Annotated in this window: 58 protein-coding genes and 3 pseudogenes (1 of these 61 only partly in view); 26 read left to right on the top strand and 35 right to left on the bottom strand. The window is 59.6% G+C overall.

The window, feature by feature from the left end:
- Together M5B43_RS16870 and M5B43_RS16865 are read right to left on the bottom strand one after the other, a co-directional pair.
- Positions 1-292 carry the 5' end (the start) of a RecQ family ATP-dependent DNA helicase gene (locus tag M5B43_RS16870; protein ID WP_248751152.1) on the bottom strand. It extends 1,646 nt beyond the left edge of the window, so only the first 292 of its 1,938 coding nucleotides appear in the window; it begins with the start codon at positions 290-292; its stop codon lies beyond the left edge, outside the window.
- A 285-nt stretch (positions 293-577) separates the two neighbouring features.
- Complete coding sequence (locus M5B43_RS16865; RefSeq protein WP_248751151.1) at positions 578-1,753, bottom strand: hypothetical protein; 1,176 nt, start codon at positions 1,751-1,753, stop codon at positions 578-580.
- Between the two features lie 176 nt (positions 1,754-1,929).
- On the opposite strand from M5B43_RS16865, the gene M5B43_RS16860 reads away from it, so the two are divergent.
- Entirely contained in the window at positions 1,930-2,100 is a 171-nt protein-coding gene (locus tag M5B43_RS16860; RefSeq protein ID WP_248751150.1) for a YhfG family protein, read from the top strand.
- The gene (locus M5B43_RS16855; protein WP_248751149.1) at positions 2,100-2,699 is read left to right on the top strand and encodes a putative adenosine monophosphate-protein transferase Fic; all 600 of its coding nucleotides are present in this window, start codon (positions 2,100-2,102) and stop codon (positions 2,697-2,699) included. The genes M5B43_RS16860 and M5B43_RS16855 overlap by 1 nt, the downstream gene beginning before the upstream one ends.
- Before the next feature lie 656 nt (positions 2,700-3,355).
- Here the strand turns inward: M5B43_RS16855 and M5B43_RS16850 are convergent.
- From M5B43_RS16850 to M5B43_RS16840, 3 genes are all read right to left on the bottom strand, one after another.
- Positions 3,356-4,897, bottom strand: a complete 1,542-nt coding sequence (locus M5B43_RS16850; protein ID WP_248751148.1) for a phosphoenolpyruvate carboxykinase — start codon at positions 4,895-4,897, stop codon at positions 3,356-3,358.
- 179 nt (positions 4,898-5,076) lie between these two features.
- Entirely contained in the window at positions 5,077-5,979 is a 903-nt protein-coding gene (gene hslO, locus M5B43_RS16845; protein ID WP_248751147.1) for an Hsp33 family molecular chaperone HslO, read from the bottom strand.
- Between the two features lie 107 nt (positions 5,980-6,086).
- Positions 6,087-6,494, bottom strand: coding sequence for a S4 domain-containing protein (locus tag M5B43_RS16840; RefSeq protein WP_248751146.1), 408 nt, complete (start codon positions 6,492-6,494; stop codon positions 6,087-6,089).
- 116 nt (positions 6,495-6,610) lie between these two features.
- On the opposite strand from M5B43_RS16840, the gene M5B43_RS16835 reads away from it, so the two are divergent.
- The 3 genes from M5B43_RS16835 to rimK are packed head-to-tail and all read left to right on the top strand — an operon-like array spanning position 6,611 to position 8,788.
- The gene (locus M5B43_RS16835) at positions 6,611-7,390 is read left to right on the top strand and encodes an EAL domain-containing protein (protein ID WP_248751145.1); all 780 of its coding nucleotides are present in this window, start codon (positions 6,611-6,613) and stop codon (positions 7,388-7,390) included.
- Positions 7,391-7,421: 31 nt separating this feature from the next.
- Positions 7,422-7,886, top strand: a complete 465-nt coding sequence (locus M5B43_RS16830; RefSeq protein WP_169986753.1) for an ATP-dependent zinc protease — start codon at positions 7,422-7,424, stop codon at positions 7,884-7,886.
- Positions 7,883-8,788 (top strand): 30S ribosomal protein S6--L-glutamate ligase, encoded by a 906-nt coding sequence (gene rimK / locus M5B43_RS16825; RefSeq protein WP_003187674.1) that lies wholly within the window; start codon positions 7,883-7,885, stop codon positions 8,786-8,788. Before M5B43_RS16830 ends, rimK begins: the two co-directional genes overlap by 4 nt.
- 375 nt (positions 8,789-9,163) lie before the next feature.
- On the opposite strand, the gene lipA is transcribed toward rimK, so the two are convergent.
- From lipA to M5B43_RS16765, 12 genes are all read right to left on the bottom strand, one after another.
- Positions 9,164-10,165, bottom strand: a complete 1,002-nt coding sequence (gene lipA / locus M5B43_RS16820) for a lipoyl synthase (protein WP_057444888.1) — start codon at positions 10,163-10,165, stop codon at positions 9,164-9,166.
- Between the two features lie 25 nt (positions 10,166-10,190).
- The gene (gene lipB / locus M5B43_RS16815) at positions 10,191-10,838 is read right to left on the bottom strand and encodes a lipoyl(octanoyl) transferase LipB (protein WP_248751144.1); all 648 of its coding nucleotides are present in this window, start codon (positions 10,836-10,838) and stop codon (positions 10,191-10,193) included.
- A complete protein-coding gene (locus M5B43_RS16810; protein WP_034100910.1) occupies positions 10,838-11,113 on the bottom strand; it encodes a DUF493 domain-containing protein in 276 nt (91 codons plus the stop codon). Before M5B43_RS16810 ends, lipB begins: the two co-directional genes overlap by 1 nt.
- 85 nt (positions 11,114-11,198) lie before the next feature.
- On the bottom strand, positions 11,199-12,356 hold the full coding sequence (locus M5B43_RS16805) for a D-alanyl-D-alanine carboxypeptidase family protein (protein ID WP_248751143.1): 1,158 nt from the start codon (positions 12,354-12,356) through the stop codon (positions 11,199-11,201).
- A 182-nt stretch (positions 12,357-12,538) separates the two neighbouring features.
- Positions 12,539-13,537, bottom strand: a complete 999-nt coding sequence (locus M5B43_RS16800; RefSeq protein ID WP_248751142.1) for a septal ring lytic transglycosylase RlpA family protein — start codon at positions 13,535-13,537, stop codon at positions 12,539-12,541.
- On the bottom strand, positions 13,537-14,547 hold the full coding sequence (gene mltB / locus M5B43_RS16795) for a lytic murein transglycosylase B (RefSeq protein ID WP_248751141.1): 1,011 nt from the start codon (positions 14,545-14,547) through the stop codon (positions 13,537-13,539). The genes M5B43_RS16800 and mltB overlap by 1 nt, the downstream gene beginning before the upstream one ends.
- Before the next feature lie 17 nt (positions 14,548-14,564).
- Entirely contained in the window at positions 14,565-15,668 is a 1,104-nt protein-coding gene (rodA, locus tag M5B43_RS16790; protein ID WP_248751182.1) for a rod shape-determining protein RodA, read from the bottom strand.
- Between the two features lie 31 nt (positions 15,669-15,699).
- Positions 15,700-17,598, bottom strand: a complete 1,899-nt coding sequence (gene mrdA, locus M5B43_RS16785; protein ID WP_248751140.1) for a penicillin-binding protein 2 — start codon at positions 17,596-17,598, stop codon at positions 15,700-15,702.
- Between the two features lie 15 nt (positions 17,599-17,613).
- On the bottom strand, positions 17,614-18,081 hold the full coding sequence (gene rlmH / locus M5B43_RS16780) for a 23S rRNA (pseudouridine(1915)-N(3))-methyltransferase RlmH (RefSeq protein WP_003176297.1): 468 nt from the start codon (positions 18,079-18,081) through the stop codon (positions 17,614-17,616).
- A 9-nt stretch (positions 18,082-18,090) separates the two neighbouring features.
- Positions 18,091-18,585, bottom strand: coding sequence for a ribosome silencing factor (gene rsfS / locus M5B43_RS16775; protein WP_003215432.1), 495 nt, complete (start codon positions 18,583-18,585; stop codon positions 18,091-18,093).
- A 66-nt stretch (positions 18,586-18,651) separates the two neighbouring features.
- Entirely contained in the window at positions 18,652-19,296 is a 645-nt protein-coding gene (gene nadD / locus M5B43_RS16770; RefSeq protein WP_248751139.1) for a nicotinate-nucleotide adenylyltransferase, read from the bottom strand.
- A complete protein-coding gene (locus M5B43_RS16765) occupies positions 19,296-20,561 on the bottom strand; it encodes a glutamate-5-semialdehyde dehydrogenase (protein WP_248751138.1) in 1,266 nt (421 codons plus the stop codon). The genes nadD and M5B43_RS16765 overlap by 1 nt, the downstream gene beginning before the upstream one ends.
- A 175-nt stretch (positions 20,562-20,736) precedes the next feature.
- On the opposite strand from M5B43_RS16765, the gene M5B43_RS16760 reads away from it, so the two are divergent.
- Together M5B43_RS16760 and M5B43_RS16755 are read left to right on the top strand one after the other, a co-directional pair.
- Positions 20,737-21,420: a DNA-3-methyladenine glycosylase gene (locus M5B43_RS16760; RefSeq protein ID WP_248751137.1), complete on the top strand. Its 684-nt coding sequence runs from the start codon at positions 20,737-20,739 to the stop codon at positions 21,418-21,420.
- 25 nt (positions 21,421-21,445) lie between these two features.
- On the top strand, positions 21,446-22,762 hold the full coding sequence (locus tag M5B43_RS16755) for a bifunctional DedA family/phosphatase PAP2 family protein (protein WP_248751136.1): 1,317 nt from the start codon (positions 21,446-21,448) through the stop codon (positions 22,760-22,762).
- Here the strand turns inward: M5B43_RS16755 and M5B43_RS16750 are convergent.
- The 4 genes from M5B43_RS16750 to M5B43_RS16735 form a co-directional block, all read right to left on the bottom strand.
- A complete protein-coding gene (locus M5B43_RS16750) occupies positions 22,756-22,971 on the bottom strand; it encodes a hypothetical protein (protein ID WP_248751135.1) in 216 nt (71 codons plus the stop codon). The two genes, M5B43_RS16755 and M5B43_RS16750, sit on opposite strands and share 7 nt — an antisense overlap.
- Positions 22,972-23,071: 100 nt before the next feature.
- Positions 23,072-23,662: an LON peptidase substrate-binding domain-containing protein gene (locus M5B43_RS16745; protein WP_248751134.1), complete on the bottom strand. Its 591-nt coding sequence runs from the start codon at positions 23,660-23,662 to the stop codon at positions 23,072-23,074.
- A 21-nt stretch (positions 23,663-23,683) separates the two neighbouring features.
- Positions 23,684-24,400, bottom strand: coding sequence for an LrgB family protein (locus M5B43_RS16740; protein ID WP_248751133.1), 717 nt, complete (start codon positions 24,398-24,400; stop codon positions 23,684-23,686).
- Positions 24,397-24,759 (bottom strand): CidA/LrgA family protein, encoded by a 363-nt coding sequence (locus M5B43_RS16735; RefSeq protein WP_248751132.1) that lies wholly within the window; start codon positions 24,757-24,759, stop codon positions 24,397-24,399. Before M5B43_RS16735 ends, M5B43_RS16740 begins: the two co-directional genes overlap by 4 nt.
- A gap of 157 nt (positions 24,760-24,916) precedes the next feature.
- Between M5B43_RS16735 and M5B43_RS16730 the strand changes: the two genes are divergently transcribed.
- From M5B43_RS16730 to M5B43_RS16720, 3 genes are all read left to right on the top strand, one after another.
- Complete coding sequence (locus M5B43_RS16730; protein ID WP_248751131.1) at positions 24,917-25,372, top strand: MaoC family dehydratase; 456 nt, start codon at positions 24,917-24,919, stop codon at positions 25,370-25,372.
- A 105-nt stretch (positions 25,373-25,477) separates the two neighbouring features.
- The gene (locus M5B43_RS16725; protein ID WP_248751130.1) at positions 25,478-27,196 is read left to right on the top strand and encodes a C13 family peptidase; all 1,719 of its coding nucleotides are present in this window, start codon (positions 25,478-25,480) and stop codon (positions 27,194-27,196) included.
- Positions 27,197-27,225: 29 nt separating this feature from the next.
- Complete coding sequence (locus M5B43_RS16720; protein ID WP_248751129.1) at positions 27,226-27,867, top strand: oxidoreductase; 642 nt, start codon at positions 27,226-27,228, stop codon at positions 27,865-27,867.
- A 150-nt stretch (positions 27,868-28,017) separates the two neighbouring features.
- Here the strand turns inward: M5B43_RS16720 and M5B43_RS16715 are convergent, their stop codons facing one another.
- From M5B43_RS16715 to M5B43_RS16695, 5 genes are all read right to left on the bottom strand, one after another.
- The gene (locus M5B43_RS16715; RefSeq protein ID WP_248751128.1) at positions 28,018-28,302 is read right to left on the bottom strand and encodes a YceK/YidQ family lipoprotein; all 285 of its coding nucleotides are present in this window, start codon (positions 28,300-28,302) and stop codon (positions 28,018-28,020) included.
- Positions 28,295-28,924, bottom strand: coding sequence for a flavin prenyltransferase UbiX (gene ubiX / locus M5B43_RS16710; RefSeq protein ID WP_060754740.1), 630 nt, complete (start codon positions 28,922-28,924; stop codon positions 28,295-28,297). The genes M5B43_RS16715 and ubiX overlap by 8 nt, the downstream gene beginning before the upstream one ends.
- The gene (gene mpl / locus M5B43_RS16705; RefSeq protein WP_248751127.1) at positions 28,921-30,270 is read right to left on the bottom strand and encodes a UDP-N-acetylmuramate:L-alanyl-gamma-D-glutamyl-meso-diaminopimelate ligase; all 1,350 of its coding nucleotides are present in this window, start codon (positions 30,268-30,270) and stop codon (positions 28,921-28,923) included. The genes ubiX and mpl overlap by 4 nt, the downstream gene beginning before the upstream one ends.
- A 118-nt stretch (positions 30,271-30,388) precedes the next feature.
- A complete protein-coding gene (locus M5B43_RS16700) occupies positions 30,389-31,204 on the bottom strand; it encodes a hypothetical protein (RefSeq protein WP_248751126.1) in 816 nt (271 codons plus the stop codon).
- Positions 31,205-31,649: 445 nt separating this feature from the next.
- Positions 31,650-33,551, bottom strand: a complete 1,902-nt coding sequence (locus M5B43_RS16695) for a sigma-54-dependent Fis family transcriptional regulator (protein WP_248751125.1) — start codon at positions 33,549-33,551, stop codon at positions 31,650-31,652.
- 273 nt (positions 33,552-33,824) lie between these two features.
- Here M5B43_RS16695 and M5B43_RS16690 point away from each other — a divergent pair, with 273 nt between their 5' ends.
- The 9 genes from M5B43_RS16690 to M5B43_RS16650 all read left to right on the top strand — a co-directional run bounded on the left by M5B43_RS16690 (position 33,825) and on the right by M5B43_RS16650 (position 43,240).
- Positions 33,825-35,345, top strand: coding sequence for an aldehyde dehydrogenase family protein (locus M5B43_RS16690; protein WP_248751124.1), 1,521 nt, complete (start codon positions 33,825-33,827; stop codon positions 35,343-35,345).
- Positions 35,346-35,553: 208 nt separating this feature from the next.
- A complete protein-coding gene (gene eat, locus M5B43_RS16685) occupies positions 35,554-36,987 on the top strand; it encodes an ethanolamine permease (RefSeq protein WP_248751123.1) in 1,434 nt (477 codons plus the stop codon).
- A gap of 63 nt (positions 36,988-37,050) precedes the next feature.
- Complete coding sequence (locus tag M5B43_RS16680) at positions 37,051-38,445, top strand: ethanolamine ammonia-lyase subunit EutB (protein ID WP_248751122.1); 1,395 nt, start codon at positions 37,051-37,053, stop codon at positions 38,443-38,445.
- A complete protein-coding gene (gene eutC, locus M5B43_RS16675) occupies positions 38,442-39,275 on the top strand; it encodes an ethanolamine ammonia-lyase subunit EutC (RefSeq protein ID WP_248751121.1) in 834 nt (277 codons plus the stop codon). Before M5B43_RS16680 ends, eutC begins: the two co-directional genes overlap by 4 nt.
- Before the next feature lie 92 nt (positions 39,276-39,367).
- Entirely contained in the window at positions 39,368-39,826 is a 459-nt protein-coding gene (locus M5B43_RS16670; RefSeq protein WP_248751120.1) for a GNAT family N-acetyltransferase, read from the top strand.
- Between the two features lie 311 nt (positions 39,827-40,137).
- On the top strand, positions 40,138-40,794 hold the full coding sequence (locus M5B43_RS16665; protein WP_248751119.1) for a DedA family protein: 657 nt from the start codon (positions 40,138-40,140) through the stop codon (positions 40,792-40,794).
- Between the two features lie 6 nt (positions 40,795-40,800).
- Complete coding sequence (locus M5B43_RS16660) at positions 40,801-41,616, top strand: M90 family metallopeptidase (RefSeq protein WP_248751118.1); 816 nt, start codon at positions 40,801-40,803, stop codon at positions 41,614-41,616.
- A 108-nt stretch (positions 41,617-41,724) separates the two neighbouring features.
- Positions 41,725-42,252: an inorganic diphosphatase gene (ppa, locus tag M5B43_RS16655; RefSeq protein WP_248751117.1), complete on the top strand. Its 528-nt coding sequence runs from the start codon at positions 41,725-41,727 to the stop codon at positions 42,250-42,252.
- A 214-nt stretch (positions 42,253-42,466) separates the two neighbouring features.
- Entirely contained in the window at positions 42,467-43,240 is a 774-nt protein-coding gene (locus M5B43_RS16650; RefSeq protein WP_248751116.1) for a S24 family peptidase, read from the top strand.
- Between the two features lie 301 nt (positions 43,241-43,541).
- On the opposite strand, the gene M5B43_RS16645 is transcribed toward M5B43_RS16650, so the two are convergent.
- A complete protein-coding gene (locus M5B43_RS16645) occupies positions 43,542-43,778 on the bottom strand; it encodes a hypothetical protein (protein ID WP_248751115.1) in 237 nt (78 codons plus the stop codon).
- A 520-nt stretch (positions 43,779-44,298) separates the two neighbouring features.
- Here M5B43_RS16645 and M5B43_RS16640 point away from each other — a divergent pair.
- The 3 genes and pseudogenes from M5B43_RS16640 to M5B43_RS16630 all read left to right on the top strand — a co-directional run bounded on the left by M5B43_RS16640 (position 44,299) and on the right by M5B43_RS16630 (position 46,597).
- Positions 44,299-44,871 (top strand): annotated as a pseudogene (locus tag M5B43_RS16640) (DarT ssDNA thymidine ADP-ribosyltransferase family protein).
- On the top strand, positions 44,868-45,512 hold the full coding sequence (locus M5B43_RS16635; RefSeq protein ID WP_248751113.1) for a DUF4433 domain-containing protein: 645 nt from the start codon (positions 44,868-44,870) through the stop codon (positions 45,510-45,512). Before M5B43_RS16640 ends, M5B43_RS16635 begins: the two are co-directional and overlap by 4 nt.
- Positions 45,509-46,597: a macro domain-containing protein gene (locus M5B43_RS16630; RefSeq protein ID WP_248751112.1), complete on the top strand. Its 1,089-nt coding sequence runs from the start codon at positions 45,509-45,511 to the stop codon at positions 46,595-46,597. Before M5B43_RS16635 ends, M5B43_RS16630 begins: the two co-directional genes overlap by 4 nt.
- A 90-nt stretch (positions 46,598-46,687) precedes the next feature.
- Here the strand turns inward: M5B43_RS16630 and M5B43_RS16625 are convergent, their stop codons facing one another.
- The 7 genes from M5B43_RS16625 to M5B43_RS16595 form a co-directional block, all read right to left on the bottom strand.
- Entirely contained in the window at positions 46,688-47,845 is a 1,158-nt protein-coding gene (locus tag M5B43_RS16625) for a glutathionylspermidine synthase family protein (protein WP_248751111.1), read from the bottom strand.
- Between the two features lie 11 nt (positions 47,846-47,856).
- A complete protein-coding gene (locus M5B43_RS16620) occupies positions 47,857-48,570 on the bottom strand; it encodes a DUF1190 domain-containing protein (protein ID WP_248751110.1) in 714 nt (237 codons plus the stop codon).
- Positions 48,571-48,588: 18 nt separating this feature from the next.
- Positions 48,589-49,017 (bottom strand): DUF350 domain-containing protein, encoded by a 429-nt coding sequence (locus tag M5B43_RS16615; protein ID WP_248751109.1) that lies wholly within the window; start codon positions 49,015-49,017, stop codon positions 48,589-48,591.
- Positions 49,018-49,032: 15 nt separating this feature from the next.
- On the bottom strand, positions 49,033-49,707 hold the full coding sequence (locus M5B43_RS16610) for a DUF2491 family protein (RefSeq protein WP_248751108.1): 675 nt from the start codon (positions 49,705-49,707) through the stop codon (positions 49,033-49,035).
- A 130-nt stretch (positions 49,708-49,837) separates the two neighbouring features.
- Entirely contained in the window at positions 49,838-50,398 is a 561-nt protein-coding gene (locus M5B43_RS16605) for a rhomboid family intramembrane serine protease (RefSeq protein WP_248751107.1), read from the bottom strand.
- 57 nt (positions 50,399-50,455) lie between these two features.
- Complete coding sequence (locus tag M5B43_RS16600; protein ID WP_248751106.1) at positions 50,456-51,154, bottom strand: PspA/IM30 family protein; 699 nt, start codon at positions 51,152-51,154, stop codon at positions 50,456-50,458.
- A gap of 17 nt (positions 51,155-51,171) precedes the next feature.
- Positions 51,172-51,753: a YjfI family protein gene (locus M5B43_RS16595; protein WP_248751105.1), complete on the bottom strand. Its 582-nt coding sequence runs from the start codon at positions 51,751-51,753 to the stop codon at positions 51,172-51,174.
- A gap of 370 nt (positions 51,754-52,123) precedes the next feature.
- Here M5B43_RS16595 and ycaC point away from each other — a divergent pair, with 370 nt between their 5' ends.
- A complete protein-coding gene (gene ycaC / locus M5B43_RS16590) occupies positions 52,124-52,756 on the top strand; it encodes an isochorismate family cysteine hydrolase YcaC (protein ID WP_034100941.1) in 633 nt (210 codons plus the stop codon).
- A 74-nt stretch (positions 52,757-52,830) separates the two neighbouring features.
- Here ycaC and M5B43_RS16585 read toward each other — a convergent pair.
- Positions 52,831-53,223, bottom strand: a pseudogene (locus M5B43_RS16585) (PDDEXK nuclease domain-containing protein); the annotation flags it as partial.
- A gap of 147 nt (positions 53,224-53,370) precedes the next feature.
- Here M5B43_RS16585 and M5B43_RS16580 point away from each other — a divergent pair.
- The 3 genes and pseudogenes from M5B43_RS16580 to M5B43_RS16570 form a co-directional block, all read left to right on the top strand.
- On the top strand, positions 53,371-54,015 hold the full coding sequence (locus tag M5B43_RS16580) for an NAD(P)H-dependent oxidoreductase (RefSeq protein ID WP_248751103.1): 645 nt from the start codon (positions 53,371-53,373) through the stop codon (positions 54,013-54,015).
- Entirely contained in the window at positions 53,954-54,334 is a 381-nt protein-coding gene (locus M5B43_RS16575; RefSeq protein ID WP_248751102.1) for a MerR family transcriptional regulator, read from the top strand. Before M5B43_RS16580 ends, M5B43_RS16575 begins: the two co-directional genes overlap by 62 nt.
- A 135-nt stretch (positions 54,335-54,469) precedes the next feature.
- Positions 54,470-55,605, top strand: a pseudogene (locus tag M5B43_RS16570) (type IV secretion protein Rhs); the annotation flags it as partial.

Genomic DNA, 55,605 nt, shown 5'->3' with positions numbered 1-55,605 from the left:
GGGCCATTACATCGTTGGCGTCCTCGCGGCTCTGGGCCGAATCGATACTGCCCGCCGAAATGCCGTGGCGCTGCAAGAAACCCAGCTGGTCCTGCATCAACGCCAACAAGGGCGACACCACCAGCGTCAGGTGCGGTAGCAACACCGCCGACAGCTGGTAACACAGGGATTTACCCGAACCTGTGGGGAAAATGGCGGCGGCGCTACGCCCGGCCAAGACAGCGCTGACCGTCTCTTCCTGGCCCAAGCGAAACTGTGGATAACCGAAGACCTGTTGGAGGGTGTCGTGCATAAGGCTGTCACTCCATTGACCGCTGAACGAGCCCAAAACATAGACCAGCGCGTTCAACGAATCGAGAAAGGTCACAAGGAGAAAAGAGACAGGATGATACACAGGGTGCAGCAATGGCCTTGGGCCGAATTCAACAAGTTCGAATATGGCTGTAGGAAAAGCATCAACCAAATGTGAGAGGGGGCTTGCTCCCGATGGCAGTGTGTCAGTCAATAGTTTCCTGACTGATCAACCGCCATCGGGAGCAAGCCCCCTCCCCCATTTCAGATTTGCACTACCGCTGAATCAACGGTTCTGGACGCGCTCAATCGCAGTGTCATACACCGGGTTGGCCTTCTGCTCCTTGGCCAACTGGTAATGACGCAACGCATCCGGGAACTGCCCAGCCGCTTCGTAGATCCGTGCAATGTTGTAGTACGACCCTGCCCGCACCGTCGCAGCGTTAGCGCCGGTAGCCAGGGCGATAGCCTTGCGGTTGGCCCAGATAGACTCAGCGGTATTGCCGGCCTTCTGATACGCCAGCCCGAGGTTGCCGTAAGCCTTGCCAAAACCGTTGTCCAGGTCGATAGCCTGACGGAACAGTTCGATAGCCTGGTTCAGGTTACCCGCCTGATAGGCCGCCTCGCCTTGCACGTTCAGACGCTTTGCATCGGCCTGCGCGGAAGAACTGACGGCTACGGCTGTGACCGCGACGCTGTCATCGAGCAATGGCTTCACTTCGTTCAACACATTTGCTGCATCCACGGTCACGCCGCTGAAGGTATTGATGTCCTGGAAGTCACCGCTGCCGGTCATGCGGAACACGGTCCACAGGTTGCCACTGCGGTTCTGCGGCACGTAGTACGTGCGCACCAGCGATTGGCCCATGTACACGAACACTTTGGCTTCGCTGTTGGACAGCTGACGCGAACCCGGATTACCGCCATTGGTGAAGTCGTGCACGGCATAGACGTAGCTCTCGCCGTAGTGCTTTTTCTGCAGAGTGATGGTTTCCGGGCCGTAGCTGTCGGTGTCATCCACATCCAACTCGGCATCGGTGCCGTTCTTGTTCTCAAAATAGATGTTGTTACCAGGGAAGATCATATGGGAGTCGAGGTCTGCCGGGGTTTTGCCCCAAGTCAGCACCACACGCAGGCCATCGAGGTTTTCCATCACTGGGCTGATGGCATAGGTCATGCCTTTGCACGGGCACTTCACTACCAGGTTGGAATAGCCGGGCTTCTTGATGATCAGCAGGTTGCTGGCATCGTCAGCCGCTTCGCTGGTCAGCGTCACTTGGCCTTGAGCGTTGGTGCGACCCACCACGTTCTGCGCGCCGTTACGCTGCAGCAGCACCTCGGCGTCGGCGATTTTCTGGTCCTTGACCACCGCACTGAGCACCTCAATCGGCAACTGCTCGGCCTGGACAGAAAACGCGACCGCACACAATGACATCGCCGAGGCGATACGAAGCAAACCCATGCTTAACTCCCTTTAAGTAGTTGACGGAATCGTCCTACAGAATTTTGCGGTGAAACATACTCTGAATTCAGATTTTTGGCGTGATTTTTATACGGTTTGTGACGTGGTTTTTATCCTGCCTTTCCCCTGATGCATTGCGCTACAATCAAAGCCTTGCGACCCAGGAGCACGCTGCAATGAGCGAAGCGACGTTTGAGCAAAAACAGGATCATTACCACAAGATCCGCCGTTCCAATTATTTGGCCAGCCTGCGCCTGGAAGGATTCGATACCCAGCCGGCCGACGTCGACAAACCCCTGCCGACCCGCGAAGCCGTTCTTGCCAAGTACCGCAAAACGCCACACTGATGCTCGACAAATACGGGGTGGGCCAGGATCCGTACTGCTTTCCCGGTAGCAGCGTCTTGCGCAACCGCCTCGATTTGCGCGACGAACGACTTCTGCACCAAGCCGAACGAGAATTATCCGAAATCGCCGTAGGCAGCCTCCCGCTCTACCCTCCGCCCTACGACCTCGACCGCTTGCAACACATACACCGCACCCTGTTCGGCGACATCTACGACTGGGCTGGCGAGTTGCGCAGCGTCAATCTTCAGAAGGGCGACACCTTGTTCTGCACCCCAGAGCGCATCCCCCCGGAAGCGGCCAAAATCATCCAGCATATGGAACGTGCCAATTGGTATGTCGGTTTGGGCCAGGCTGAACTGGTGCCCCTGATTGCCGAGGCTTATGGCGACCTCAATGTCATCCACCCCTTCCGCGAAGGCAACGGCCGGGCGCAACGGATTCTGTTCGAACAGATCATCGTGAATGCTGGGTTTTCCGTGAACTGGTGGCTGGTGAAACACGCGGCGTGGATACCGGCGAATATTGATGCGGTGGCGTGTGATTATCGAGGATTGGAGGCGATTTTTGAGCGGTGTATCAGCAAGCCTCTGAGTGCCTGATCGAACTGCGAACGATTAAACCATCTGTTTAGTGCTCGAAAACAACCTCACTTCTAAGGTTCAGTTCGTCGCTGCCAATTCAGCGACCGGGTTTAGTCACTCGAAAACAGCACACAGTCCGCCACCCAGCGTTTGGCCACGGTGATGTCGGTTACCTAACAGCAAACCGAGCACGTCAACAACACAAAGCGATCCGCTACACAGCTCCCACATTTTGCCAGTTCAACCGGCCAAATCGGTATCAAGCCGTAAACCCAGGAAGCCACTGTAAGAAACCTCCAAATGGCGCGTCGCCCGCGTCCCAAACGGCTTCAAACAGCCTCTCGCCCCTCTACAGAAATGCCTTTCGCCTGGACGAAACTAGCGCCCTCTCCAAGCACTGTCGGCATAAATTTGTGAACATCGAAAGGACTCAATATATCGACCACTATGGCATCACTTTCACGGTGATTCGCCTTACACCGGTAACCTGTGGCGAGCGGGCTTGTCCCGCGTTGGGGCGCGTAGCGCCCCCAAAGAAGGACGAATGCGGTGTACCCGATACTCCGCAGAGACAGCTTTTGGGGCAAGCCCCCTTGGTGCTGCACATCATTGCCTAACCAGCCGCACACAAAAAAGCCGCCTACTGGAGGCGGCTTTTTCATAACAGCTAAGGCTTACAGCTTAGGACCGGCAGCCTTGATCGCGTCACTCACTTCAAACTTCTTGAAGTTCTCGATGAACAGACCCGCCAGCGCTTTCGACGCTTCGTCGTAAGCAGCCTTGTCAGCCCAGGTGTTACGTGGGTTCAACAGGCCGGTTTCAACACCCGGTACGGCCAATGGCACGTCGAGGTTGATGGTATCGAGGTGTTCAGTTTCAGCCCCGACCAACGCGCCACTCTGGATCGCTGCGATCACGCCGCGAGTGGTCGGGATGTTGAAGCGTTTGCCAACGCCGTAGCCACCGCCGGTCCAGCCGGTGTTGACCAGGTAGACCTTGGAGCCGAAGCCGCGGATGCGCTTGATCAGCAGCTCTGCGTATTCGCCGGCCGGGCGCGGGAAGAATGGAGCGCCAAAGCAGGTGGAGAAGGTCGACTTGATACCGCTGCCGGAACCCATTTCGGTCGAGCCCACCAATGCGGTGTAACCGGACAGGAAGTGGTAGGCCGCTTGTTCTTCGCTGAGGATCGACACTGGCGGCAGTACGCCGGTCAGGTCGCAGGTCAGGAAGATCACCGCGTTTGGCTCGCCACCGAGGTTTTTCTCGGAGCGCTTGGCGACGTGCTCAAGCGGGTAGGCGGCGCGACTGTTCTGGGTCAGGCTGACATCGGTGTAGTCGGCGTGCTTGGCATCGTCGATAACGACGTTTTCCAGCACAGCGCCGTGCTTGATGGCTTTCCAGATGACCGGCTCGTTCTTCTCGGACAGGTCGATGCACTTGGCATAGCAACCGCCTTCGATGTTGAACACCACGCCTTCGCCCCAACCGTGTTCGTCGTCACCGATCAGGTAACGGCTTTCGTCAGCGGACAGGGTCGTTTTGCCGGTGCCGGACAGGCCGAAGAACAGGGTCACGTCGCCTGCTTCGCCAATGTTGGCGGCGCAGTGCATCGGCAGTACGTCGGAAGCCGGCAACAGGTAGTTCTGCACCGAGAACATGGCTTTCTTCATTTCACCGGCGTAACGCATGCCGGCGATCAGCACTTTTTTCTGGGCGAAGTTGAGGATCACGCAACCGTCGGAATTGGTGCCGTCACGCTCAGGCACGCATTCGAAGTTGGCCACGTTGAGCACTTGCCATTCGTCGCGGCCGGCCGGGTTGTACTGGGCCGGATTGATGAACAGGCAACGACCGAACAGGTTCTGCCAGGCAGTCTGGGTCGTCATTTTCACGGCCAGGTAGTGGTCTTCTGCAGCCCCTACGTGAACGTGGGAAACGAAATGCTCTTGCGCGTTGTTGAACGCCTCGACGCGAGCCCACAGGGCATCGAACTTGTCGGCCGGGAACTTGCGGTTGATCGGGCCCCAGGCGATGGAGTCCTGGGTGGAAGGCTCTTCAACGATGAAACGGTCGACCGGCGAACGACCGGTACGGTGACCGGTTTCTACGACCAGCGCGCCAGTATCGGCAAGCACGCCTTCACCGCGCTGCAGGGCTTCTTTGACCAGATCGTCAACACTCAGATCGGTGTATACGGCGTTATTGGCTTGCGTCATGAGGTTCCCCGTCGGCCTATGGCCGAGTGCTCCAAACGTTTTGTAGTAGAAAGTTGCGCACTACTACCGCGAAAAAAGTGGGCCGGATTATGCCAGAAAAGCCCAAAAAGAGTAGGGCCCTCCCGTCAGAACAGCGCTATCTCGGCATTTGTCAGGTGATTTACCTGTGCTTAAACGTTTTAGTGGCGGGTATCGGAAGGGGTGTCGATGCCTGCGCCGGCAAACAATTGGGCTACATCGGCCGCATCAAACAGGTAGCGCTGGTTGCAGAACTGGCAATCGATCTCGATATGGCCACCGTGCTCCACCACCAATTCCTGGGCATCTTCCAGGCCCAGGCTCACCAGGGCATTGGCTGAGCGCTCGCGGGAGCAGCTGCAATGGAACCGCAGGCCCTGCACGTCGAACAGGCGCACGGCCTCTTCGTGGTAGAGGCGATGCAGGATGGTCTCGTTATCCAGCCCCAGCAGTTCTTCAGCGGTGAGGGTGCCGGCCAGGGCAGTCAGGCCGCGCCAGCTTTCGTTACGCTCGTCTTCGTCCTTGATGCGGTCGGCGGGCAGCTGTTGCAGCAGCAGGCCACGGGCGCGCTTGCCATCGGCGTTGAGCCAGAAGCGAGTGCCAATTTGCTGAGACATCACGAAATAGTTGGTGAAGCAGTCCGAAAGCGTCTCGCCGTCGAGGTCAACGATGCCCTGGTAGCGCTGGCCTTCAGTCGGGTCGACCGTGAGGGCCAATACGCCGTTGGGCATCAGGTCAGCCAGTGTGGCGTCCGGGGCGATCTGGTCGGCTGCATAACGGGCCAGGCCACGGATTTCGCGTTCGCTGGAGCACTCGATCATCAGCAACGGGATCGGGCCTTCGGAGCGGGCCTGCAAGATCAGCAAACCGTCGAACTTCATGGTGCCCACCAGCAACGCAGCCGCCGCCATCAACTCACCGAGCAGTTGCGCGACCGGCTCCGGATAGGGGTGCTTGGCAAGGACTTCGGCATAGCTGCGCTCCAGCGAGACCAGTTCGCCACGGGCGTCGTTCTCATCGAAGATGAAGCGTTGGGTGAAGTCGGTATCCGGTAGATCAGTCATAGGTCTGGGTATCTGAGTTGAAGAATATTGACGCAAAGATGCAGCAGTTTAGAAACAATCCGGGTTTGTTCCAAGCCAAGTAAAGCCCTAAGCGATTACCGGCGCCTTCAATCGTCGTTGCCACTGCCACGAAACTTGAACAGGTCACGGCGCTGCTTCTTGCTCGGCTTGCCGTCGGTGCTCACACCCAGAGCACCCGCTTTGCGCATCGCGGCCGCATTCTCGCGCTTGGCGATACTGGCCTCGGTCTCCGCATACAACGCCTGCGCTTCGGGCGCCCCACGTCTGATAATGGAAAGTGCCTGGACCACGACGGTCTTTTCATCAAAACCTGTACGAATCTGAAACTCATCGCCGACGCGCGGTTCCTTGCCTGGCTTGCAGCGTTCACCGCGATGGTGCACCTTGCCACTCTCAATGGCTGCCTTGGCCAGGGCACGGGTTTTGTAGAACCGTGCGGCCCACAGCCACTTGTCCAAACGGACCTTTTCTTCCTCTTCCTGCTTCTGAGCCACCTGAATTCCTCGCTCTGAAAAATGTCGCAACCTTACCGTTGAAACCCTTCGACGCATAAACCCCAAGGCTCACCTAAGATACGCCAGGTAGCACCCTGTTTTCGCGAGGATACGCCGTGACCGACTTCCCCACCTCACTCACCTCGCCGAACCAGCGTTGCGTTGGCTGCCAGCAGAGCGAGCCGCTAGGGTTTGACTTTGCTTTTGCCTACCAGCCTATCGTAGACCTTCGGGACCAGTCGATTTTCGCCCACGAGGCGCTGGTGCGTGGCACACAGGGCGAAGGGGCGCTGTCGGTACTGAACCAGATCAACGAAACCAACCGCTACCGCTTCGATCAACGTTGCCGCACCCAGGCAATCGCCGGCGCCGCCGCCCTGGGGATGCAAACCTGTCTTTCGATTAACTTCATGCCCAACGCTGTCTATCGACCAGAACTGTGTATTCGCAGCACCCTGGAAGCAGCGCGAGCGCATAATTTTCCGCTGGACCGGCTGATTTTCGAGACATTGGAAAGCGAGCATGTAGATAACTATCGCCATTTGACGAATATTCTGCGTGAATACCGCGAATTCGGTTTCAAGACCGCCATCGACGATTTCGGCGCGGGCTATTCGGGGCTGAACCTGCTGGCCGACTTCCAACCTGACCTGATCAAACTCGACATGGCGCTGATCCGCGATGTTGACCAGGATCGTGTCCGCCAGGTTATCGTCCAGGGGATTGTCACAATCTGTGAGCAGTTGGGGGTTACTGTCATTGCCGAAGGCATCGAAACTGCCGGCGAGCGCGACTTCCTGTCCGACTGCGGAATATTTCTGATGCAGGGCTACTGGTTCGCCAAGCCTGCATTCAAAGCCTTGGCCGAGGTTTCACCGCTGGCCTGGGCGCACTAATCGGTTACCCATATTGAAGACATTTGACCATTTGACCGTTGTGGGTCTGCGTGAGTGGGTGGCACTTCCCGACCTGGGCGTGGCTGGCCTGCGTGCGAAGATTGACACCGGTGCCAGCACCTCAAGCCTGCACGCCACCGACATCGAGCCGTTTGAGCGCGACGGCGAGAAATGGGTGCGCTTTACCGCGCACCTGGGCAGCGTTGTGCAACTGCGACACCGGCGCTGCGAAGCGCCGCTGGTGACAATGAAGACTATCAAGAGCTCCAACGGCCACGCACAGGTGCGCTACGTGATCAGCACTACCCTGGCATTGGGTGATCGGGTATGGCGGGTGGAGTTCACGCTCGCCTGCCGCAAGGCCATGCGTTACCGCCTGCTGTTGGGCTCCAAGGCGCTGATAGACGGCCAGTTGGTGGTCAACCCCGGCGTCAAGTACGTTCAAGACAAGCCGGTGTTCCCGGTCTCTACTATTTCTGCCCCAGGTGCTGCATGAAGATTGCTGTGCTGTCGCGAAACCCGCGTCTGTATTCCACCCGCCGCCTGGTCGAGGCCGGCACCGAACGTGGCCATGAAATGGTGGTGATCGACACGTTGCGTGCCTATATGAACATTGCCAGCCACAAGCCGCAGATCCACTACCGGGGCAAGCCGCTGGAGGGGTTTGATGCGGTGATCCCGCGCATCGGCGCATCAGTGACGTTCTATGGCTGCGCGGTGCTGCGCCAGTTTGAAATGATGGGGGTATTTCCTCTGAATGAATCCGTGGCCATCGCGCGTTCTCGGGACAAGCTGCGCTCGCTGCAATTGTTGTCGCGCCGAGGTATCGGACTGCCGGTTACCGGTTTTGCCCACTCCCCGGATGACATCCCCGACCTGATCGAGATGGTCAATGGCGCGCCGCTGGTGATCAAGGTGCTGGAAGGCACCCAAGGTATCGGTGTGGTGTTGTGTGAAACCGCTACGGCAGCGGAGTCGGTGATCGAAGCGTTCATGGGCCTGAAACAGAACATCATGGTGCAGGAATACATCAAGGAAGCAGGTGGTGCGGATATCCGCTGCTTCGTGGTGGGCGACAAGGTGATTGCGGCGATGAAACGCCAGGCCAAGCCGGGCGAGTTCCGCTCCAACCTGCACCGTGGCGGCAGCGCCAGCCTGATCAAGATCACCCCGGAGGAGCGCATGACCGCCCTTCGGGCAGCCAAGGTGATGGGATTGAGTGTGGCAGGGGTGGATATCCTGCGCTCCAATCATGGCCCATTAGTGATGGAAGTGAACTCGTCACCTGGGCTGGAAGGGATCGAAACCACCACCGGCAAGGATGTGGCGGGGATCATCATTCAGCATCTGGAGAAGAATGGTGGGCCGAACATGACCCGGACCAAGGGCAAGGGCTGATACCCCGTAGGGTGTGGCACACCACAAAACCAATGTGAGAGGGGGCAAGCCCCAATGCCAGGCAGACTATCACTGTGGCGAGCGGGCTTGTTGTGGCGAGCGGGCTTGTCCCGCGTTGGGGTGCGCAGCAGCCCAAAACGGTCTCTGCGGAGTATCGGGCACACCGCATTCGTCCTTCTTTGGGGGCGCTACGCGCCCCAACGCGGGACAAGCCCGCTCGCCACAGGTTACCGGTTGCTCGTTCTAGCGCTTAACTGACTGGCATTGGGGCTTGCCCCCGATGGCGGTGTGACAGTCAATACATGAGGGACTGATACACCGCAATCGGGAGCACGCCCCCTCCCACATTGGATCTGCAGCGTTGCGCAGACCTTATTACGAAACCAGGCTCGCCTTGACCAGCTTGGCCTGTTCATCAGCGTGGTACGAAGAACGCACCAACGGGCCGGAAGCCACGTTCTTGAAGCCCATCTTGTAGCCTTCCTCGGCGAACCAGGCGAAGGTGTCCGGGTGTACGAAGCGCTGTACCGGCAAGTGGCTGCGGGACGGTTGCAGGTACTGGCCCAGGGTCAGCATGTCGATGTCGTGTTCGCGCATGCGCTTCATGACTTCGATCACTTCTTCGTCGGTCTCGCCCAGGCCCAGCATCAAGCCGGACTTGGTCGGAATGTGCGGCATCATCTGCTTGAACTTCTGCAGCAGGGTCAGCGACCACTGGTAGTCCGAACCTGGACGCGCAGCCTTGTACAGGCGTGGCACGGTTTCCAGGTTGTGGTTGAACACATCCGGTGGCTCGGCGGCGGTGATTTCCAGCGCAACGTCCATGCGGCCACGGTAGTCCGGCACCAGGGTTTCGAGCATCACATTCGGCGACAGCTTGCGGATCTCGCGGATGCAGTCGGCAAAGTGCTGGGCGCCGCCGTCACGCAGGTCGTCGCGGTCTACCGAGGTGATCACCACGTACTTGAGTTTCAGGTCGGCGATGGCGATGGCCAGGCTTTCCGGCTCGTTGACGTCCAACGGTTTCGGACGGCCATGGCCCACGTCGCAGAACGGGCAACGACGGGTGCAGATGTCGCCCATGATCATGAAGGTGGCGGTGCCGCCGGAGAAGCACTCACCCAGGTTCGGGCAGGAGGCTTCTTCGCAGACGCTGTGCAGCTTGTGCTTGCGCAGCAGGGCCTTGATACGGTCGACTTCCGGCGAAACCGGGATGCGTACGCGGATCCAGTCAGGTTTCTTCGGCAGTTCGGTCGTCGGGATGATCTTGACCGGGATGCGTGCAACCTTCTCGGCGCCGCGCAGCTTGACGCCGGCTTCCACCTTGGCACGCGGGGCCGGGGCTGGACGCTCAGTGATGTCCAGCGTCGGGATCATGGTTTGCACAACATCAGTAGTCATATCAATCGATTCCGCCCGTCAGGGTCGTCTGCTCAGCATAGTCGAGGTGCTTGACGAGCTGCGCGCGCAGCCGGGCACTTACCTCGGCAAATTCTATGGGTGTTGCATGTTCACTTAACTGGGTCATGGCCAGCCCGGCGTAACCGCACGGGTTGATCCGTCGGAACGGCGCCAGGTCCATGTCCACGTTCAAGGCCAGGCCATGAAAGGAACAACCGTGGCGAATCCGCAGCCCCAGGGAGGCAATTTTCGCGCCCTCAACATACACGCCGGGGGCATCTGGCTTGGCCGCGGCGCTCACGCCGTAACTGGCCAGCAGCTCGATCAGGCAAGCCTCCATGCGGCTCACCAGGTCGCGCACGCCAAACCCCAGGTTGCGCACATCCAGCAGCAGGTAGGCCACCAGTTGTCCGGGGCCATGGTAAGTCACTTGGCCACCTCGGTCGACCTGCACCACCGGAATATCACCCGGAAGGAGTAGGTGCTCTGCCTTGCCGGCCTGGCCCTGGGTGAATACCGGCGGGTGTTCCACCAGCCAGACCTCATCAGGGGCCGAGGTGCCGCGCTCGTTGGTAAAGCGCTGCATGGCGTGCCAGACCGGCTCGTAGGCCATCCGGCCGAGCTCGCGAAAGCCCAGGACCTGTGACATCACAACACCATGTGCACGAAGCCGGTGGCCCGCAGTTCACTGTTGATGTTGTAGAGCTGGTCTTGATCCGTCGCAACGATGTGCAACTGGATCGTGGTGTATTTACCGTTGGTGCTCGATCGTTCGTCCACCCGGTTGTCGTTGATCGTGGCGTGTTTACGCACGATATCAAGGATCTTGTCTTTGTTGCCTACACCGGTATCGCTGATCACTTTGACTGGGTAATCAGTCACTGGGAATTCGATCTTTGGCGCCTTTACTTCTTTATCGGTCATGGCGGAACGGCCTCGTAAGCGGTAAGCCGTGGCGACGGGCAAAACCCCGCGTCGGATCAACGCGGGGCTTTGCAGGTGCACACAATCAGTTGAACAAGCCGTAGAAGAATAGACGGATGCTATCCCACACGCGGCGGAAGATACCACCTTCATCGACAGCGTCCAGCGCGATCAGATCGGCGCTGTGCACCACCTTGTCGTCCAGTTTCACTTCGACCTTGCCGATCACGTCACCCTTGGCGATTGGGGCAACCAATTGCGGGTTCATGGTCATGCTGGCAACGAGTTTCTTCAGTTGGCCTTTAGGCATGGTCAGGGTCAGGTCTTCAGCCAGGCCGGCCTTGACTTGATGGGTCGCGCCTTTCCATACCGGAGCCTGGGCCAGCTCGGCGCCCTTCTGGTAGAAGGTCTGGGTTTCGAAGAAACGGAAACCGTAGGTCAGCAGTTTTTGCGTCTCGGCCGCACGGGCCTGCTCGCTGTTGGTACCGAACACGACGGCGATCAGGCGCTGACCATCACGTACCGCGGACGACACCATGCAGTAGCCGGCTTCGTCGGTGTGGCCGGTTTTCAGGCCATCGACGGTCTTGTCACGCCACAGCAACAGGTTGCGGTTAGGCTGCTTGATGTTGTTCCAGAAGAATTCCTTCTGGGAGTAGATCGCGTAGTGCACCGGGTCGACACGGATGATCGCGCGGGCCAGCACTGCCATGTCGTGAGCCGACGAGTAGTGCTCTGGGTTCGGCAGACCGGTCGGGTTCATGAAGTGGCTGTTGGTCATGCCCAGGTCGCCAGCAGTCTTGTTCATCAAGTCGGCGAACGCGTCTTCGCTGCCCGCGATGTGCTCGGACAAGGCCACACTTGCGTCGTTACCGGACTGGATGATGATGCCGTGCAGCAGGTCGCTCACCGTGACTTGCGAGCCCACCTTGATGAACATCCGCGAACCGCCGGTACGCCAGGCGTTTTCGCTGACGGTCACCGGATCGTTCTCGCCGATCTGGCCGCGACGGATTTCCAGGGTCGCGATGTAGGCCGTCATCAGCTTGGTCAGGCTCGCCGGTGGCAGGCGCTGGTCACCATTGTTCTCGACCAGCACGTTGCCGCTGGCGGCATCCATGAGGACCCAGGCCTTGGCGGCCAGTTGCGGGGAAGCCGGCACCATTTCAACCGCCCAGGCGGCCGGGGTGATGATCAGCGAAAGAAGCAGGCACGTGCGTTTGGCTAAGGTGGTGATGTTCATCCGTCTCTCGAAATTGCTTATGGAAACTTGCCCTCGCGGGCAAAACTATTCAGACAGGCCGCTTCCAGACTGTCGCGTATTCGGTTGCCCGCTCACCCCTTGCCCCTGGGTTTTTATTGTTCAACGAGCCAACAACCTGAGCTCAAGCCCGTAGACGGGCCTGGGCGTTCAATCCGTACTGCTTATTCTGCGGTGACCACACTGGGCTGCCCCAGGTTGGCCAGGCGTACGCTGTTCTGTACCTGCGCAACCTCGCTCGGCGAGCCGATCGGGCCCATGCGTACACGGTGCAAGGTTTGCTGGTTACGCACGATGGAACTGATGAAGACCGGCGCACTGACCATACCGCTGAGCTTGGACCTTAACAGTTCTGCTGCATCCGGGTTGGCGAAAGCGCCAACCTGCAGGTATTGCCCACCCACTGTCGACGCGCCCGGCGCTGCATGAGGTACGACGACCGTGTCCGGGGCATGCTGCGCCGGCGGCGGCGTCCATTGCTCGATCTTGCCGGCCGACGCCGTCACTTGCGGTTGCGGGGTTTTCGGCTCGTTGAGCATCAACGGTGCCGGCTTGCCGCGCTGGGCCCAGTACTGGGCCGGGTCGATGCCTTCTACCTTCACGCGCGCGGTGCCGATTTCGGCATAACCGAGCTTCTTCGCAGCAGCGTAGGACAAGTCGATGATCCGGTCCGAATAGAACGGCCCACGGTCGTTGACCCGCAGGATCACCGTGCGGTTGTTGTCCAGGTTGGTCACGCGCACGTAGCTGGGCAGCGGCAGGGTCTTGTGGGCCGCGCTCATGCCGTACAGGTCATAGACCTCGCCATTGGCGGTGTTCTGGCCATGGAACTTGGTGCCGTACCAGGACGCCGTACCCGATTGCACGTAGGTCTTGGAGTCCTGCAACGGGAAGTAATTCTTGCCCAGCACGGTATACGGGTTGGCCTTGTACGGGCCGGTGTGCAGGGTTGGCGTGGCATCCGGAATTTTCGAAACGTCCACGTCCCACCACGGCGCGCCGTCTTTGTGCGCGCGGTTGATGTCCAGGCCCGGCTGGGCACGAACGATAGCACCACCCGACTTTTGCGCCGGGGCACGACTGGTGGAGCAACTGACAACCAGCAAGGACAACGCGGCAAACGCCACCAGCTTGAGCGGTTTTTGAAACGGCGATACCCGCATTACTTGTTGCCCCGTGCTTGGACCAGCATGTCTGACAGCTGATGCACGGCCATGGCGTACATCACACTGCGGTTATAACGCGTGATTGCGTAAAAATTCTTCAGGCCCATCCAGTATTCCGGGCCGTTTTCGCCTTCCAGGCGGAACGCCGTCACCGGCATATCATCGCGTGGCGCATTCTGACTCGACCAGCCCAGCGCTCGCAACTCCCCGACGGTCTTGGCCGGCTCGATCCCTTGGGTCAAACCTTCGTCGGCGCGATCACCTGTCACCTCGGCGCGGATAACCACCGGTTCGCCGGCGACCCAGCCGTGGCGCTTGAAGTAGCTGGCCACGCTGCCAATGGCGTCATCCGGATTGCTCCAGATATTGATATGGCCGTCGCCGTCGAAATCCACCGCATAAGCACGGAAACTGCTCGGCATGAACTGCGGCAAGCCCATGGCACCGGCATAGGAGCCCTTGAGGGTCAGTGGATCGACCTGTTCTTCGCGGGCCAGCAGCAGGAATTCACGCAGCTCTTTACGGAAGAACTCGGCGCGAGGTGGGTAATCAAAGCCCAAGGTCGATAACGCGTCGATCACCCGGTAACTGCCGGTATTGCGCCCGTAAAAGGTTTCAATGCCGATGATTGCCACGATCACCTGGGCCGGCACGCCATATTCCCGCTCGGCGCGAGCCAGCACCGCCTCATGCTGGCGCCAGAAGTCCACGCCCCGGGCCACGCGGGCGTCGGTGAGGAACATCGGGCGATAGTCCTTCCACTGCTTCACGCGCTCGGCGGGCCGCGAGATGGCGTCAAGGATCGCTTGCTTGCGCTGGGCTTCGCGGAACACGCCCATCAGTTGTTCACCCGCAAAACCATAGTCGCGGGTCATTTCACCGACAAATTCGGCGACCTGGGGTGAGCCATCGTAGTCACCGGCCTGCGCCTCCAGCGTTGCCCCCAGCAGCCCAATCAGGCTCATCCAGGACGCATGCCGAGTCGCCCAGCCGCGCATTACTTGCATTGACATCTTCACCTTATTCAAACCTGTGCGATCCACTTGCGATGCGTATGAATCGACATCAAAACCCCAAACGCTGACAGCAATGTCACCAGCGAAGTTCCGCCGTAGCTAATGAATGGCAACGGCACCCCAACCACCGGCAGCAGGCCACTGACCATACCGATGTTGACAAAAACGTAAACAAAAAAAGTCATGGTCAAGCTGCCGGCCAGCAATTTGCCGAACAGCGTTTGCGCCTGGGCAGTAATCACCAGGCCGCGACCAATCAGCAGCAAATAGATCAGCAACAGTGCGCAAATGCCCACCAGGCCGAACTCTTCGCCCATTACCGCAATAATGAAGTCGGTGTGGCTCTCGGGCAAAAAGTCCAGGTGCGACTGGGTGCCCAACAACCAACCTTTACCAAATACACCGCCGGAACCGATGGCCGCCTTGGACTGGATGATGTTCCAGCCGGTGCCCAGCGGGTCGCTCTCCGGGTCGAGGAACGTCAGGATCCGTTGCTTCTGGTAATCGTGCATAAAGAAGAACCACATCGCCACGGCGACAGGGATGGTCGCGGCCAGCACGCTGAGGATCCAGCGCCAGCGCAAACCGCCCATGAACAGCACGAACGCGCCGCCGGCGAGGATCAGCAGCGACGTGCCGAGGTCCGGTTGGCGCACGATGAGAATAAAAGGCACGCCGATCAGGATCAGGCTGATGCCCACGTGCTTGAGCTGCGGCGGCAAAGTGCGCTTGGACAGATACCAGGCAATGGTGGCCGGCATCAGGATCTTCATGAATTCCGACGGTTGGAAGCGAATCACCCCCGGGATGTTGATCCAGCGGGTCGCCCCCATGGCGTTGTGGCCCATCACGTCCACCACCACCAGCAGCAAGACCCCGGCGACATACCCCAGCGGCACCCACCGTGCCATGAACCGCGGTTCGAGCTGGGCAATTACCACCATCGACAACAGGCCCAGGCCGAAGGAAGACGCTTGCTTGATCAACAGGTCCCAGTTCTTGCCGCTGGCCGAATACAGCACGAACAGGCTGCCGGCCGCCAACGTCAGCAGCAGGATCAGCAACGGGCCATCAATGTGCATGCGCTGTAACAACGTCGCGCGGCGACGCATCACATCTTCGCTGGAGAGGATGCGGTCAAAATTACTCTTCACGGGCCGTAACCTCGGTGCTTGAAGGGGGGCCACCAAATTCGGGCTTGAGCCTGCCATCGTCGGCCAACAGCCAGGCGTCCATCACTTGGCGCACCACAGGCGCTGCGACGCCGGAGCCGGACTCACCGTTCTCCACCATCACCGCCACCACGATTTTCGGGTCATCGGCGGGGGCGAAGCCAACAAACAAGGCGTGGTCGCGGTGACGCTCCTGAACCTTGGAGCGGTCATATTTCTCGCCCTGCTTGATCGCGACCACCTGGGCCGTACCACTCTTGCCGGCAATACGGTATTGCGCGCCCACCGCTGCCTTGCGCGCGGTACCGCGGGCACCGTGCATCACTTGCTGCATACCGTGGTTGACCTTGGTCCAGTCGGACGGGTCGCGCAGCACGATGTCGGGAATCGGATTTTCATCCACCGGCTTTTCACCCTCGATGGTCTTGGCCAGGTGCGGGCGGTTCCAGAGGCCTTTGTTGGCCACCAGCGCCGTGGCCTGGGCCAATTGCAGCGGCGTGGCCTGCATATAACCCTGGCCAATCCCGAGGATCAGGGTTTCGCCCGGGAACCACGCCTGGCGGCGAGTCGCGCGCTTCCACTCCCGCGACGGCATCAAGCCTGGGGATTCTTCGAACATGTCCAGGGAGACTTTCTGACCGAGGCCGAACTTGCCCATGTAGGCAGACAGTCGATCAATCCCCAGCTTGTGGGCCAGGTCGTAAAAATAGGTGTCGTTGGAGCGCATGATCGCGGTGTCCAGGTCGACATAGCCGTCACCGGTACGGTTCCAGTTACGGTATTTATGATCGTAGTTGGGCAGCATGTAGTAGCCCGGGTCGAACACACGACTGGAGGCCGTGACCACGCCCGAATCCAGGCCGGCAATCGCTACCGCCGGCTTGATGGTCGAACCCGGCGGGTATAAACCACGCAGCACACGGTTGAACAGCGGACGGTCGATGGAATCGCGCAGCTCGGCATAGGCTTTGAAGCTAATGCCGGTGACGAATAAGTTAGGGTCGAAACTCGGCTGGCTGACCATCGCCAGCACTTCGCCCGTCCTCGGGTCCAATGCCACCACGGCGCCACGCCGACCGCCGAGGGCCATTTCAGCCGCTTCCTGCAGCTTGATGTCCAGGCTCAGCACAATGTCCTTGCCCGGCACCGGATCGGTGCGTTTGAGCACCCGCAGCACACGGCCACGGGCGTTGGTCTCGACCTCTTCGTAACCCACCTGGCCGTGCAGCTCGGGCTCGTAGAAACGCTCGATACCGGTTTTGCCGATATGGTGGGTGCCGCTGTAATTGACCGGATCGAGGGTCTTGAGCTCTTTCTCGTTGATCCGCCCCATATAGCCGACGGAGTGGGCAAAGTGCGGCCCTTGCGGGTAGTGCCGCACCAACTGCGCCACCACTTCTACCCCCGGCAAACGGAACTGGTTCACGGCAATCCGGGCAATCTGCTCTTCGGTCAGCTCGAACAGAATGGGCACCGGCTCGAACGGCCGGCGCCCCTGTTTCATGCGTTTCTCGAAAATCGCCCGATCATCCGGGGTCAGTTGCAGCACTTCTACGATGACATCGAGGACCTGCTGCCAATCGCCAGAGCGCTCACGGGTCATGCTCAGGCTGAAGCTGGGCCGGTTATCTGCGACCACCACGCCATTGCGGTCGAAAATCAGCCCACGGGTCGGCGGAATCGGCTGCACATGCACCCGGTTGTTTTCCGACAGCGTGGAGTGGTAGTCGTACTGGATCACCTGCAGGAAATACAGGCGCGCAATCAGCACCGCAATCAACGCCACCACCAAAAAAGCGCCGAACACGACCCGCGAGCGCACCAGACGTGCGTCTTTCTCGTGGTCCTTGATGCGGATCGGCTGGGTCATCGGGGGCGGCGCAGACTATTTGTGGTAAGGGTGCCCGGACAGGACTGTCCAGGCGCGATACAGCTGTTCACCGATCAGGATCCTTACCAACGGGTGCGGCAACGTCAGTGCCGACAGCGACCAGCGCTGATCGGCCCGCGCGCAGACTTCCGGCGCCAGCCCTTCCGGGCCACCGACCATGAAGTTGACCGTGCGCGAATCCAGGCGCCAGCGATCCAGTTCCACCGCCAATTGCTCGGTGCTCCAGGGTTTGCCGTGCACTTCAAGGGTGACGATGCGCTCGTTGGGGCCGACCTTGGCCAACATGGCTTCGCCTTCCTGGCGGATAAAGCGCGCCACGTCGGCATTCTTGCCCCGGGTATTGAGCGGTATCTCTACCAGTTCCAGCGACAGCTCAGCGGGCAGACGCTTGGCATACTCGTGCCAGCCTTCTTCCACCCACTTGGGCATGCGTGAACCGACAGCAATCAGACGCAGGCGCACAGCCGTTCCTTATTCCTGGTCTTTGTTGAGCTTGTCGAAGTGCGCGTGGCCCACTTCCGGGCTGTGGTGCTTGCCATCGGCGGCACGGCTCTGCTCGGCGCCTTTCCACAGGCGTTCCAGGTCGTAGAACTGACGGGCATTGGAGGTCATCATGTGAACGATCACGTCGTCCATGTCCAGCAACACCCAGTCGCTGTCGCCCTTGCCTTCTTCACCCAGCGGCTTCACGCCTTGGGCTTTGACGGCTTCGCGAACCTTGTCCAGCATCGCGCCGATCTGGCGGTTGGAAGTACCGGTGGCGATGATCATGAAATCGGTGATGCTCTGCTTGTCGCGTACGTCCAGCACCTGGATGTCCTGGGCCTTGACGTCTTCCAGAGCGGCCACGGCCACTTTTACCAGTTCTTCGCCAGCCAGCTCGGGGCCGGTGTGGGCTTCAACTGGCAGCGGGGCGCTTTTGAAGGTGCCTTTGCGCTTAACTTTGCTTACGTCTTTGTTCGTCATATAAAACTCGTTTTGCTCGTATGTTCGGGCGCTCGCTGCACGAGTCGTGCGTTCAAGCGCGCCTTTTCAGTTCGACGCACGGTACAGCCCGTGCGCATCGATGTAGGCCAGGACCGCGTCAGGCACCAGGAAACGTACCGACTTCCCGCTGGCCAGCAGTTGACGGATCTGGGTGGCAGACACCGCAAGCGGGGTCTGCCAGACGAATGCAATATTCCCGTTCGGCCCGGTCAGGGCCAAGGGGTCACTTACCGACCGCGCGGCCAGCAGGTTGCGCAAGGCATCCGGCGGTTCGCTATCGGCATCCGGGCGTTGCAAAACCAGGATGTGGCAATGCTGGAGGAGTTCCTCCCAGCGGTGCCAAGAGGGCAGGCCGCAAAATGCGTCCCAGCCCAAAAGCAGAAACAGCTGGTCATCTGCGGCCAACTCGGCGCGCATCAGTTCCAGGGTGTCGACAGTGTAGGACGGTTTATCACGCTTGAGTTCGCGGTCGTCCACCACCAGCGGCGGTATGCCCTTTACAGCCAGGCGCACCATTTCCAGGCGCTGCTGCGGCGACACCTGTGGGGTGTCGCGATGCGGCGGCCGGAAATTAGGGATCAGGCGCAGCTCATCCAGCGCCAAGGCATCCGCGACTTCCAGGGCACTGCGCAAATGGCCGATGTGCACGGGGTCGAAGGTGCCACCGAGCAGCCCGATGCGTTTAGCCATCAAGTGCGCACATGACCGTCGCCGAACACCACGTACTTCTCACTGGTCAGCCCCTCGAGCCCAACCGGCCCGCGTGCATGGAGCTTGTCGGTGGAAATGCCGATCTCCGCCCCCAGGCCGTACTCGAAGCCGTCGGCAAAACGCGTCGAGGCGTTGATCATCACCGAAGCGGAATCCACTTCGTTGAGGAAACGCCGGGCATCGCTGAAATGCTCGGAAACAATGGCGTCGGTGTGCTTGGAGCCGTACGTATTGATGTGTTCGATGGCCTGGTCCAGGTCGTCGACAATGCGGATCGACAGGATCGGCGCCGTGTACTCGGTGTACCAGTCCTGCTCGGTCGCCTCGATCACGTCCGCGCCCAGCAGCGCACGGGTGCGCTCACAGCCACGCAGCTCCACGCCCTTGTCACGGTAGATGGCAGCCAGCGGCGGCAGCACGCGCTCGGCGATGCCGGCGTGCACCAGCAGGGTTTCCATGGTGTTGCAAGGGGCGTAGCGGTGGGTCTTGGCGTTGTCGGCAATGCGGATCGCCTTGTCGAGATCGGCAGCGACATCGATGAACACGTGGCACACGCCGTCCAGGTGCTTGATCACGGGCACCTTGGCATCGCGGCTGACGCGCTCGATCAGGCTCTTGCCACCGCGCGGCACGATCACGTCGACGAATTCCGGCATGGTGATCAAGGCGCCAACAGCGGCGCGGTCGGTGGTTTCCACCACTTGCACCACTTCGGCCGGCAACTCGGCCACGGCCAGGCCCTGCTGGATGCAGGTGGCAATGGCACGGTTGGAATTGATCGCTTCGGAACCGCCACGCAGGATGGTGGCGTTGCCGGACTTGAGGCACAGGCTCGCAGCGTCGATGGTCACGTTCGGACGCGACTCATAGATGATGCCGATCACCCCCAGGGGCACGCGCATCTTACCCACCTGAATGCCGGACGGCAGGTAACGCATATCGCGGATTTCACCGATAGGGTCAGGCAGCTTGGCCACCTGGCGCAAACCTTCGATCATGTCGTCGATACGTGCCGGGGTCAGCGCCAGGCGATCGAGCAGGGCCGGCTCCAGACCATTGGCACGGCCATTGGCCAAGTCCAGTTCATTGGCGGCGGTCAACTCGGAGCGCGAAGCATCCAGAGCATCGGCGGCAGCCAGCAGGGCACGGTTCTTCTGCGCGGTGCTCGCACGGGCGATCAACCGCGAGGCCTGACGGGCAGCGCGACCCAGGCGGGTCATGTAGTCAAGAACGGACTCAGTCATGGTCAGGGAGTCTTGGCAAAGAGGAAAGCGGCAGATTATAGCTGCGACGCAGCGCGACTGACAGCGGTGAGGGGCGGATGGTCGAAATGAACTGTAAAAACCTGAGGTTCAGCGGTAATTAAGGTGGGAGTTGTTATGATTCCGTCACATTTAGCTGTATTAACCCCTGACCGCCATGCCCAGTTCCTTGCCCAAACTCCCCGCCAGCGCCCTGCCCGACGGCTTCTTCGACCGAGATGCGCAACTGCTTGCGCGAGAATTACTCGGAAAAGTCATTCGCCATCGTGTCGCAGATCTGTGGCTTTCAGCGCGAATTATTGAAACAGAAGCCTATTACGAGGCCGAAAAAGGCAGCCACGCCTCCCTGGGGTATACGGAAAAGCGTAAGGCTTTGTTTCTGGATGGCGGACATATCTACATGTACTACGCCCGTGGCGGTGATTCGCTGAACTTCAGCGCCCAGGGTCCAGGCAATGCCGTGCTGATCAAATCGGCGTACCCGTGGGTTGATGAAGTGTCCGGCCAGGCCAGCCTGGCCCAGATGCTGTTGAACAACCCGAACGCCGATGGCAGCCCACGCCCCACGCAAAAGCTGTGTGCCGGCCAGACCTTGCTGTGCAAGGCGCTGGGCTTGAAGGTGCCGGTGTGGGACGCCAAGCGCTTCGATCAGGACCTGCTGTATGTCGAAGATGTGGGCCAGGCGCCCACGCAGATCATTCAGACCACACGGCTGGGTATCCCCAGCGGGCGCGATGAGCACCTGATGTATCGCTTTGTCGATGCGGGCTTCGCGCCCTACTGCACACGGAACCCGCTACGCCGAGGCCAGGTCGAAGGCCGCGATTATTTTTTGATTTGAACCTGTGGTGATGGAGTAACGATTTATGGGCCAATGGCTCGATAGCATTACCGGCTGGTTGACCCTGAACCCGCAATGGCTGGCAGTGGCGGTGTTTATCGTTGCGTGCGTGGAATGCCTGGCCATTGCCGGGCTGATCGTACCGGGTACGGTGCTGCTGTTCGCGATTGCCGCGCTGGCCGGCAGCGGCACGCTGTCCTTGAGTGAAACCCTGCTGCTGGGATTCCTCGGCGGCTTATTGGGCGATGGGGTTTCCTACTATCTGGGCCGGCATTTCCATCAGAACATCCGCCGCCTGCCCGGCCTGCGCCATCACCCGGAATGGATGGCTGGCGCAGAAACCTACTTTCATAAGTACGGCATCGCCAGCCTGCTGGTGGGACGTTTCATTGGCCCGCTGCGCCCCATGCTGCCGATGGTCGCCGGCATGTGCGACATGCCGTTCCCACGCTTCGCTGCCGTGAGCATTATTGCCGCTGCAGGTTGGTCGGTGGCTTATCTGCTGCCGGGCTGGGCCACCGGTGCCGCGTTCCGCTTGCCATTGCCTGAGGGTTTCTGGCTGGAGGCCGGCATTATCGCGGCCTGTTTGGCGGTGTTGCTGGGGCTGAGCTTGAACAGCAGCTTGCGCGGCCATCGTCGCGCGACCTTATGGATTGGTTGCGCCAGCCTGACCCTGTTGGTCGCCCTGTTTATCGGTTACCCCCACCTCAACCACTTTGACCAGGGCCTGAGCGCGCTGGTGCAGGAGCATCGCAGCCCGTGGCTGGACGAGGTGATGGTACGGATTACCCAACTGGGTGAGTTCAAGAAAATGTTTGTCGCCAGTGCCGTGTTCACTGGCCTGCTGTTACTGGCGCGGCAATGGCGCCATGCCCTATTTGTCGGCGCGACGCTGGCCGGCGCGGCGGTCATCAACACGGGCACCAAGCTATTTTTTGCCCGCGGTCGCCCGGAAATCCTGACCGACCCACTGACCAGCTTCAGCATGCCCAGTGGCCACGCCTCCGGGGCATTTGCGTTCTTTCTGGCACTCGCCGTGCTGGCCGGCCGCGGCCAACCCACGCGCCTGCGCCTGACCTGGCTGCTGCTCGGCTGCATCCCTGCGGCGTTCATTGCGCTCTCGCGGGTCTACCTTGGCGCTCACTGGCCGACCGACATCCTCGCCGGCACGCTGCTGGCAATGACCGTCTGCGCATTCAGCCTGACCGCGAGCCAATACCGCAGCCCATTGCCACCCATGCCGCACAAAGCCTGGTGGCTGGTATTGCCGCCCGTGGTGGTGGTGCTCGGCGTTATCGCCTTTACCGGCACGCCCCACGCACTGCTCAGGTATGCCTACTGATCCTTGGCCGGGCCGATCCACTCCACGGACGCGGATCGGCGTTCAACGCACCGTTCGCGTCGCTCCAGTAGCATCTCATCGGCAATATCAGCAGCGCGCTCGGCGATGTATTCCGAGCCTCGCATTGCGTCCTGCTGGAGCAGTTGCGTGGTCACGCTGACAAAAAAATCGTCCCAAACTGCCTGCTCTGATTGCGTTAGCCGAATCATTGTTGCTCTCCGATCATCAGTACGAGCTCGGAAATATTGCAGGCATCGCAGTGGGGACCATCAAACAATGTCTGAAACTTACGTCAGACAATTCCTAACCTCAGGTGAACAGTTCACCTTGCAACTCATCCAGCAACATCTGGATCGCATCCAGCCGTTGCTGCGGATCGTCGAGTTGCAGCAGGTCGATCTTGTCGGCCTCGGTGAACGGCAGCAGGTAAGCCAGCTGATTGCCCAGGGATTGCTGGCCGTCGGCGTGGGTACCCATGTCCAGGGAGGCAACCATCGGGTGCTCGGCCAGGGCCTGGAGCAACGCCAACAGGTCGGCATCCTCTTCTTCCAGCGCCTGGTCCGGCAACTCTTCCAGCCACTGCACCTCGGCCACCAGTAACTGGTCCTTCTGCACACCGGCATCGCGCACACGGAAACGACGGCCGCCTTCAACACGAATCCCCAGCAGGCCGTTGTCTTGTTGCTTGAAGTCACGAATCAGCGCTTCACAGCCGATCAACGCGTAGCCGTCCGGGGCCACGCCCACTTCCTTGCCGTCGAGGATGCACACCACGCCGAAGCTTTCGCCCTTTTTCATGCAACGGCTGATCATGTCCAGGTAGCGCGCCTCAAACAGTTGCAAATCGAGGGTGCAGCCTGGGAACAACACGGTGTTGAGCGGGAACAGCGCCAGACTCATAGAGGTTTCCTTAAATCCGGATTAAACAATAACCGACACCGCCAACGGCAGGAAAACCGCCGTGGCAACGCCCATCAGACTCATGGCCAACGCCGCGAAGGCGCCGCACTCTTCGCTTTCCTGCAGCGCCACCGAGGTACCGACGGCGTGGGCGGTCATGCCCAGCGCCATACCGCGCGCTTCGGGGCTGTGCACCCCCAGGCGCGACAAGTATGCCGGGCCGATCATCGCGCCAATCACCCCGGTGATCAGCACAAAAACCGCCGCCAATGCCGCCACACCACCAATCTGCTCGGCCACCAGCATGGCAATCGGCGACGTGACCGACTTGGGCGCCATGGTCATCAGCATCCTGTGTTCGGCGCCGAACCACACGCCCAACAACACGCACAGGCCAGTGGCCAACACCCCGCCTATCACCAGCGTAGTAAAAATCGGCCAGAACAATTGGCGAATGCGCCGCAGGTTGAGATAAAGCGGCACCGCCAGGGCTACCGTCGCGGGGCCGAGCAGGATGCCCATGATCTCGGTGCTCTTGCGGTATTCGGTGTAGGTCAGGCCGCAGGTGAGCAGCACGCCAATCACCAGCAGCATGGACACCAGCACCGGTTGCAGAAAGATCCAGCGGGTTTTCTCGAACCCCGCCAGTACCAGTTGATAGGCGCCCAGGGTGATACCGATACCGAACAGCGGATGATGAATCACCGCTGCCCACGCACCTTGCCAATCGACGGTCATTGCCCTTCCTCCCGCCGCGCCTGGCGCTTGACCAGGTGCTGCATCAGCACGCCAACGACGCCCATGGCGATCACCAGTGACAGCACCAGCGCGCCGACGATGGCCCAGAAGTCTGCTGCGATGTCCCTGGCGTAGACCATCACCCCCACGGCCGGCGGCACGAGCAGCAACGGCAGATAGCGCAGCAAACTGCTGGCGGCCAGGCTCAGGGGCTCGCCGACTTCGCCGCGCCAGATCAGGAAGCCCAGCATCAGCAGCAGGCCAATGATTGGCCCCGGCAGCACCGGCAACAGTAAATGATTGATCGCCGTGCCGATCAGTTGAAACAGCACCAGCCAGGTCAGGCCACGCAGCAGCATCTTTCTCTCCCCTCAACGCTCGCCCGCATTATAAGCATGGCCGCCCTATACACCGGCATTCGCCAAAAGCATGGTGGGTTGACCGAGCTGGTTGCCCGTGATGATCTAACATGGACCTGGCACACCTATAAAAACCGATGGACCAAGGAGAGACGCAATGCCCTATGTACCTGTAGCGCAGCTCAAAGATTATGTCGGCAAGGAACTGGGACGTTCCGAGTGGCTCACCATCGATCAGGCCCGCATCAACCTGTTTGCAGAGGCCACTGGCGATCATCAGTTCATCCACGTCGACCCGGTCAAGGCCGCCAAGACGCCATTCGGCAGTACCATCGCCCACGGTTTCCTGTCGCTGTCACTGATGCCCAAGCTGATGGAAGACATCCTGATCATGCCCGAGGGCCTGAAGATGGCCGTCAACTATGGCCTGGACAGCGTGCGTTTTATCCAGCCGGTGAAGGTCGACTCCAGGGTTCGTCTGAACGTCACGCTCACCGATGTCAGCGAGAAAAAACCTGGCCAATGGCTATTCAAGGCCACTGCCACCCTGGAAATCGAAGGCCAGGAGAAACCCGCTTATATTGCTGAGTCGCTGTCACTCTGCTTCGTGTAAGGCTGCGCCTGTGGCGAGGTAATAAACCTTGCCACAGTGTATGTAAATTTATGTATGAATCTCCCGGCTGCGGCATACTCGGCGCTCAATTATCCGGATCCCGCTATGCGCCCACTCGCTCCCCTTGCCCTTGCCCTGTTGCTCACCGCTTGCGGAGACGGCGAATCGCTGTTGCCGCCCGATGCGCGCCTGCCCGATGGCGGCCGCTACCGTGGTGATGTGGTCAACGGTTTACTGCAAGGCCAGGGCCGCGTGGACTACCCCAACGGCAGTTGGTATGCCGGCCAGTTCGACAAAGGCCAGTGGCACGGCCAGGGCGAATGGCACGGCAGCAATGGCGAAGTCTACAAAGGCCAGTTCCAGCAGGGGCTGTTTGACGGCCAGGGCAGCCTGACCACGTCGGGCAGCAGCTACGTCGGCGGTTTCAAGAACGGTCGACGCAACGGCGAAGGCACCCTCAAAGAAGGGCAGATGACCTATCGCGGCGAATTCAAGGACGACCAGTACTCCGGCCTCGGCCGCCTGGAGCTGGCAGACGGCAGCCAATACCAGGGCCAGTTCGCCCACGGCAAACCCAATGGCGAAGGCCAGCGCAACGACGACAGTGGCAACCAGTTCAGCGGTCACTTTGTCGATGGCCAATTGGAAGGCAACGGCACCTTCAACAGCGCCGAGGGCGACATCTATGTCGGCCAGTTCAAACAGAACCAGCTCAACGGCAAAGGCCGCTATGAAAACGCCGACGGCGATGTCTGGATCGGCCAGTTCAAGGAAGGCGCACTCAGCGGCAAGGGCGAGTTGATCGGGGTCGACGGCAGCCACTACGTCGGCCAATTCAGTGACTGGCGCTTTACCGGCGAAGGTCGCCTGAACCTTACCGATGGCAGCTTCTATATCGGCGGTTTCGACAGCGACAGCTACCAGGGCCGCGGCACGCTCGTACTCACCGACGGCACCGTGCAGGCCGGCACCTGGATCAATGGCATGCGTGTGCGCGATGCCGATGGCAAGCTGCTGCCCGACCCACTGGAAACCGGCGTACTGGCCCAGGGTCGTCTGCTCGAGGACGCCCTCGCGGCGGTGCCCCAGTCGAGCGCCGCCGTCGAGCTGTACACCCTGGTGCTGGCCGGCGACGGCAAGCAAAGCGTGTTCCTGCGCGAAGCCGATTACGTCAGCAACATGCTTGCCACCCGCTTCGGTGCGCGTGGGCAGATCCGCTTGGTCAACCACCGCGACCATATTGCCGACCGCCCCCTCGCCACCCGCGAAAGCCTGCGCCGTGCCGTACAAACCCTGGCCGAGCGCACCGGGCCGCAGGACCTGGTATTCATCTATATGACCAGCCACGGCACCCACGAACACGAACTGGTGCTGGACCAGCCGCGCATGGAGCTGGCCGACCTGCCGGCCGATGAGCTGGCCGCCGTGCTGGCGCCGCTGAAAAACCGCGACAAGATCATCGTGATTTCCGCCTGTTACTCCGGTGGTTTCATCCCCGCGCTCAAAGATGAGCACACCCTGATCATGACCGCCTCACGGGCTGACCGCGTGTCCTTCGGTTGCTCCGAAGAGGCCGACTTCACCTATTTCGGCGACGCCCTTTTCGCCCAAGCCTTCAACCAGACCGATGACTTGCAGCAAGCCTTCAAACTGGCGCAACTGCATGTGGCCGAACGCGAACAGGCGGACAACTTCGAAGCCTCCGAACCGCAGATCTGGGCGCCCAAAGGCGTGGTCGCCCACTGGCAATTATTACGTAAACAGCAGGCACGAAAGGCGCTCGAAAGCGTCTCAATGAATAGCAAGGAAGCCAAAGGCAACTAAGCTGTAACGTGTAACAAGGGGGAAAGACCATGTACCTGACACCTCAGCATATTCTGCTTGCCGGCGCTTCCGGGCTGACGGGCGAGCACCTGCTGGACCGCTTGCTCAATGAGCCCACGGTGACCCGCGTTCTGGCGCCAAGCCGCAAACCGCTGGCCGAACACCCTCACCTGGAAAACCCCGTAGGTGACCCCGCCGTGTTCCTGCCGCAACTGAGCGGCCAGGTGGATATCGCTTTCTGCTGCCTGGGCACCACCATCAAGCAGGCGGGTTCCGAAGCCGCCTTCCGCGCCGTCGACCTCGACATGGTGGTGGCCTTCGCCAAGCGCGCACGGGAAATGGGCGCGCGGCACCTGATCGTCATCAGCGCCATTGGCGCCGACCCGAAATCCTCGATCTTCTACAACCGAGTCAAAGGCGAGATGGAACAGGCGCTGAGAGCACAGGGCTGGCCACAATTGACCATCGTGCGGCCATCGCTGTTGCTTGGGGAACGACTGGAGCCGCGCTTGGCCGAGCAATTGGCCGGGCCGCTGTCACGGCTGATTCCAGGCAAGTATCGCGGCATTGAAGTCTGCGAACTGGCCCGCGCCATGTGGCGCCTGGCGCTGGAAGAGCAGGACGGCGTGCGCGTGGTGGAGTCGGATGAGTTGCGCAAGCTCGGTAAGTAAGGCTCAACACCAGGCAACATGTGGGAGGGGGCTTGCCACAGGGGAATATGACTGCCGTCAAAAGTTGTGTAGATACCTATGCCCCAATAGCGGTGGACCAGTCACTCAATGAGTTGACTGACACACGGCTATCGGGAGCAAGCCACCACATTAGAGCCCGCCCGTCGCGTTGAACCCTACCCCCAGTACCGTCAACACTGACAGTGGCAACAGCAAGGTATCGAGCAACGCACTGGCCGGCAGGTCGACATGGGGATAGCGCGGCGCCTCGGCACCAAAGCGGTCCTTGGCGCAGCAGCCGCCATCGATCGCATACAAATCCAGGCGCGTGCCGGCATACACCACGGGCGCGCCCGGTTGTGCAGCATCCAGCGTACGGGCGGTGGCGCAGCCCGTCAGTTGCAAGGCCAGCAAGACCAGCAGCGCCTTATTCATCACTGCTCAAATGGTGCTCGCCCCAACGCGGCAGCATGTCCTGGGGAATATTGAGCAGGTTGAGAATACGCGCCACCACGAAGTCCACCAGGTCATCGATGGTCTGCGGCTGGTGATAGAAGCCCGGCGAGGCCGGCAAGATGGTCACACCCATGTTCGACAACTTGAGCATGTGTTCCAGATGAATGCTTGAGTACGGTGCTTCGCGCGGCACCAGGATCAATTGGCGACGCTCCTTCAAGGTTACGTCCGCCGCTCGCTCGATCAGGTTATTGCAGGCCCCCGTGGCAATCGCCGACAACGTGCCGGTGGAACACGGCACCACCACCATCGCAGCCGGCGCACCGGAGCCGGAGGCCACCGGCGACATCCAGTCTTCTTTGCCGTAGACCTTGATCTGCCCCGCCGCCGCACCGGTGTACTCCGTGAGGAAGGCTTGCATCGTCTGCACCTTGGCAGGGAGCGCGACATCCGTCTCAGTGGCCATCACCAACTGCGCCGCCTTGGATATCAGGAAGTGCACCTCACGGTCTTCACGCACCAGGCAATCCAGCAGGCGCAGGCCATAAGGCGCGCCGGATGCGCCGGTCATCGCCAAGGTGACGCGTTCGGGGCCACTCATTTCAGTGCCTCGGCCAATTTGCCATGCAGGCCCCCAAAGCCGCCGTTGCTCATGATGACCACGTGGGTCCCCGGCTTGGCCAGGTGTTTCACGTGCTCAATGATGGCGTCCAAGGAGTCACACACCCGCGACGGCACAGTGCACAGCGCGGCAATCGCAGGCAGGTCCCAACCGAGATTGGCCGGTGCGTACCACACCACTTGGTCGGCATCGTTGACGCTTTCCGGCAAGCCATCGCGGTGCGCGCCCAGCTTCATGGAATTGGAGCGCGGCTCCACGACGGCGATGATCTGGGCATCCCCCACGCGCTTGCGCAGACCATCCAGGGTGGTGGCAATCGCCGTCGGGTGGTGGGCAAAGTCGTCGTAGATGGTAATCCCATTCACATCGGCGACCTTCTCCATGCGGCGCTTCACGCTTTTGAATGCGCTCAATGCCGCAATACCCATGGCCGGCACCACGCCAACATGCCGTGCCGCTGCCAGGGTCACCAACGCGTTGGCAACGTTGTGCTGGCCGGTCATGCCCCAATCGACGATGCCTTGGGCCTCGCCTTCGAACAGCACTTCAAACCGGGAACCGTCTTCGCTCAGCAACTTGACCTGCCACTGCCCGCCCGCGCCGGTGGTCTGCACCGGAGTCCAGCAGCCCATGTCGATCACGCGTTGCAACGCCGGCTCGGTGGTCGGGTGAATCACCAGACCCTCGCTCGGGATAGTGCGCACCAAGTGGTGGAATTGCCGCTCAATGGCCGGCAGATCAGGGAAGATGTCCGCGTGATCGTACTCGAGGTTATTCAGGATCGCCGTACGCGGGCGGTAGTGAACGAACTTGGAGCGCTTGTCGAAAAAGGCACTGTCGTACTCATCGGCCTCAATCACGAAAAAGGGCGTATCGCCCAGGCGCGCCGACACCGAGAAGTTCTGCGGCACGCCGCCAATCAAGAAGCCCGGGCTCATGCCCGCATGCTCCAGCACCCAGGCCAGCATGCTGCTGGTGGTGGTCTTGCCGTGAGTACCGGCGACGGCCAGCACCCAGCGGCCTTGCAACACATGGTCGGCCAGCCACTGCGGGCCGGAGACATAAGGCAAACCTTTGTTCAGTACGTATTCGACCGCCGGGTTGCCACGCACCATGGCGTTGCCGATCACGACCAGGTCCGGGACCGGGTCGAATTGTGCCGGGTCGTAGCCTTGGGTCAGTTCAATGCCCTGGGCCTCGAGTTGCGTGCTCATGGGCGGGTAAACGTTGGCGTCGGAGCCGGTGACATGATGGCCCAGCTCTTTGGCCAGAACCGCCATCGAGCCCATGAATGTGCCGCAAATACCGAGAATATGAATGTGCATAGTCGACCTCGTAAAACATCGAGGCAGGTTAGCGCAGGGAGGGGGAAATCGCACCTTTATATGCGGCCCGGGGCCGAGCGAAGAGCACCTGGGTGCTTGCGCTCGACGCCAGCCCTGCTCAAGCGGTGAGTTGAGATTTCTTTTCGCTGTCTTTCATCGCGGCCACGAAACGCAACGTGTCATAAGTTTCAGTCATACGCCCAAACTTCTTCTCAATCAGGGCGAGGCGCTCTTTCGCCTCCGTCGGTATGGGCTCATCAGGTTTATAAGGCTTAAACACAAGCTTATTCTGCCGAGCAGCTTTTTTTAACTGCTGCTCTGAGACAGCAAGCAACTTCTCGAAATTACTCAAGCGACCGGCATTATCGGCGGGCCAGGTTTCATTTTTGGTAAAGACACTACTGGTATCCCCAAGAATAAACATCACCGTAGTGGCCATACCCAATAACTTCATTTCGACTTCATCCAGTTGCGCTTTGATCGAGTCTGCCGGCAACGGAGCGGACTCGGTTGGCGAAGCTGAAGCCGGGGCCTTGGGCTGGCCGCCCGCAGGCGGCAGATAAGGCGGAGGCAAGACGCCTGGGGCATAGCTGGATTTGATCGCCTCCCCGGTGGCGACAGACCCCGCATAGGCTGCGACGTTGGCGGGGGCGCTGACCAGCCCGGTGATACCCGCACTGATAAATGCGTCACGGGCGACGCGGCTGGCGCTGGGCCCCGTGGCAATCACCCCGGACTTGACCAAGCTCTCTGCGTCGATCAGGCGCTTGGCGGCCTCGGCGACACTGAGAGGCGCCTGCTTGCGCAGGTTCGCCATGACCACCGCATCATTTGCCTTGATTTTATTGGCAAGAATGGCCGCCTGCGCCGCGCCCTTGAACCGCTCCCCCAACGGAGGTGGAGCAGGCTTTACGGAGGGGCCGGGCTTGGGCAACGGTTTGGGCGCTGGCGTCGGCGGCCTGGGAGCAGACGGGACTCCTGCGGACGAAGGGATCGATGGGGTTGAAGGCAGCCTTCGTCCAGGCCACGGAAGCCCTTTTATCGCTCGTTTACTGCGCGTTAACGGTTCGTCTGAGTCGTCGTGGTTGTAGACCGCGGTGGGCGCTGAGGGCGTCTCCACCGGAGTGGGTTGCGGAGGAATGAAAGGAACGGCTGTTGTTGTTGTAATGTTCATCATGTTCACCCAATGGCTTTTATTGTTTGAAACACCCTTTGCAGTTGCCCTATTTGAGTGTGCAACTTGCGCTCAACCGTTCCTGTCAGAGCAGTCCAACTTAACGCGCACGGTATTTCCAACTTAACAATAAAAGTCCCGGGTGGCTGACAACCTCAAAGCCTGAACACCTACACGTACAGTCACTAAAAACCAGCCCTCAAACTTACACCGCTGCGGAACGCGAAATCCCATGTTTGCGTAACTTGCGATACAAGGTATTGCGGCTGACGCCCAAGTGCTCGGCCGTCTGCGTCATACGCCAGTGCTGGCCCTCCAGCGCCGCCAGCAACGTTTGGCGTTCGGCATCATTGAGCGGCAACTCGCTGACCTTCTGCACCGGGGCCTGGCGCAACAACGCAGGCAGATCCACCAGCCTGATGCTGCCGTCATCACAAAGCGCCACCAGTGTGCGCAATACCGTGCGCATCTGACGAACGTTGCCAGGCCAGGTAAAAGCCAGCAATGTCTGACGCGCGGCCGGTTCGAGACTGACGGCTTGCCCGGCGGACTCTTCGGCCAGCAGGAAATCCAGCAGGCTGGATTTGTCACTGCGTTCACGCAACGGCGGCAGGCCGACTTCCAGGCCATTGAGCCGGTAGTACAAATCTTCGCGGAAGCTGCCGTCCTCAACACGCCCCAGCAAGTCACGGTGAGTCGCGCTGATAATTCTAACGTTCACCGCCAGAGGCTCACCGCCGAGGGGCACCACCATCCGGTCTTCCAGAACCCTTAATAGCCGGGTCTGCAACGCCAGCGGCATATCGCCGATCTCGTCCAGGAACAGCGTGCCGCCGTCGGCCTGTTGCAACTTGCCCTGCATGCCTTCTTTACGCGCGCCGGTGAAGCTCCCGCCGCGATACCCGAACAGTTCGCTTTCGATCAGGCTTTCCGGAATGGACGCGCAGTTGAGCGCGACAAACGCCTTGTCGGCACGTTGGCTGGCGTGGTGCACGGCCTTGGCGAACGCCTCCTTGCCCGAACCGGTTTCACCATTGATCAACAACGGTACGTCACGCTCGAAGACGCGCACGGCTTTACGAAAATCGTTTTGCAAGGCCGGATCGCCCATGCAGATGCCGGGCAAGCGCGATGGCGCGGGAGCCGGCTTGGAGAGCGCTGCGGTGTGACCACGCGCCTGCCCGCGCAAGGCCGCGAACAAATGCCGACCATCGCGCGTACGCAGTGGCCAACTGGCCGTGGCACTCGCACTGGCGCGCCCGAGCAACTGATCCAGCGAGCAATCGAAAAACGCCTCCACCGGCTGCCCCAGCAAGCCGTCACGCCTCTGCCCCAGCAGGTTCAACGCGCTCTGGTTCACCGCGCATATGCGCCCTTCGCCATCGAATGCCAACAGCCCCTCGCTGAACAGCCCCACGGATTCTGCCTGCAAATGAAAGCGCAGCAGCCAATGCTGTTCGAAGTGCCGCAGGAAGTAGCAACTTTCGATCATCTTCGCTGAAAGATTGACCAGCGCCATGGTGTGGAACTGGCTCTGGCGCGACACCGCTTCGCGCGCCGAAGACACGTCCAGCACGGCCAGCAGTTCACCGTGCGGGTCGAACACCGGGCTCGCAGAACAGGTCAGCCCTGTATGGCGCCCACGAAAATGCTCATCACGGTGGATCGTCAAGGATTGGCGTTCCACCAGGCAAGTGCCGATGCCATTGGTGCCTTCGCAGGCTTCGCTCCAATCGGCACCCAGCCACAGCCCGGCGCGCTCGAAGATCTTGCGCTCGGACGGCGCCGTAACACAGTTGAGGATCACCCCGCGCGCATCGGTCAGGAGCACGGCGTGGCCGGCACCCGAAAGTTGCTGATGCAGGCTGTTCATCTCACTGCCGGCAATCTGCAGCACCTGTTGCAGGCGCTCGCGGCTCTCCAGCAGGCGGCCGTGTTCAAGCACGGTGGGGGCGATAGTCAGCGCAGGGTCGAGGTGGTAGTCCTCCAGGCAACGCAGCCAGGAGCGGGCGATGGACGGATCGCTGCCGGGGCCTTGGGAAGGGTCTTGCCCGCGGGTGACGGTCAAGACTTGCTGGGCGTGGCGACTGAAATGATCGTTATGCATTTTCTTATTATTCTCCCTGCGTGAGAACGCCCAGCATCCCCCACCCATCCCCCCATTGCAATCCCGGCCCGACCCACCGGTCACAGGCTGTACCGTTTATGGCACAACTTGTCACACAGCCTGTATCGAGCCCGTGACAGCCACGCGCGGTAACACAATCCAACCCCTTGATTTACCTGGCCCGCACAACGGTGGCCCAACCCTTGCTCTACGCTTTATCAAGCGGCTTGCCGCGCTGTACTCCAATAAACATAAAAGCAGGAGATGCCTACCATGCGTTATGCACACCCCGGTACTGAAGGCGCGATCGTTTCGTTCAAGGCCAAGTACGGCAACTACATCGGTGGCGAATTCGTCGCGCCGGTCGATGGCAACTATTTCACCAATACGTCGCCGGTCAACGGCAAGCCTATCGCCGACTTCCCCCGCTCCACTGCCAAAGACATCGACAAAGCCCTCGACGCTGCCCATGCCGCCGCCGACGCCTGGGGCAAGACCTCGGCCCAGGACCGCTCGCTGGTGTTGCTGAAAATCGCCGACCGCATCGAACAGAACCTCGAGCTGCTGGCCATCACCGAAACCTGGGACAACGGCAAGGCCGTGCGGGAAACCCTCAACGCCGATATCCCGCTGGCCGCCGACCATTTCCGCTACTTCGCCGGGTGCATCCGCGCCCAGGAAGGCAGCAGCGCCGAAATCAACGAACTCACCGCCGCCTACCACTTCCACGAACCGCTGGGCGTGGTCGGCCAGATCATCCCGTGGAACTTCCCGCTGCTGATGGCCGCGTGGAAACTCGCCCCGGCCCTCGCCGCCGGTAACTGCGTGGTACTCAAGCCCGCCGAGCAAACCCCGCTGGGCATCAACGTGCTGATGGAACTGATCGGCGACCTGCTGCCGCCTGGCGTGCTGAACGTGGTGCACGGTTTCGGTAAAGAAGCCGGCGAAGCCCTGGCCACCAGCAAACGCATCGCCAAGATCGCTTTCACCGGCTCAACGCCAGTGGGCTCACACATCATGCATGCGGCGGCCGAGAACATCATTCCGTCTACCGTTGAGCTGGGCGGCAAGTCGCCGAACATTTTCTTCGCCGACATCATGAAAGCCGAACCGCAATTCATCGAAAAAGCCGCCGAAGGTTTGGTGCTGGCGTTCTTCAACCAGGGCGAGGTGTGCACCTGCCCATCGCGTGCGCTGGTTGAAGAGTCGATCTACGACGACTTCATGAAAGTGGTGATGAAGAAGGTCGAGTCGATCAAGCGTGGCGACCCGCTGGACACCGACACCATGGTCGGCGCCCAGGCGTCCGAGCAGCAGTTCGACAAGATCCTGTCCTACCTGGAAATCGCCAAAGGTGAAGGCGCGCAACTGCTGACCGGCGGCAAGGTGGAAAAACTCGCCGGCGACCTGTCCACCGGCTATTACATCCAACCGACCCTGCTCAAGGGCACCAACGAAATGCGCGTGTTCCAGGAAGAAATCTTCGGCCCGGTGGTGAGCATCACCACCTTCAAGGACGAAGCCGAAGCCTTGGCGATCGCCAACGACACCGAGTTCGGCCTCGGTGCCGGCCTGTGGACCCGCGACATCAACCGCGCCTACCGCATGGGCCGGGCGATCAAGGCGGGTCGCGTGTGGACCAACTGCTACCACCTGTACCCGGCGCATGCCGCGTTTGGCGGTTACAAGAAGTCTGGCGTGGGCCGTGAGACGCACAAGATGATGTTGGATCACTACCAGCAGACCAAGAACTTACTGGTGAGCTACGACATTAATCCACTCGGGTTCTTCTAACTAACAACCCCCTCCCACCTTTGAAATGCAATCAAATGAGGGAGGGGGCTTGCTCCCGATAGCAGTGGGCCCGCCAACAGTTATGTGACCGACACATCGCTATCGGGGCAAGTCCCCTCTCACATTTAGATCTTCATAAGTACTTGCCCAGTGCATTCGGCACACAGAGGCCGAGTTAAAAAACAATAACAATGAAAGGTACTTCTTCATGCCTAGCGAACCGACTGGATCTTCCGTCGACTTCGAAAAAGTCGACTCCCACTATTTCCAACAACGCGAACTGAAAAAAGGCGCCGCCGGCTGGGTGCTTCTGGTGGGCCTTGGCGTTGCCTACGTGATCTCCGGCGACTACGCCGGCTGGAACTTCGGCCTGGCCCAAGGTGGCTGGGGCGGCATGTTCCTCGCCACCCTACTGATGGCCACGATGTACCTGTGCATGTGCTTCTCCCTGGCCGAACTGTCTTCGATGATCCCCACCGCCGGTGGCGGCTACGGGTTTGCCCGCAGCGCCTTTGGCCCCTGGGGCGGGTTCCTCACCGGCACCGCGATCCTGATCGAATACGCCATCGCCCCCGCCGCCATTGCCGTATTTATCGGCGCGTATTGCGAGTCGCTGTTTGGCATCGGCGGCTGGATGATTTACCTGGCGTTCTACATCATCTTTATCGGCATCCATATTTTTGGCGTCGGTGAAGCCTTGAAGCTGATGTTTGTCATCACCGCCATTGCGGCCATTGCCTTGGGCGTGTTCCTGGTGTCGATGGTGCCGCACTTCAACGTCGCCAACTTGCTGGACATTCCGGTGACCGAGGCCAAGGGCGCCAGCAGCTTCCTGCCGTTCGGCTACGTCGGCGTGTGGGCAGCGATCCCCTATGCGATCTGGTTTTTCCTGGCGGTAGAAGGCGTGCCCCTGGCCGCCGAAGAAACCAAGAACCCCAAGCGCGACCTGCCTCGGGGCCTGATCGGCGCCATTGTGGTGCTGACCAGCTTCGCCTTGTTGATCCTGGTGATCGCACCGGGCGGCGCGGGCACTTATGCACTGATCAAATCCGGCAACCCGCTGGTTGAAGCCTTGGCGTTGTCCTACGGCGGTTCGACCTGGATGGGCAGCTTCGTCAATCTGGTGGGCCTCGCGGGCTTGATCGCCAGCTTTTTCTCGATCATCTACGCCTATTCGCGGCAGATCTTCGCCTTGTCCCGCGCCGGTTACCTGCCGCGCAAACTGTCCCAGACCAACAAGAGCAAGGCGCCCGTGTTGGCGCTGGTGATTCCCGGCCTCATCGGCTTCGGCCTGTCGCTGACCGGCCAGGGCGACCTGCTGATCCTGGTGGCGGTGTTTGGCGCGACCATTTCCTACGTGCTGATGATGGCTGCACACATCACCCTGCGCATTCGTCGCCCCAAAATGGACCGCCCGTACCGCACGCCAGGCGGCATCTTCACCTCGGGCGTAGCGCTGGTGCTGGCCTGCGTGGCAGTGGTGGCGGGGTTCCTGGTCGATCCGCGCGTGGTCATTGGCGCCGCGATCATCTATGGAGTATTAATTGCTTACTTTGCTTTCTACAGCCGGCATCACTTGGTAGCAGGCACGCCCGAAGAAGAATTCGCGGCGATCCAGGCCGCAGAGGCCGCCTTGCACTGACTGCCGTAAACCTCGACGCGGGCGCCTTACCCAGCTTTGCCCGCGTCACCAAGGAGACACTGTATGGCAAGCTTTTCCCACGCGGTCGGTGCACAAACCTACCGCTTCGACAGCCTCAAGGACGTGATGGCCAAGGCCAGCCCCGCGCGGTCCGGAGACTTTCTCGCCGGCGTCGCCGCACAGAACGACGGCGAGCGGGTGGCGGCACAAATGGCCTTGGCCAATATTGCGCTCAAGCACTTCCTGGAAGAGGCGCTGATCCCCTATGAAAGCGATGAAGTCACCCGGCTGATCATCGACACCCATGATAAGCAGGCGTTTGCCCCGGTCAGCCACCTGACCGTCGGCGGCCTGCGCGACTGGCTGCTCAGCGACGCTGCCGATGAACAATCCCTACGCGCATTGGCGCCGGGGCTGACACCGGAAATGGCCGCCGCCGTGTCCAAGATCATGCGCGTGCAAGACCTGGTGCTGGTGGCACAGAAGATCCGCGTGGTCACCCAGTTTCGCGGCACGATGGGCCTGCGCGGGCGCTTGTCCACACGCTTGCAGCCCAACCATCCCACGGATGAACCGGCAGGCATCGCCGCGAGCATTCTCGACGGCCTGCTCTACGGCAACGGCGACGCCATGATCGGCATCAACCCGGCCACCGACAGCATCGCCTCGATCTGCGCCATGCTGGAAATGCTCGACGCGATCATCCAACGCTACGAAATCCCGACCCAAGCCTGTGTGCTGACTCACGTCACCACCTCCATCGAAGCGATCAACCGGGGTGTGCCGCTGGACCTGGTGTTCCAGTCGATTGCCGGCACCGAGGCGGCCAACGCCAGTTTCGGCATCAGCCTGAGCGTGCTGCAGGAGGGTTACGACGCGGGCTTGAGCCTCAACCGTGGCACCTTGGGCCAGAACCTGATGTATTTCGAAACCGGCCAGGGCAGCGCCTTGTCGGCCAACGCGCACTTTGGCGTCGACCAGCAAACCTGTGAAACCCGCGCCTACGCCGTGGCCCGGCATTTCAAACCGTTTCTGGTGAACACCGTGGTCGGTTTTATCGGCCCGGAATACCTGTACAACGGCAAGCAGATCATCCGCGCCGGTCTCGAAGACCACTTCTGCGGCAAGTTGCTGGGCGTGCCGATGGGGTGTGACATCTGCTACACCAACCACGCCGAGGCTGACCAGGACGACATGGACACCCTGTTGACCTTGCTCGGGGTGGCCGGGATCAACTTCATCATGGGCATCCCCGGCTCCGACGACATCATGCTCAACTACCAGACCACCTCGTTCCACGACGCCTTGTATGCCCGCCAGACATTGGGTTTAAAACCGGCGCCGGAGTTTGAACAATGGCTGGCCAAAATGGGCATCTTTACGCAAGCCGACGGCAAGGTGCACTTCGGCAACAGCCTGCCACCGGCCTTTCGCCACGCCTTGGCGCAATTGGGATGAAGGAGCCGCCCATGCAACTCGACCTGCCTGACAATCCATGGCTGGAGCTGCGCCGCCTGACCCCGGCGCGCATCGCCCTGGGTCGCACCGGCACCAGCATCCCCACCAACGCACAGTTGGACTTCCAATTCGCCCACGCCCAGGCGCGGGACGCCGTGCACTTGCCCTTCGACCATGGCGGCCTGAGCAGCCAGTTGGCCGAACGCGGTCGCGACAGCCTGTTGCTGCACAGCGCCGCCACCGACCGGCATATGTACCTGCAACGCCCCGACCTGGGCCGACGCCTGAGCGATGAGTCGGCCCAGGCCCTGAAGGATTACGCCGCCGCACATCCGGGTGGCGTGGACCTGGCCGTGGTGGTGGCCGATGGCTTGTCGGCGCTGGCGGTGCATAAACATACGCTGCCGTTTCTGACGCGCATGGAAGAACAAACCCACGCCGAAGGCTGGTCCTTGTCCCCGGTGATCCTGGTGGAACAAGGCCGCGTGGCCGTGGCCGATGAGGTCGGTCAACTGCTGGGCGCCAAGATGGTGGTGATCCTGATCGGCGAACGGCCGGGGCTCAGCTCGCCGGACAGCCTGGGCCTGTATTTCACCTACAACCCCAAGGTCGGCCTCACCGACGCGTACCGCAACTGCATCTCCAATGTGCGCCTGGAAGGCTTGAGTTATGGCATGGCGGCCCATCGCCTGCTGTACTTGATGCGAGAGGCGTGTCGCCGGCAGTTGTCGGGGGTCAGCCTCAAGGACGAGGCTCAGGTTCAGACGATCGAGTCCGACGACCCGGACCTGATGAAGGGTAACTTCCTGCTCAGTCCTCCTGTGGACTGATCCCGGCACGATTGCGATTTTTCACGGCTTTAGGCAGCATCAAGTCACGGCCGCGCGTGTGGTCACCCCCCATTTGGAAGTTGAGGCCTGGCATGCGGATTACTCAAGCGACCCTGGAACACCTGGACCTGCTGACCCCGTTGTTCGTCAAATACCGCGAGTTCTACGGGGCCTTGCCGTTCCCGGACTCGTCGCGGGCTTTCCTGGAGAAGCGCCTGCGGCGTAAGGAGTCGGTGATCTACCTGGCGCTGGCCGACGATGACGACAAGCGGTTACTGGGGTTTTGTCAGCTGTACCCGAGTTTTTCATCGCTGTCGCTCAAGCGGGTGTGGATTCTCAACGACATCTATGTGGCCGAAGATGCCCGCCGGCAATTGGTGGCGGATAACTTGATGCGCACAGCGAAGAAAATGGCCAAGGAGACCCACGCGGTGCGGCTGCGGGTGTCGACCAGCAGCAACAATGACGTGGCGCAGAAGACCTATGAGTCGATTGGGTTTCGCGAAGATACGGAGTTCAAAAACTACGTGTTACCGATCAGTCAGGACTGATTCAGCAAGCTCGAACAGCACAAAATCCCCTGTGGAAGGGGACTTGCTCCCGATGGCGACAGGTCAGTCAGCCGGTTTATTGGCTGACACTCCGCAATCGGGAGCAAGCCCCCTCCCACATTTGAACCGAACCCAACCGCTTCACAATTTCGCGACACTCCCCGCTACAAAACCAACACGCTTTTCACTTGCCAGTACGTATAATGCCGACCTCTCAGGGTTGTAAGAATCACGACATACACTTGTAGTCTTACCTACCCGCCGCCCCCGCACAGGCCTGCTGAGCTGGGCCATCCACACAGGTGCCATCCATGGATTTCAACCCGATCGACCTTATTCTGCATCTCGACGTGTATCTCGACATGCTGGTGAGAAACTATGGTGTGTGGATCTACGCCATTCTGTTCCTGGTCATTTTTTGTGAAACCGGCCTTGTGGTCATGCCGTTCCTGCCAGGTGATTCCCTGCTGTTTATCGCCGGTGCCGTTGCCGCAGGGGGTGGCATGGACCCGGTATTGCTGGGCGGCCTGTTGATGTTGGCTGCCATCCTCGGCGACAGCACCAACTATGTAATAGGACGAACGGCCGGAGAGCGCCTGTTCAGCAACCCGAACTCGAAGATCTTCCGCCGCGACTACCTGCAAAAAACCCACGACTTCTATGACAAGCACGGCGGCAAAACCGTGACCCTGGCGCGCTTCCTGCCGATCCTGCGCACCTTCGCGCCATTCGTCGCCGGCATCGCCAAAATGCCGTACCCGCGCTTCTTCGGTTTCAGCGTGTTCGGCACCGTTATCTGGGTCGGCGGCCTGGTGACCCTGGGTTACTTCTTCGGCAACGTGCCGTTCATCAAGAAGAACCTGTCGCTGCTGGTCGTGTTCATCATCCTGCTGTCCCTGGTGCCGATGATCATTGGCGTCGTGCGCAGCCGCTTCAGCCGCACCTCCTCCGAAACCAACCCGCACTGACCGCCCGTGTGGTCCCTCAGCGCCTGGCGTCGCCGGCGCCTGCTGGCCAAGCACCCGATTGCCGATGACACCTGGCAACGGGTGCGCCACCACCTGAGCTTCCTCGACGGCATCAGCGCCGAGCAAGACCAGTGGCTGCGCGAAGCCTGCGTGGTGTTCCTCGCCGAAAAACACCTCACCGCCCTACCCGGCGTCGAACTGCACCAGGAACAACGGCTGTTGCTCGCCGCCCAGGCGCAATTGCCGCTGATGAACCTCGGCGACCTCGACTGGTACGAGGGCTTCCACGAAATCGTGCTGTACCCCGACGACTTCATCAGCCCTCAACGCCACCGCGACAGCAGCGGCGTCGAACACGAGTGGGACGGCGAGCACAGTGGTGAAGCCTGGCAACACGGCCCGGTGATCCTCGCCTGGCCCGGCGTGCTGGCAAGCGGCCAATGGGAAGGCTACAACCTGGTCATCCACGAGCTGGCCCACAAGCTGGACATGCTCAACGGCGACGCCAACGGCCTGCCGCCGCTGCACCACGACATGCGTGTGCAGGAATGGGCCAGCGTGATGCAAAGCGCCTTTGATGACCTCAATCGCCAACTGGACGCCAACCCTCACGCCGAGACGGCCATCGATCCCTATGCCGCTGAAAACCCGGCGGAGTTCTTTGCCGTCACCAGCGAATATTTTTTCAGTGCCCCGGATTTACTGGTCAGCAGTTATCCACAGGTGTACGCGCAACTCAGCCGCTTTTATCGCCAGGATCCCCTGGCCCGCCTGACCCAACTGCAAGCCCATGACCCACGCTACCCGGCGCAAGGCGAATGAGCTTGCGACGTCTGGCGCATGGCATCGGCGTCAGAATATGCCTATAATCGCCGCCACTTTTAGGCCAATCCGGCCATGTTTCATGGCCAACTACGGGGGCAACGCCCAATGAGCTACAGCAAGATTCCGGCTGGCAATGACCTGCCGAACGACATCTACGTCGCCATCGAAATTCCGGCCAACCACGCGCCGATCAAATACGAAATCGACAAAGACAGCGACTGCCTGTTCGTTGACCGTTTCATGGCCACCCCGATGTTCTACCCGGCCAACTACGGCTTCATCCCTAACACCCTGGCTGACGACGGTGACCCCCTCGACGTGCTGGTTGTAACCCCTTACCCGGTTACCCCAGGCTCGGTTATCCGTGCGCGTCCAGTCGGCATCCTGAACATGACCGACGACGGCGGCGGCGATGCCAAAGTCATCGCAGTGCCACACGACAAGCTGTCCCAGCTGTACGTGGACGTGAAGGAATACACCGACCTGCCGCCACTGCTGCTGGAACAGATCAAGCACTTCTTCGAGAACTACAAAGACCTCGAAAAAGGCAAATGGGTGAAGATCGACGGTTGGGGCAACGCAGACGCCGCCCGCGCCGAGATCATGAAGTCGGTTGCCGCCTACAAAGGCTGATACCCGCACCCCGTTGCCACGGCAATAAAAAAAAGCCCCGATCATTCGGGGCTTTTTTGTGGGAAAAATTAAACACTGAGTTCAATGTTTAATTAAAGGCGTTCAACTAAGCCGTCTTATTGAAAGATAAATCGACCTATAAGCAATATCCTACGCGCGCAATTCAACGCATGGTTTATTTGATTAGATTTTACGGCCAGTAAACTCAGCGTTTATGAATACATCAGGTGATCGTTTAAAAGCGCTATTACGGGAAGTTCATCTTTCCGCCTCCGACTTCGCCAAGAACCGTGGCGTCACGCCTCAACACGTGAACAACTGGTTCAAACGCGGCGTCCCCATGGGCCGACTCAACGAGATCGCAGAACTGCTGTGCGTCTCCAGCCGCTGGTTACACGACGGCCGCGGCCCCAAACACCCACCCGCCAACTTCCTGCTGGACGGCCCCGATGCAAGGAAAGCATTCCTCACCCGCGAAGAACCTGGCAAATACCTCACAGGCCCCGCCTGCCGCCCAGAAAAAACCGACGTGGAGATCGCCCTCCACCCCACCTTCACCTCAAGCGAACGCATCCGCGTTTCCCTGCACACCCTCGACACCCTCAACGTAAACCCCGACCGCGCGGTAGGCGCCTACATGGTCGACAACAGCATGATCGACATCATCCAACAAGGCGCCACCCTCGCCATCGACCGCGGCCGCACCCAAATCATCGACGGCGAAATCTACGCCGTCGAACACGACGGCATGCTACGCATCAAATACCTCTACAACCGCCCGGGCGGGGGTTTGCGCATGCGTAGCCACAATGCCAGCGAACACCCGGACGAATACCTCACCTACGAACAACGCTTCGAGCAAAACTTCCAGATCGTGGGCTGGGTGTTCTGGTGGTCCACCCTCAATAACCGCCGCCCACCGGTACCGCTGGATGAGCATTTATTAGGCTGGGAAGGCTCTAAATCGGAACCGGAGGTGGGCAATTGAGGTGAATGTGGGTATCATGCGCGGCACATTTGGCAGGGGATGGCTTTGCGCTATCCACCCTGCTCGGCGATGCGGAGGAGTTCCCGCTGATGCCCCTACTATTCAGCCTGACGCAATGTGGGCTGAGCGATTTGAAGGCTGGTGAGGTTTGTCAAAAACAAGCTGAGGCAGTCCCCGAGAAGCCGGCCACAAGCCGGCTTTTTAATGCCCTTAAAAACCTCAGATCAATTGTCCAACATCTGCTGGACAATTGAATGATCGAAAAGGCAGGCACTTATGCCCCGCCGGCCTCCGATCCGCGTCACCTAGGCTGCAAACACTCCACAGCCCGATCCGCCACCATCTTCGCCACCTCCACCAAATGCATCACCGCCCTCTGCGGCGCAGCCAGCGGCTCCCCAAGCACTTGCGACGTCGCCACCGCACACTGCAGCAACTCAGCCACACGCACCCAAGCATCCTCAAAGCTCAGCTCTTCATTGACGACAAATGGGTAGATCACACCCGATGACGGCGAATCCGAAACAACGTTATCCATAGCAAAACTCCAATCGATAATTTGGAGCTACCACTTCCCGCGACTAAACAAAAGGCGGCAGCTGTACGCAGGTTAGTCGACCGGTCGATTGGAAACCCGGCGCACCCGGAGGTGCCCTGCGCACAGCCACCATAAGATGCAGGCGAAGGGGTGCCTGGCTCATGAGTTGCTTATGCGCCAATCGAATCCGGGCGACTAAACCCGATCACTGAATATGCAGTGACGGACCGCAGCCTAGTCACGGAACTTCGCTGGCGCAAGCGGTTGGAATTCTCTAGGAAACGTCCTGCAAATGAAAGAGATCAGACCTGCTGGCATAACGAATTCGAGAACGCTGTATTGCCTGCAAATTCGCCTGATTTCTCAATAACACTCAGCAATAAGGATGGCGCTTGTGAGAAAAAGTGATATCACAATAGAATCACCCAGCTAATCCTGACAAACCTTACTGGGCTAGTCGTTCTGGTGAGCGATAAGGAAAGAAACAACTTCAGCTCATACATAGGTCAAGGAGACCGATATGGCAGACATCAGGGAACAAAAACTTCTCTATCACCTCACGTCGCTAGAAAATCTGAGCAGTATTTTTCAGAACGGGCTAAAACCGCGATCGCAGCTCAGGGTGTTCGAAGACGTGGCTGATGCCGAGATTCTGAAAAAACGACAAGGTTTCGCACTAGAGCAGTACGTACCTTTCCACTGGTTTGCCGCAAACCCGTTCGATGGAAGCGTTCAACGCAGAAGGCCTGACGCCCAATTTGTTGTGATCACAGTTCATCGAAACGTGGCAATTAGAAAGCAATGGAAGGTCATTCCCCGCCATCCATTGGCTAACGATTCCATTCAGTTGCTCGATTATGCTGAGGGCTTCGAGGCCATTAACTGGGAGGTCATGAATGCCAGGGACTAGCATGACCCTCAATGCAAGAGCATCTGTATGGCTGAGTGCCTGTCGCCCGGTGTAGTTCCCCCTAACGATTTCTTCAAGGTTTTTGTTTCTAATGCCGAAGTAGAAGCCCTCTGTGAGTCTAAAATGCGCGAGGCCGGTGTTAATGTACAAATCGGAGTGAATCGGGGAATGTTTCTTAGATGATTTATAACAACCTGAATCCTGAAAAGGCTCTGATCTGGCGGATCGTTCATCGCGACAATCTGCCCTGGATTCTGGACAAAGGCCTGCACTGCGCCAGCTCCGAGGTGCAGGCTCAGCAGTATGTGAACATAGGCAACGTTGATTTAATCGACAAACGCCGCACGCGCTGTGTCCCAATTGCTCCTGCAGGCTTTTTGTCAGACTACGTACCCTTCTATTTCACCCCCTTCTCTGTGATGATGAAAAATATTCACTCTGGGTGGAGCGTTCAGCAGCGCAGCAATGACGAGATCGTAATTCTCGTCTCAAGCTTGCACCGCGTCGCCGAGCTCGGCCTACCGTTCGTCTTCACAAACGCACATGCGTACCCGGATTGGACAGACTATTACAGTGATCTGGCGAATCTCCACGAGATCGATTGGTCTATCCTTCAACGACGTGACTTCAAACGTGACCCCGATGACCCTCGCAAAATGGAGCGTTATCAGGCCGAGGCGCTAATTCACCGTCACCTACCGATTACAGGACTCCTTGGCATCATGTGTTACACCGATGCAACGAAAAAACGCATAGAACAGGACGTCGCAGCCCGAGACCTGACGTTGTCCGTCCATGCGCGTCCGGGATGGTATTTCCAATGATCAGGTTCACCCAAGGCAACCTTCTGGAAGCCAACACCGAAGCCCTCGTCAACACGGTGAATACCGTAGGTGTGATGGGTAAAGGCATCGCGCTGATGTTCAAAGAGCGCTTTGCAGAGAACTATCGTTTATACGCAGCGGCCTGTAAGGCTGGCGAGGTAGAAACGGGCAAGGTTCACGTGACCGCAGTCAACGAACTGGAAGGCCCTCGCTGGATCGTAAACTTTCCGACTAAGCGTCACTGGCGATCACCTTCGCAGATGGCATGGATAACCGAAGGCCTGCTTGATCTACGGCGCTTTCTGATTGAAAACCATGTGAAGTCCGTGGCTGTTCCGCCGTTAGGTGCGGGTAACGGGGGGCTGAAATGGCCTGAGGTTCGCGAGCAGATCGTTGATGTGTTAAGTGATCTGGATGTCGATGTGCTGGTATTTGAGCCATCCAATCAATACCTGAATGTCGCCAAACGCAGCGGCGTTGAGAAACTCACACCGGCCCGCGCACTGATTGCTGAACTGGTGCGGCGGTACTGGGTGTTAGGTATGGAATGCAGCTTGCTTGAGATTCAGAAGCTCGCTTGGTTCCTGGAACGCACTATTGAAAAGCGGCCAGGCCTCAAGAACCCGCTGGACCTGAAGTTCGTTGCTCACAAGTACGGGCCGTATGCCAATCGGTTGGAGCATCTGCTTAACAATCTGGATGGTAGTTATCTGCATTGCGATAAGCGCATCAGCGATGCGGAAATCAGCGATGTCATCTGGTTTGACCAAGACCGTAAAGCCTTTCTCCAAACCTACCTCAACACAGAGGCCAAAGAGTACTCACAAGCCTTGGAGTGCACCGCCGAGTTGATTGATGGTTTTGAGTCTCCATTTGGGATGGAACTGCTGGCGACAGTCGATTGGTTGCTGAGTCAGAAAAATGTCTCCCCTAGTGTCCCTGCTGTGCGCGAGGCGTTGAAACACTGGGAGGGCGGAGCCGGTGCAGGTGCTCGCAAGAACAAGCTGTTCGACGACCAAGCGCTTGAGATTGCACTCAAACGTCTTACACACAGCCACTCTAATGCTCAAATGGTTACCTGCTGAGAGTCAGAAATCTGCCCGCTGAAGCGGGCATTTAGCCAATCGGTTGAGACGTGTCTGGCCAGACCTGACAGAGAAGCCCAGCAGGCGTCCTCAATCCAATATCAAATGCGGCAAAAACCGACTCGAATCCTTGGTAATCAAGCTATCGTCTTCCCGCACGCCAATCCCCGCAGCCTGATCCCCAATCACCCAAGACCCAATCAACGTATAGCTGTCCCCAAACCGTGGCAGCGGCGCGAACTCCTGCAGAATAAACGGCGCATCCGTGTAGGGCCCGTCTTCTTTTACGATCAGCCCATCAGCCGTTTGCAGCTCGATGTTCGCCCCTTCCCGCGAGAAAAACGGCTTGCGCACCCACCCCTTCGGCACGGCTTTACCTGGTTCAGTATCCAGATGGGACGCGAGCAAATTCGGGTGGCCTTTGTTGAATTCCCACAGCAGCGGCAGGATGCCTTTGTTGGAGAGGATGGATTTCCACGCGGGCTCGAAAAACTGCGTGTCACTCTCGGCAATCGCAGTGCCGAAGGGTTCGTGGAAGATGAATTCCCAGGCGTGCAGTTTGAACAGGTGGGGAATCCAGCGATCTTCGAGGTCGACGAAGCGGCCTTCGCGGGTCAGGCCGATGTCTTCGATGTCGATGTGGCGGGATTCGATGCCGACTTTTTCCGCGACCAGGCGCAGGTAATCCGTGGTGCCTTTGTCTTCGACCGAGTCTTTCATCGAGGCGAAGTAGAACGGCTGGTTGATCTGCAATTGGGCAAAGGCTTGATGCAGTTTGGTGTCGATGCTGTTGAACTGGTCGGCGTGTTTGGGCAGCAGGCCGCGTTCGATGCATTGCTCGAGCCAGCCCCACTGGAACGCCGCGGCCTCGTAGAGGCTGGTCGGTGTGTCGTAGTTGAGTTCCAGCAACTTGGCGGGGCCGGTGCCGTTGTAGGAGAAGTCCATGCGCCCGTACAGGTGCGGGTGGCCTTCGAGCCATGAGGTTCGGATCATGTCGTAGAACGGCGCGGGGATGCTCAGGCGTTCGAGCAGTTCTTCGCTCTGGACCACGCGGGCGACGAGGTCCATGCACATGTCATGGATCTCGGTGGTCGGGTCTTCGAGGTCGTGCTCGATTTGCTTGAGCGTGAACTGGTAGTACGCGCTTTCGTCCCAGTAGGGTTCACCGTCGATGGTATGGAACAGGAAGCCGAGGCTGTCGGCGGTCTGTTTCCAGTCATGGCGCTCTGCGCAGTGGATCTTCTTCATGGCTGCTGTCCTTAACTGCTCGACCCGCCGCCGCCCCAGCCGCTGCGTGCGCTGGCCTTGCTGCCGAAGCCGCCACGGGAGGTGGCCGAGGCCACGGAGCTCGACTGGCTGGAGGAACGCAACGTGTTCGTGTAATTGCTGCTGCCATACCGGGCCTGGTTGGAACGGCCGAAGGTCGCCCCATTGGAAGCGCGCTGATTGAGCGTGGAGTTGCCGTAGTTGCCGCGATCATCGCGATAGCGATACACCGGTTCGGAGCGGTAGCTGTTGCGATTGTTGCTCAGCATGTTGCCGATCAGCAGGCCGGTCAGCAGGCTGCTGGTGGAGAAGCCTGAGCCGCCACCGCTCGCCTGGGAGCCGGCCACTTGAGCATTGGCCGCGTCTACCTGGGATTGCGTCACCCGGCCTTCGGCGGTCAGTTCGAAACCGCCCAACCGGGGGATGAACTTGCCGGTGGACTCCTGTTGGCACCAGTCGGCGACAAAGTCGGCGTCGCAGTCGGTCTGGCTGTCGTACACCGGGGCAATGCGGCGGTGCTCGGCCATGGCCGTCATGTAGGCGTCGGAGCAGACGTCTACCGGCAGCTTTTCATCGGCGCACTGTTGAACCGACTGGAAGTTGTACTTCTTCTGCAAATCGTAGGTTTTTTCCGTTGGCCCACAGCCGGATATCGCCATGGCGACCGACGCTGCCAGCGAAAGCTGGACGTACTTGCTTCGTTTCATCACGAGCTCCGTGCTCAATCAATTCTGGGAAGGCGTCATGCACGCGGCATTCAACATGCCCACGCTGACGGCCACGGCAGCTACGTAGATGCCGGCTGCGAGCTCGCCTTTTTTGATGCGCTCGGACGTGCCTTTGAGCACCAGGCTGGTCACCATGAACGCCAACAGTTGCACGACGGCTGCAATCACCGCCCAGACAACGAAGTCGAGGATGCTGATCGAGTAGGCAATCACATTGCTGGCCGGAATGGCGAAACCAATCATGGCACCGCCCAGGGCGACCGCCGCCGACACGTTGCCCGAACGGATCAGCTCGAACTCTTCGTGCGGGGTGATGCGGGTGTAGATGAACTGGAACAAAGCGAACAGTACAGCAGCCCCCAGGATGTAGGTGACAAACCCGAACACGGCCGCTTTATTCAGGGAGATGGAGAGAGCTTCTAGCATGGACTTCTTCCTTTTTTAGAGCGCAGTCAGGTCGGTTGTGTACAGCGAAATGCCCAGCGACGTGCTCAGGCTGATGGAGCCTTGCGCGTCTTCTTCCACGGAAAACAGCAGAAACTCTCGACGATCGGTCAAGCCGGTGTCGCGGGCGTACAGCATTGAACGGTGCTCGACACTGTAAGAGGTCTGCGGGTTGATCACCTGTTCGCTCATCGCCACCAATTCTGTCTGGCCAGCCTCGCTGCCCCATACGCGCGCGTACTCGACGCCGTCGTGGGTGTAAGTCGGTAGCCCGATCAGGCTCTGTGGGCCCGCCAGCCGACGCAGTTCCGCTTCACTGCTGAGGGTGACGTAACTGAGGTAGTTGAACAGGATCACCGACTCGACCTGCCCGGCGATGTCGCCCGTGGTGTGCACTTGCAGCCAGTAATCTTCGTCGTTCATGTAATAGCGCGACAGCCAGGTCGACTGCCCGAGGTCAACGGTGCCGTTGGCCCAGATCTCCTGGGAACCGGGGATCACCACCGTGGTTTTCTCATCGAGCAACAATTTCAGGCTCGCGTCGAAGAGCACGCCTTTGCCCAGCGCCAAGCCCAACGGCCCGGTAGCCGGCGCCGTTTCGCTGGCGGTCCATTTGGACTCGGTATTCGCTTGCGGGGCCTCAAGCCCCATCAACTGTTTAAACCATCCCATTGGAGATTTCCTTGCAGCGGGAGGAGGCGTAGATGCGTGACAAAAGAAAAGTAGACATGACGTCCCTGACTCCCTGGGTACTTGATTCCTGATGACGCCATCGACTCGACGCCTGGAGGCTCAAGTGCGTTCAGCCGGCATTAAACCTGCTGCGCGGTGTAGATAACAGTACTTTGGCGGCAATAAACCCGGCGAACGCACCAAACAGATGACCTTCGAAGGAAATACCCTGTCGAGGCAGGAAACCAACGATCAAGCCGCCATAAAGCACCGCCACGACACCGGCCGTTAGCAGGTTGCTCCAGCTCCTGTGGAACCAGGCGCGAGACAGCAGGTAGGTCCACAGCCCGAATACCCAGCCACTGGCACCGACGTGAACGCCTGCAAAACCGAACAGCCAAACCAGTGAGCCGCCCAGCACAATAATGATCGCGCTGACGGCAATGAACCGATGGCGCCCTTCGATAATGACCAGCGTACCCAGGATCAGAAAGGCAATCAGGTTCGCGCTCAGGTGTGCAAAGGACGCGTGCAAAAACGGTGAGGTGAGGATGCCTGGCAGCCCTTGCAGCGTTCTCGGGACCAGGCCGAATGCCATTAGGCTGTAACCGGTCGCCACATTGAGCAGTTGCAGCGCGACCATGAAGAGCGCCAGCCCTGCGATTGTCTTGAAACCTTTCAGGGCGTCCATCCTGACCTCGACGTAAAAAGGAAGGGCAGAAAAATGCCCCTCCTGCGGCGGCGCTGCTTACTCGGCCGACTTTTGCTTCAGGCGTTCCAGAATCGCATTGGCACTGCCTGCGTTCGGCGTGATGCCGGCTTCGCGCAGCTTGCGTTCCAGGTCGGTGCCCGTCGACGCTTCAGCCAGTTCATCCTGGGCTTGCAGTTCAGCGGCGCGTTGCTGCTGCTTGGCCTGTAAGCGATTGAGCGTACCAACAGCCGTTTCCAGCTTGCCGTTGGCACCGCCGCTGGCAATGGACGCACTGACCTGAGCCTTCTGCACGCTGTCGCGAGCCTTGGCCATATCCACTTGCTGGCGCAGGCTTTTAATCCGGCTCTCAGCCTTGGTGATGTCCCTGCGCATGCTGTCAGCGTACCCACCGAATTCGGTGGCCTGCTTTTGCTCGACGTCCCGTTCGTTGGTCAGGGTCGAAATGGCTTCGGCCACTTCCAGCGCGAGGTCTTCACGATTGGCCTGGATAGCGGCCATCGCCTTGGACTCCAGATCTTTGATCTTGGCGTCGTACTCGCCGACACGATCAGCCGACAGCTTGTGCTTGGCCATGATGCTGACCAACTCACGCTTGGCGTTGGCCAGCGCACTGTCAGCATCGCGAATTTCCTGGTCAAGAATGCGCAGGGCCTGTTGGTCGACGATCGATTCGCCGACTTCGTTGGCACCGCCACGCAGCGCGGTGAACAATTTGCTCCAGATGGACTGAGTCATTGGAAATTCCTGAATAATTAATTGAAGAAACGTTCGAAGGCTTCGCTGGCGCGCTGCACGTTGTCGACGAGGGTTTTCACCTCGGTCACGATGTTGGTCAGGCTGGAGTCGGAGCTGAGGGCACCGAACATGTTGTAGACCACCTGACCGTTCGGCATGGACTCGATACCGATCGAAGACAACGGGAACATTTCCCGGCTGCGCAGCACCGCGTCATTGAATTTGACGACATCGTTGATGGACTCGACGTCGACCAGCACGGTATCCACGATGATTTGCTCGCCCACCACCGCGATGTAAATCGGCAGGCCACCGAAGTCGTTCATTTCCAGCTTGATGCTGGACTCGGCGCCTTGGACGAGAGAAAGCGTAATGTCGTTGGAAACCACTTCGTCCAGGGCCTGAAGCGCGCTGAAGAGACGGTCGTTGTTCCAGTTGGTACCTGCGCTCATGAAATTCTCCGACATGAATGAGCCAGCCAGGATCGGTTGGCGAAGCTGTTTCTCCATCTGCTTGAGCAGGCTTCGGTTTTCGGGAAGCACCCAAGTTTCGTGTTTCACATAACCGGCGGCCGCCAGGCCCGCACGCATCTGCTTCATGTAAAAGCTCGATGGCTTTTTTGCGGACGGCTTCAAGCGCTCTCCCTGAAGGCTTGCTGAATCGGTATCGGGCCCTGCAGCAGGGCTCGATGGAGAGCTGCTTTTCATGGTGCTGACCTCGTTGTGAAAAACTCACGCGTGAGAAAATCTACAGGCAATGTTCGCCGCGCTCAATAGCTCACGCGTGAGATTTTTCCGAGACGTCTTCCAGCCACGAAAAAGACCAGGCGCTGCGACCGCTCAAGCATTGTCTCTCCTGAGTTGACGGTATTACCCATTCCAGCCGATTTATCCCCCCTCCCTCCCCCATTAATCTGTACCCATGTTGAACGCAACGCCCAACCCACTTAAACAAAAAAGGATTTCAACCATGAGCACTGCAACCTACAACCGCTTGAACAAAGACGACGCCATCGTTTTGCTGGTCGACCACCAGACCGGCCTGATCTCGCTGGTGCAGGACTTCTCCCCCAACGAATTCAAGAACAACGTGCTGGCCCTGGCTGACCTGGCCAAGTTCTTCAACCTGCCGACCATCCTCACCACCAGCTTCGAGCAAGGCCCCAATGGCCCGCTGGTACCGGAGTTGAAGGAGATGTTCCCGGACGCGCCGTACATCGCTCGTCCTGGTCAGATCAATGCCTGGGATAACGAGGACTTCGTCAAGGCGATCAAGGCTACCGGGCGCAAGCAGATCATCATTGCCGGTGTGGTGACGGATGTGTGCGTGGCGTTCCCGACCTTGTCGGCGCTGGCGGAAGGGTTTGAGGTGTTTGTGGTGACGGATGCGTCGGGCACGTTCAACACCACGGTGCAGCAGGCGGCGTGGAGCCGGATGACGCAAGCGGGGGCGCAACTGATGAACTGGTTCTCGGTGGCGTGTGAGTTGCACCGCGACTGGCGCAACGACATTGAGGGCCTGGGGAATCTGTTGTCCCAGCGCATTCCCAACTATCGCAACTTGATGAATGGCTATGCGGCGCTGACTGCGCACCAGAAGTAAGTCAGCCGAATGTGACAATAAGCCTGCCCTGAAAAGCAGGCTTGCGGTGCTTGCGCGGTTCTACCCCGCCAACTCCCATCCTGTGGGTGCTTCAACTCGGCATCCACAGCCGCGAGGTAGAAGCTCAACTTGCCCAAATGCTCGGGCTTGAACTTGCCCGCCTTGAGTTCGATCACCACGTAGCAACGCAGCTTCAAGTGATAGAACAACAGGTCGATGAAGAACTCATCACCGCCTACATTCAGCAGCACTTGCCGGCCAACGAAGGCAAAGCCCGCGCCCAACACCAATAAAAAGTCAGTGACATGCTTGATCAAGGCGTTTTCGATATCGCGCTCTTGCGCCTCGGCAACAGCACGCACGGACTTCAGATTACGCGGCGAAAAACCCTTGATGTCGGGAAAGGTCGCCCGCAGATCCTGTGCAAGGCGGTCGATCACTTTGCTACCCCAGCCTTGATCGTTCTGACTGCGTACCTTACGGAACGGTCCTGCTGGCACCTGTCGAGACCATTCGCCATTGCGTCGAAAAACGAGAATGGCATTAGCCATGATCCTTGACTCTCCCCTATACGGCACCCCCTACCCTGAACGCCCATTTCAGGACCCAACACCATGAGTCAGCGCATCCTGGTCATTCTCGGCCACCCGTCCGCCAATAGTTTTTGTTCAGCCCTCGCGCAGACCTATATCCATGCCGCGAAAACGGCTGGCCACGAAGTGCGCGTCCTGCGCCTGGGGGAGCTCACGTTCGACCCTATCCTTCACCACGGTTATACCCAGGCCCAGGCGCTGGAACCCGACTTGCTCAGCGCCCAGTCCGACATCCTTTGGGCCGAGCACCTGGCCTGGGTTTTCCCCGTTTGGTGGGGCGGTATCCCGGCACTGATGAAAGGCTTCATCGACCGCATTTTCCTCTCCGGCTTCGCCTTCAAATACCGCGCAGGCAAGGCATTCCCTGACAAACTGCTAAAGGGTCGAACCGCGCACTTGCTAGTGACCCTGGACACGCCGGCATGGTATTACCGCTGGATCTATCGCATGCCGGCCATCCACCAGATGCGTCGCACCACGCTGGCGTTTTGCGGTATCACGCCGAGCAAGACACTGCTGTTCGGGCCGGTGTTGGGCTCTTCGTTGACGCAGCGAGCCCAGTGGCTGAAACAAGCCGGCGCACTATTTGAAAAAGGGAGTTTTCATGTACATCGGCAAAGCCGCGCAGTTGTCCGGCACAACCATCAAGGCGATTCGTCACTATGAGGCGATTGGATTGATGCCCGAGCCTCAGCGCCAGGGCGGTTATCGCGTCTACACGGCACACAGCGTCGAGCGGCTGACCTTTATCAAATGCGCCCAGCAACTGGGGTTCAAACTCAAGGAATTGCAGGAGATTTTGCTGGGGTACGACGGCGATACCCTTCCCTGGGACCGGGCGGACCAAGCCATCGCCAACAAGAAGCGCGCGCTGGCTGCGCAAATCGCCGAGTTGCAACGGATGCAGGCGGGCTTGATTGAATTTGAAACCCAACTGAAAGACGCTCATGGGCACTGCTCGTCAATCAGCAGTATCGCGATTTGAAGTAGCCCTTGCGCATGAGTTAGCACCGACTTTTGCGAGCATTTTGTAGGGGCAATCTGATTTTCAAAACCGTTCATCCAGCCGCTTTTCGCTGCGGCAGACTCCGACGCCTTGCCTTCTGCCGAGACGTCATGGATGACCCACGCTGTTCACATCACCTCTATCGAACATGAGCTGGATGGTTTCCATCAGAGCCTGGTGGAGTACCGCCAGCAGATGGGTGCCTGGTATTCGCGTGCGCTGGATTCGGTCAGTCATGCAGCAGATATGCCGTCGTTGCTGGGCATGGACCGGGTGTTGCGGGTTGGGGATTCGCAGCGTTCGGTGAGCCTTAGCGACGCGCAGTTTTCCACCGTGGCCCATTGCCCGGTGGGTGGCGTGCTGAAGATCGAGAGCCAGTTCGAGTCGGTGTATGACGTGCCGATTGGCGATATCCCGGTTCAGGTGATTGGCCTCGATGACGGCAGCTCCGCACTGGTCATGCTTGATGAGCACGGCAAGGGGTCGCACTACTGCACCGCTGGCGGGCGCTATCAGGTACGGGTGCAGGGTGGTGTTTCGGCAGCGCAAGTGGACGCCTTGTTTGCCTCCTACGCCGGGCTGACGTCGGACTTGGAACAGTGGCTTCGGTCGCAGTGGAAAGGCTTCAAACCCCATTGGGAGCGCTCTACTGCCAGTGCGATTGGCAGCGGCGTGCTGGCGGGCAGTTGGGCGGCGATCCATGACGTGTGGGACAGCATCAAGTGGGTGCAGGCGGTGCTGGAAGACCCGTTGAAGTACGTCGAGCAACTGGGTAGCGAGGCGGCCGAGCTGGCGCAAATCGCCACTGATGCGCCCAAGGTCATGGAACAGGCAATGTTACTGGCCAGTGATGAGGCGGCGCTGTACCTGTTACTGCGCACCGCCATGATCTGGCTGGACGCGTTACCGCCCAGTGAAGTCGCACAGGCAGTCGCCGGTTTTATGCTGTCTCTGCTGATTGATCTGGTGATCGGCGCGGTGTTGACCATCGCATTGCCGGCGGCGGGCGTGGCGTACTTGAGCACGCGCCTGGTCAAGTACGGTAAGCGAATTCTTGAGGCGGCCGTGGGTTTCGTGAAGGGCGTACTGGCGATCCTCACGAAGTTCATGCAGGCGGTGGACCGTTATAAAGCAGTGGCGGTTCGCGGCGTGGTCGGCGGGCTGAAGCAAGGCACGATGCAGATGCGCTGGCGGGCGCGGCAGAACGCGGTGCTCAAGCAGAAAGAGCGTGTGGATGATGTGCCTGCCGC

The sequence above is a fragment of the Pseudomonas sp. MWU15-20650 genome, assembly GCF_023242475.1.
Taxonomy (GTDB): domain Bacteria; phylum Pseudomonadota; class Gammaproteobacteria; order Pseudomonadales; family Pseudomonadaceae; genus Aquipseudomonas.
Note: the sequence above shows the minus strand (reverse complement) of the source record. Positions and strands in the feature narration are given on the sequence as shown.

Excerpts from the sequence above, each read along its gene's own strand:
- M5B43_RS16865 (WP_248751151.1), bottom strand. The coding sequence starts at position 1,753 with ATGGGTTTGCTTCGTATCGCCTCGGCGATGTCATTGTGTGCGGTCGCG.
- M5B43_RS16860 (WP_248751150.1), top strand. The coding sequence starts at position 1,930 with ATGAGCGAAGCGACGTTTGAGCAAAAACAGGATCATTACCACAAGATC.
- M5B43_RS16855 (WP_248751149.1), top strand. The coding sequence starts at position 2,100 with ATGCTCGACAAATACGGGGTGGGCCAGGATCCGTACTGCTTTCCCGGT.
- M5B43_RS16850 (WP_248751148.1), bottom strand. The coding sequence starts at position 4,897 with ATGACGCAAGCCAATAACGCCGTATACACCGATCTGAGTGTTGACGAT.
- hslO (WP_248751147.1), bottom strand. The coding sequence starts at position 5,979 with ATGACTGATCTACCGGATACCGACTTCACCCAACGCTTCATCTTCGAT.
- rimK (WP_003187674.1), top strand. The coding sequence starts at position 7,883 with ATGAAGATTGCTGTGCTGTCGCGAAACCCGCGTCTGTATTCCACCCGC.
- lipA (WP_057444888.1), bottom strand. The coding sequence starts at position 10,165 with ATGATCCCGACGCTGGACATCACTGAGCGTCCAGCCCCGGCCCCGCGT.
- lipB (WP_248751144.1), bottom strand. The coding sequence starts at position 10,838 with ATGTCACAGGTCCTGGGCTTTCGCGAGCTCGGCCGGATGGCCTACGAG.
- M5B43_RS16810 (WP_034100910.1), bottom strand. The coding sequence starts at position 11,113 with ATGACCGATAAAGAAGTAAAGGCGCCAAAGATCGAATTCCCAGTGACT.
- M5B43_RS16805 (WP_248751143.1), bottom strand. The coding sequence starts at position 12,356 with ATGAACATCACCACCTTAGCCAAACGCACGTGCCTGCTTCTTTCGCTG.
- M5B43_RS16800 (WP_248751142.1), bottom strand. The coding sequence starts at position 13,537 with ATGCGGGTATCGCCGTTTCAAAAACCGCTCAAGCTGGTGGCGTTTGCC.
- mltB (WP_248751141.1), bottom strand. The coding sequence starts at position 14,547 with ATGCAAGTAATGCGCGGCTGGGCGACTCGGCATGCGTCCTGGATGAGC.
- rodA (WP_248751182.1), bottom strand. The coding sequence starts at position 15,668 with ATGCGTCGCCGCGCGACGTTGTTACAGCGCATGCACATTGATGGCCCG.
- mrdA (WP_248751140.1), bottom strand. The coding sequence starts at position 17,598 with ATGACCCAGCCGATCCGCATCAAGGACCACGAGAAAGACGCACGTCTG.
- rsfS (WP_003215432.1), bottom strand. The coding sequence starts at position 18,585 with ATGACGAACAAAGACGTAAGCAAAGTTAAGCGCAAAGGCACCTTCAAA.
- nadD (WP_248751139.1), bottom strand. The coding sequence starts at position 19,296 with ATGGCTAAACGCATCGGGCTGCTCGGTGGCACCTTCGACCCCGTGCAC.
- M5B43_RS16765 (WP_248751138.1), bottom strand. The coding sequence starts at position 20,561 with ATGACTGAGTCCGTTCTTGACTACATGACCCGCCTGGGTCGCGCTGCC.
- M5B43_RS16760 (WP_248751137.1), top strand. The coding sequence starts at position 20,737 with ATGCCCAGTTCCTTGCCCAAACTCCCCGCCAGCGCCCTGCCCGACGGC.
- M5B43_RS16755 (WP_248751136.1), top strand. The coding sequence starts at position 21,446 with ATGGGCCAATGGCTCGATAGCATTACCGGCTGGTTGACCCTGAACCCG.
- M5B43_RS16750 (WP_248751135.1), bottom strand. The coding sequence starts at position 22,971 with ATGATTCGGCTAACGCAATCAGAGCAGGCAGTTTGGGACGATTTTTTT.
- M5B43_RS16745 (WP_248751134.1), bottom strand. The coding sequence starts at position 23,662 with ATGAGTCTGGCGCTGTTCCCGCTCAACACCGTGTTGTTCCCAGGCTGC.
- M5B43_RS16740 (WP_248751133.1), bottom strand. The coding sequence starts at position 24,400 with ATGACCGTCGATTGGCAAGGTGCGTGGGCAGCGGTGATTCATCATCCG.
- M5B43_RS16735 (WP_248751132.1), bottom strand. The coding sequence starts at position 24,759 with ATGCTGCTGCGTGGCCTGACCTGGCTGGTGCTGTTTCAACTGATCGGC.
- M5B43_RS16730 (WP_248751131.1), top strand. The coding sequence starts at position 24,917 with ATGCCCTATGTACCTGTAGCGCAGCTCAAAGATTATGTCGGCAAGGAA.
- M5B43_RS16725 (WP_248751130.1), top strand. The coding sequence starts at position 25,478 with ATGCGCCCACTCGCTCCCCTTGCCCTTGCCCTGTTGCTCACCGCTTGC.
- M5B43_RS16720 (WP_248751129.1), top strand. The coding sequence starts at position 27,226 with ATGTACCTGACACCTCAGCATATTCTGCTTGCCGGCGCTTCCGGGCTG.
- M5B43_RS16715 (WP_248751128.1), bottom strand. The coding sequence starts at position 28,302 with ATGAATAAGGCGCTGCTGGTCTTGCTGGCCTTGCAACTGACGGGCTGC.
- ubiX (WP_060754740.1), bottom strand. The coding sequence starts at position 28,924 with ATGAGTGGCCCCGAACGCGTCACCTTGGCGATGACCGGCGCATCCGGC.
- mpl (WP_248751127.1), bottom strand. The coding sequence starts at position 30,270 with ATGCACATTCATATTCTCGGTATTTGCGGCACATTCATGGGCTCGATG.
- M5B43_RS16695 (WP_248751125.1), bottom strand. The coding sequence starts at position 33,551 with ATGCATAACGATCATTTCAGTCGCCACGCCCAGCAAGTCTTGACCGTC.
- M5B43_RS16690 (WP_248751124.1), top strand. The coding sequence starts at position 33,825 with ATGCGTTATGCACACCCCGGTACTGAAGGCGCGATCGTTTCGTTCAAG.
- eat (WP_248751123.1), top strand. The coding sequence starts at position 35,554 with ATGCCTAGCGAACCGACTGGATCTTCCGTCGACTTCGAAAAAGTCGAC.
- M5B43_RS16680 (WP_248751122.1), top strand. The coding sequence starts at position 37,051 with ATGGCAAGCTTTTCCCACGCGGTCGGTGCACAAACCTACCGCTTCGAC.
- eutC (WP_248751121.1), top strand. The coding sequence starts at position 38,442 with ATGAAGGAGCCGCCCATGCAACTCGACCTGCCTGACAATCCATGGCTG.
- M5B43_RS16670 (WP_248751120.1), top strand. The coding sequence starts at position 39,368 with ATGCGGATTACTCAAGCGACCCTGGAACACCTGGACCTGCTGACCCCG.
- M5B43_RS16665 (WP_248751119.1), top strand. The coding sequence starts at position 40,138 with ATGGATTTCAACCCGATCGACCTTATTCTGCATCTCGACGTGTATCTC.
- ppa (WP_248751117.1), top strand. The coding sequence starts at position 41,725 with ATGAGCTACAGCAAGATTCCGGCTGGCAATGACCTGCCGAACGACATC.
- M5B43_RS16650 (WP_248751116.1), top strand. The coding sequence starts at position 42,467 with ATGAATACATCAGGTGATCGTTTAAAAGCGCTATTACGGGAAGTTCAT.
- M5B43_RS16645 (WP_248751115.1), bottom strand. The coding sequence starts at position 43,778 with ATGGATAACGTTGTTTCGGATTCGCCGTCATCGGGTGTGATCTACCCA.
- M5B43_RS16635 (WP_248751113.1), top strand. The coding sequence starts at position 44,868 with ATGATTTATAACAACCTGAATCCTGAAAAGGCTCTGATCTGGCGGATC.
- M5B43_RS16630 (WP_248751112.1), top strand. The coding sequence starts at position 45,509 with ATGATCAGGTTCACCCAAGGCAACCTTCTGGAAGCCAACACCGAAGCC.
- M5B43_RS16625 (WP_248751111.1), bottom strand. The coding sequence starts at position 47,845 with ATGAAGAAGATCCACTGCGCAGAGCGCCATGACTGGAAACAGACCGCC.
- M5B43_RS16620 (WP_248751110.1), bottom strand. The coding sequence starts at position 48,570 with ATGAAACGAAGCAAGTACGTCCAGCTTTCGCTGGCAGCGTCGGTCGCC.
- M5B43_RS16615 (WP_248751109.1), bottom strand. The coding sequence starts at position 49,017 with ATGCTAGAAGCTCTCTCCATCTCCCTGAATAAAGCGGCCGTGTTCGGG.
- M5B43_RS16610 (WP_248751108.1), bottom strand. The coding sequence starts at position 49,707 with ATGGGATGGTTTAAACAGTTGATGGGGCTTGAGGCCCCGCAAGCGAAT.
- M5B43_RS16605 (WP_248751107.1), bottom strand. The coding sequence starts at position 50,398 with ATGGACGCCCTGAAAGGTTTCAAGACAATCGCAGGGCTGGCGCTCTTC.
- M5B43_RS16600 (WP_248751106.1), bottom strand. The coding sequence starts at position 51,154 with ATGACTCAGTCCATCTGGAGCAAATTGTTCACCGCGCTGCGTGGCGGT.
- M5B43_RS16595 (WP_248751105.1), bottom strand. The coding sequence starts at position 51,753 with ATGAAGCAGATGCGTGCGGGCCTGGCGGCCGCCGGTTATGTGAAACAC.
- ycaC (WP_034100941.1), top strand. The coding sequence starts at position 52,124 with ATGAGCACTGCAACCTACAACCGCTTGAACAAAGACGACGCCATCGTT.
- M5B43_RS16580 (WP_248751103.1), top strand. The coding sequence starts at position 53,371 with ATGAGTCAGCGCATCCTGGTCATTCTCGGCCACCCGTCCGCCAATAGT.
- M5B43_RS16575 (WP_248751102.1), top strand. The coding sequence starts at position 53,954 with ATGTACATCGGCAAAGCCGCGCAGTTGTCCGGCACAACCATCAAGGCG.